We start from the raw sequence: 57,671 nt of genomic DNA, 5'->3' as shown, positions 1-57,671 counted from the left end.
GTCGGCCTCGGGGTCCGGCACCCGCGGGGCGCGCACGAGAGACAGGCGGACGGTCGTCGTCGTACCGCCGTCCTCGCGGACCGTGCGGGAGACGTCGTGGCCGTAGGTCGAGTCGTTGATGACCGCGACGCCGTAGCCGGGCTCGGCGATGTGCACCCAGCGATGGCCGTAGACCTCGAAGCGGGCCGACTCCCAGCTGGTGTTGGTGTGGGTGGGACGCTGAACGTGGCCGAACTGGATCTCCGCGGAGGAGTGCGGGGCCCGGATGTCCACCGGGAAGGCGGCCTTGAGGATCTTCTCCGCCTCGTGCCAGTCGATCTCGGTCTCGACATCGATCCGGCGGCTGCCCGCCCGCACGGTGATCGTCTGCGTGATCCGCGAGCCCTTGCCGAAGGCGCGCTCCACCTTCAGCGCGCCGAGCAGCGGACCGTCCTCGACGACCGTGACGGACTCGGCGTCGAGCAGATCCGTGTAGCGGTTCTTGTAGTGCTTGTCGATGTCCCAGGCGTCCCAGTAGTTCGGGAGGTCACTGTGCAGACGGAGCAGGTTGCCCTTGTCGGCGAGGACCTCACGGTCGGCCGTCAGGTCCCGCACGGAGGCCAGCGTGCCGTCCTCGGCCAGCTCGACACGGACCAGGCCGTTGTCGAGGACCCGGCCCGCGACGGTCACCGGCTGCGCGGGCTCGCCCACGCCCAGCAACGCGCTGCCGTTCGCGGGGACTTCGGCGTACATCGGGATGCCGGCGGACGTACGGACCACCTCGGCGCGGTCGACCGGGCTGGTGTTGAACACCCGGGTCTCGCCCGTGCCCAGCGCGGCCACGGCCTCCGCCGTGATCGCCTCGACCTCCCGCGCCACCCGGGCGTACTCCGCCTCGGCCTCGCGGTGCACCCAGGCGATGGACGAGCCGGGCAGGATGTCGTGGAACTGGTGGAGCAGGACCGTCTTCCAGAGCCGGTCGAGCTTCTCGTACGGGTAGGAGTAGCCCGGCGCGTTCAGTGCGGCGGTGGTCGCCCACAACTCGGCCTCGCGCATACGGTGTTCGCTGCGCCGGTTGCCCTGCTTGGTGCGGGCCTGCGAGGTGTAGGTGGCGCGGTGCAGCTCCAAGTAGAGCTCGCCGGACCAGACTTGATCCTTGGGGATCTCCTCGCGGGCGGTGGCGAAGAAGGCGTCCGGGTGCTCGACGCGGACCTTCGCCGAGCCCTCCAGGCTCGCCAGCCGCCGGGCCCGCTCCATCATCTCGCGGGTGGGACCGCCACCGCCGTCGCCGTGGCCGAAGGGCGCCAGGGACGTCGTACCGCGGCCCTTGTCCTGGTAGTTGCGGACGGCGTGCGCGAGCTCCTTGCCTGAGAACTCGGCGTTGTAGGTGTCGACGGGCGGGAAGTGCGTGAAGATGCGGGTGCCGTCGAGGCCCTCCCACCAGAAGCTGTGGTGGGGCAGCTTGTTGGTCTGGTTCCAGGAGAGCTTCTGGGTCAGGAACCACTCGTTGCCGGCCAGCTTGGCGAGCTGCGGGTAGGCCGCGTTGTAGCCGAAGGAGTCCGGCAGCCAGACGCCCTTGGTCTCGATGCCGAAGTGCTCGATGAAGAACCGCTTGCCGTGGATGAGCTGGCGGGCCAGCGCCTCGCCGCCGGGCAGATTGCCGTCGGCCTCCACCCACATACCGCCGACCGGCGCCCAGTTCCCGTCGGCGACGGCCTTCTTGATGCGCTCCCACACGTGCGGGTAGTTGTCGCGCACCCACTCGTACTGCTGGGCCTGCGAGCAGGCGAAGACCAGCTCCTCGTACTCCTCGGCGAGCGCGGTGACGTTCGAGAACGTGCGGGAGGTCTTGCGCTTGGTCTCGCGGATCGGCCACAGCCACGCGGAGTCGATGTGCGCGTGGCCGGCGGCGGAGAGGGTGTGGGCGCTGGCGTGCGCGGGCTTGGCCAGGGTGGGTGCCAGCACCGCGCGGGCGTCGGCGGCCGTCCCGGAGATGTCGTCCAGGTCGAGGGCGTCCATCGCCTGGTCCAGCGCGACCATGATCTCGTGCCGGCGCGGGTCGAGCTCGCCGAGCTCCAGCATCAGTTCGCGCAGTACCTGGACGTCGAGGTCGAGGTGCCAGACGTTCTCGTCGAGGACGGCGATGTCGGCGCGCTTGAAGGTGTAGAGCGGTTTGTCACCGGCGGTGAGGCGGTCACCGAGGGGAGTCGGGGCCGCGAAGTCGCCTGCGAGGATGTCGGGGTTGGAGGCCGCCTCCACCAGGTAGTGGATCTCCTCACCGCCCGTGGCCGGGTGGGCGATCGGCACGTACTGGTTCTGCGGGTTGACCGCTTTCAGCGGGACCCCGTCCGGGAGGTGGACGAGCGCCTCGGCCTGGTTGCCGGGCCAGTCGCCGACGAAACCGAGGTCGAAGACGGCCTCGACGCGCTTGCCCGCCCAGTCCGCGGGGACCGACCCGCGCATCCGGAACCAGGTCGTGCCCCACGGCGGCCCCCAGGGGGTGTCCATCGCGAAGGGCTTGTACGGCGCCGTGGCGGCCTCCTCGAAGGGGACGGGCTCGCCGGGCGCCTGCCAGGCCTCGACCTCGAAGGGCTCGGAGGCGGCGTAGATCGCGGGCTTGATGCGCTGGTCGTGGACGCGTGCGACGCGCTCCTCGATCCGGCGGCGTTCATCGTGCATGAGGAGTCTCCAGGAAGCCAGAAGCCGGGAAGCCAAGAAGCCGACAAGGGGGAAAGCGCTTACTCAAGGTACGCCAGGCCGGGATGGACCGAGGTGTATCCGTCGACCAGCTTGCGGGCCACGTTCACGGAGTCGACGAGCGGATGCAGGGCGAAGGCCTTGACGGCGGTCGTGCGGGAGCCGGACTCGGCCGCGGACAGGACCTCGCGCTCCACCGCCTTGACCGCGCACACCAGTCCGGTGGCGTGGTCGGGCAGCGGGTCGACGGCGACCGGGTGGGCGCCGTTGGCGTCGACGAGGCAGGGCACCTCGATGACGGCGTCCGTGTCGAGCACGCTCAGCGTGCCGCGGTTGCGGACGTTGAGGATCAGAGTGGTGCGCTCGTCGCGGGCGATGGCCCGCATCAGGGCGAGCGCCACCTTCTCGTAGCCGCCGGAGAGGTCGTCGGCGGCGCGCTCGCCCGCGCCCGCCGCGTCCCGGTTCTCCGCCATATAGGTGGCCTCGCGCTCGGCGCGGGTGCGGTCCCAGGCGGTCAGCGCAGCGGCGTCCGGGCGCTTCATCTCGTCGTAGAACCGCTTCTGCTGGTCGCGCAGGAACGCGCCGCGGGTCTTCTCCGCCCGCTGGTAGGCGCGGACGGCTTCCCGGTTGAAGTAGTAGTAGTGCAGGTACTCGTTCGGTACGGCGCCCAGGGACTGCAGCCAGTCGACGCCGAAGAGCTTGCCCTCCTCGAAGGAGCCGAGCAGCTCGGGGTCGGCGAGCAGGCGCGGAAGTTCGTCGCGGCCCTCGACGCGCAGCCCGCGCACCCAGCCGAGGTGGTTGAGGCCGACGTAGTCGATCCAGGCCTCGCGAGGGTTCGCGCCCAGGACGGTGGCGATCCGGCGGCCGAGGCCGACCGGCGAGTCACAGATGCCGATCACGCGGTCGCCGAGGTGGCGGGACATGGCCTCGGTGACCAGACCGGCCGGGTTGGTGAAGTTGATGACCCAGGCGTCGGGGGCGAGCCGGGCCACCCGCTGGGCGATGTCGACGGCCACGGGGACCGTGCGCAGCCCGTACGCGATACCGCCGGCGCCGACCGTCTCCTGCCCGAGGACGCCTTCGGCGAGCGCCACCCGCTCGTCGTCGGCACGTCCCTCCAGGCCGCCGACGCGGATCGCGGAGAAGATGAAGTCGGCGCCGCGCAGGGCGTCGTCGAGGTCGGTGGTGAAGGACACCTCGGGGGCGTCCGGCAGGTCCTTCGCCTGCTCGGCCAGTACACGTGCGACGGCCGTGAGCCGCCCGGCGTCCACGTCGTGCAGCACGACATGGGTGACGCGACCCTCGGCGCGGTCCCCGAGGAGTGCCCCGTACACGAGCGGCACCCGGAACCCGCCGCCACCCAGAATCGTCAGCTTCACGCCGTATCCGCCTTTCCTGTCACGACCACTTGCACGCCCGCTTCTTCCAACGAGGACCGCGTCGCCGGGTCCAGCGGGCCGTCCGTCACCACCACGTCCAGCTCCTCGGGGCCGCAGACCCGTGCCATCCCCGTACCCGGGAACTTCGCGCGGTCGGCGAGCAGGACGACCTTGTCGCCCGCCTCGATCATGGCCCGCTTGACCGGCACCTCGACGACGGTGGTGTCCATCACCTGCCCGCCGGGCCGCACCCCGCTGGTACCGAGGAACAGCCAGTCGGCGTGCAGTTGTCGCAGGTTGTCCTCGGTGAGGAAGCCGACCAGGGAGCGGTACTCGCGGCGGACCATGCCGCCGAGCAGCACCAGCTCTATGTCCTCGTCGTCCACCAGCTCCTCGTAGACCACCAGGTTGCTGGTGATCACGGTGATCCGGCGGCCGTGCAGCTGCCGGGCCAGCCGGTAGGCGGTGGTGCCGATGTCCAGCAGGACGGACTGGCCGTCCTGGACCATCGAGGCGGCGCGCGCCGCGATGGCGTCCTTCTCGGCCACACGGACCTCGGCGACCTCGGCGAAGGGCTGGTCGCCCTCCTCCACGACCGCCCCGCCGTGCACCCGGGTGAGCAGGCCTTCCTCCTCCAGTTTCAGCAGGTCACGGCGGACCGTGGCGGGGCTCACGCCCAGCTGTTCGGAGAGGTCGGTCACGGCTGCGGGCCCGCCGGAGCGCAGGGCCCGCAGGATGAGTTGATGTCGTCGCTCAGCCAGCACGCCGTGAACACTACTCGTCATTCTCAATCATTTCTATGCTCGCTTCTGCTCGACTCTTGCCAAACTGGTCGGAGGCGCGCACGATCCTGTGCACCGCTTGCAGAGTTTTGACGAGAGGGTGTCCTGTGGGTGACGAACGGCCCGATGTGTTGCTGACGGGTCTGCTCTTCTACGACCTCGTCCTCACCGGACTGGGAAAGCCGCCGACAGCCGGCGAGGAGATCTGGACCGAGGGCATGGGCGTGAGCCCCGGCGGCATCGCCAACCTGGCCGTCGCGGCCTCCCGTTTCGGCCTGCGCACCTCCCTCGCAACGGTCTTCGGCGACGACTACTACGGCACGTACTGCCGCGAGGTCCTCGCCGACCAGGAGGGCGTCGACCTCGCCCTCTCCCGCACCGCGGACGGCTGGCACACCCCCGTCACCGTCTCCCTCGCGCACGGCAACGACCGGGCCCTGGTCACCCACGGCCAGGAACCCCCGTACTCGCAGGACGAGCTGATGGGCGACCCGCCCGAGGCGCGCACCGCCCTCGTGCACATCGAGGCCGAACCGCGCGCCTGGCTCGCCAAGGCCGCCGCGGGCGGCACCCAGATCTACGCGGACGTCGGCTGGGACCCCACCCAGCAGTGGTCCCGTGACCTCCTCGACCAGCTCTCCCTGTGCCACGCCTTCCTCCCGAACGAAGGGGAGGCGATGGCGTACACGCGCACGGACAGTGCGGTCGCGGCCCTCGGCACGCTGACCGAACTGGTACCGGTCGCCGTGGTCACGCGCGGCGGCGACGGCGCGGTGGCCGTGGACCAGACGACCGGCGAGTACGCGGAAGTGCCCGCCCTTGACATCGATGTCCTGGATGCGACGGGTGCCGGAGATGTCTTCGGCGCGAGTTTCGTCGCGGCCTCACTGGGCGGCTGGCCGCTGGAGGAACGGCTGCGCTTCGCGGTGCTGGCCGCCGGCCTGTCCGTACAGCGGCACGGCGGTGCGCTGGCCGCGCCCGGCTGGTACGGCGTCCACCACTGGTGGCAGTCGCTCGAAGACCGTGAACTACGGCGCGCGTACGGCTTCCTGGCCGACCGCATCCCGGCGGACCCGGGCCCGCCCGTCCGCCACGCGCCCGTGACCCCGCCCGACGCCGCGCGTCGGCCGGGCGCACCCCGATGACCCCACGCGCAACACCCCGTAAGCCCCCCCGCAGGACACGCACGACTCGCAGGACTCGCAGGACCCCACGCATCGCATCTCGCAACACCCCACGCAACACCCCTTGTATGCCCCCCGTAAGAACCCACATATGACCCCTCGTACGCGAAGACCGAAAAGATCCGAAAGGCGGTGGGAGCTGTGCGGCTCTCACGAAGGGGCCTGCTGCGCGCCGGCCTGGCCGGTACGGCTGCCACGGCGCTGGGCGGCCTGGCGACCGGCTGCGGCGTTCCGACCGGCTCGACCGGGCGGAACATGGTCCTGTGGTACTGGAGCGGCGGGCTGAGCCCGAAGGTCGTCCAGGACGCCAAGACCCGCTACGACAGCGCGGTGAACCTGCAGGCCATCCAGATCGGCGGCTACTACCGCTCGAAGCTGATGACGACGATGACCGGACGCGCCCACATCCCGGACATCGCCGGGCTCAAGGGCGAGGACATGGCCTCGTATCTGCCGAACTCCGACCAGTTCGTGGACCTGCGCACGCTCGGCGCCGACAAGCTCAAGGACCAGTACCTGGCCTGGAAGTGGGACCAGGGCATCGCCGAGGACGGTTCGATGGTGGGCTTCCCGATCGACTGTGGTCCGGTCGCCCACTACTACCAGCCGGCCGTCTTCCAGAAGGCCGGACTGCCGTACGAGGCGGCCGACGTCTCCAAGGAGCTGGCCACCTGGGACCAGTTCATGGCGGCCGGTGAACAGCTCAAGAAGCGCGTCCCCGGCGCGTTCATCCTCACCGACGCCCTCAGCATCTACGGGATCTCGGTCAACCAGTCGACCAAGCGGTTCGTCGACAAGGACCGGCACTTCATCGGCGACCAGGATCATGTGCGCACCGCCTGGGACCGTGCCGTCGAGGCCACCCGCCGCGGCCTGGTCTCGAAGATCATCAACGGCACGCCGGACAACATATCGGCCACCGAGAGAGGCCTGCTGCCCAGCCAGCTGAACGCCTCCTGGGCGGCCGGCGACATCAAGCTCAACACGCCGAAGACCAAGGGCAAGTGGCGGGTCGCGGCCTGTCCGGGCGGACCGTCGGACATCGGCGGTTCGTTCCTGGCGATCACCAAGGCGTGCCGGGAGCCGGAGAAGGCCTTCGAGATGATCACCTGGATGCTCGACGCGGGCAACCAGGCCCAGGGCTTCGTCGACTCCGTCCTCTTCCCGTCGACCCCGGCGTCGTACGCCATGAAGAAGCTGCGCGAACCCGACGCCTTCTTCGGCGACCAGATCACCATGGACGTCTTCGGCCCGGCGGCGCAGAACATCCCGGTCGCCTTCAACAGCCCGTACGACGTCGCGCTCAAGACCCCGATCGACGACGAGCTGAAGAACTTCTCGGTGCTCGGCAAGGACCCGGAGAAGGCCTGGAGGGACGCCATGAGCAAGTGCCGGCGCATCGCGGACCACCTGGGGGTGAGCTACTGACATGGCTACCGCACCCGTGGTCGACACGCCCCCCGCGGCCCTCGCCGAGATCCCCGCCGTCCACCCCAAGAAGGGCATCCTCAGCTACTGGCGGCTGTACGCCGCGATCTCCCCCTTCTATCTGCTGTTCCTGGCCTTCGGCCTGATCCCGGTCGGCTTCTCGCTCTACCTCTCGTTCCACCGCTGGGACGGGCTCGGCTCGATGGAGTTCGCGGGGCTCTCGCAGTACCGCTATCTGCTGTCGGACACCCAGTTCTGGACCTCGATCGGGAACACCATCGTCATCTGGGCGCTGGCCACCTTCCCGATGATCTTCCTGGCGATGGTCACGGCCGTGATGCTCAACTCGGCCGTCCGCTTCAAGAACGTCTACCGCTTCGCCTACTTCCTGCCGAACGTCACCTCGATCGTCGCGGTCGCGATCATCTTCGGGTCGGTCTTCTCCACCAACTTCGGCCTGGCGAACGCCTTCTTGCAGGCGATCGGCCTGGACCAGGTGGCCTGGCTGAACACACCGTGGGGCATCAAGGTCGCCATCGCCACGCTGATGACCTGGCAGTGGACCGGCTACAACGCGATCATCTTCCTCGCCGGGCTCCAGACCGTCCCGGGCGAGCTGTACGAGGCGGCGCGGATGGACGGCGCCGGGCCCATCCAGACCTTCTTCCGGATCACGCTGCCGCTGATGCGTCCGGTGCTGCTGTTCGTGCTCATCATCTCGACGGTCACGGGCCTGCAGACCTTCTCCGAGCCGCAGGTGCTGCTGCAGACCACGGACAACAACTCGTCGTTCGCGGGCGGTCCCGGCCACTCGGGTCAGACCATGGTCCTCTACTTCTTCCAGCAGACCTTCGACAACAACGACTTCGGCTACGGCGCCGCCGTGGCCTGGGGCATCTTCCTCGTCGTCATCATCTTCTCGATCATCAACTGGCGCCTGGTGCAGCGCCGGGGCGAAGACTAGGAGGCCCCACCATGGCAATCCTCAAGGGTTCATCGGCCTCCATGAAGGGGGCGGGGCGCCCGTCGACCATCAACGGGTCGCGGCGCCGTGGCATCGCCCTCCATACGGTCCTGATCATCGGTCTGCTGCTCTCGGTCTTCCCGTTCTACTGGGCCGTGATCATGTCGACGCACTCGTCGACCGAGATCTTCTCCTACCCGCCGAAGCTGCTGCCCGGCTCGCACTTCGTCGAGAACGTCCGCCATCTCTTCGACAACGTCGACTTCTTCGGGTCGATGTTCAACTCGCTGCTGGTCGCGACCTCGGTGACCTTCCTGGTCCTGCTCTTCGACTCGCTGGCCGCGTTCGTGTTCGCCAAGTTCGAGTTCCCTGGCCGCCGGATGCTGTTCGCGCTGATGATGGCGATCTTCATGGTCCCGGCGCAGCTCCAGGCGATCCCGCAGTTCGTGATCATGGCGAAGCTGGGCTGGATCGGCTCGATGACCGCGCTGATCGTCCCGGCGGCGGCCAACGCGTTCGGCATCTTCTGGATGCGCCAGTACATGAAGAGCGCGATCCACGACGAGCTGATCGACGCCTCGAAGCTGGACGGGGCGGGCTTCCTGCGCCAGTACTGGCACGTGGCGCTCCCGGTGGTCCGGCCGGGCCTCGCCTTCCTCGGCATCTTCACCTTCATGGGCCAGTGGAACGACTACGCCTGGCCGCTGATCGCCCTGACCAACCCCGACAATGTGACACTTCAGGTCGCACTGTCACAACTCAACGGCGTACACGGCACCACCGACTACGGAATGGTCATGACCGGCGCGCTCCTCGCCCTCATCCCGCTGCTGATCGTCTTCGCGATCGGCGCCAAGCAGATCATCGCGGACCTCGGCAAGGGGGCCATCCGCTGATGACGGACCCGCTGCTCGCGCTCCGCCCCTGGGAGTCACCTGAGGTGACCTCCTGGGGGCGGTTGCCCATGAACGCCGTGGACCGCCGGACGGGCGCCCTGTCGCTGGACGGCTCGTGGCGCTTCCAGCTGCTGCCCACGCCGACGGCCACCCCGGGCCTCGCCTGGTCCTCGCTCCAGGTACCCGGCTCCTGGACCACTCAGGACACCGACGACTTGCCGCGGTACACGAACTTCCAGATGCCCTGGGGTGAGTTCCCGCCCACCTCCCCCGCCGCGAATCCGACGGGCGTGTACGAGCGTGAGGTGGACGTCCCCGCCGAGTGGGCCGGCCGCCGGATCGTGCTCCAGGTCGGCGCCGCCGAGAGCGTACTGCTGGTCCACGTGGACGGACGGCCGGTCGGCGTCTCCAAGGACTCCCACCTCGCGGCCGAGTTCGACCTCTCCGACGTCGTACGCCCCGGAGAGCGCGCCTCCCTGCGGCTCACCGTCGTCAAGTGGTCGGACGCCTCGCACATCGAGGACCAGGACCAGTGGTGGCACGCGGGGATCACCCGCTCGGTGCTGCTGTACGCGACCGATCCCCTGCGGCTGACCGACGTGACCGTGCGGACGCGGTGCGACGGCGGGCTACGGGTCGACTGCCAGGTACGGGACGCGGGGGGCACGCTGCCGGAGGGCTGGTACGTCACCGGAGAGCTGGACGGGCACCTGCTCACCCAGGACGCGGAGTTCGAACGGTTCAAGGAGGAGGACGGCCGGGTCTCCGACTTCCTCGGCGAGGCGCGCCTGACCACGGTCGTCGAGAACGTCCGCCCCTGGACCGCCGAGACACCCGCGCTGTACGCCCTGACCGTACGGCTGCATCGCGCCGACGGCTCGCTCGCCGACACCTCGCACCACCGCGTCGGCTTCCGCGAGGTCGAGATCCGCGGCCGGGACCTGCTCCTCAACGGCGAGCGGGTCTACATCCGGGGCGTCAACCGGCACGACTTCCATCCGCTGACCGGCCGGACGGTGTCGTACGACGACATGCGCGCCGACCTGGTGACGCTGAAGCGCTTCGGCTTCAACGCGATCCGCACCGCCCACTATCCCAATGACCCCTCCCTGCTGGACCTCGCCGACGAGCTCGGCTTCTACGTCGTCGACGAGGCGAACATCGAGGCGCACGACCACGCACACGAGATCGCCGACGACCCTCGCTACCTCGGCGCCTTCGTGGACCGCGTCTCCCGTATGGTCCTGCGCGACAAGAACCACCCCTCCGTCATCATCTGGTCGCTGGGCAACGAGTCCGACTACGGCGCGGGCCACGACGCCGCCGCGGGCTGGGTCCGCCGCCACGACCCGGCCCGGCCGCTCCAGTACGAGGGCGCGGCCAAGCTCGGCTGGGCCGACCCGAAGGTCGCCTCCGACATCGCCTGCCCCATGTACGCGCCCCTTGAGGACTGTGTCGCGCACGCCCTCTCCGGGAAGCAGACCAAGCCGCTCATCCAGTGCGAGTACTCCCACGCCATGGGCAACAGCAACGGCACGCTGGCCGACCACTGGGCCGCCATCGAGTCAACCCCGGGGCTTCAGGGCGGTTTCATCTGGGAGTTCTGGGACCACGGCATTCTTCAGCGCGTGAACGACGGAAGACCGGCCGGGCGCGGTGGCGCCGGGCTGTATGACAACGGTGTCACCGCACCGGGCCACCGCTGGGCCTACGGCGGCGACTTCGGCGAGACGATCCACGACGGCGCCTTCATCGCCGACGGGGTCGTCTTCCCCGACCGCACGCCCAAGCCGGTGATGTACGAGCACCGGGAGATCGCGGCGCCGGTGCGGCTCGCGTACATCGGGGGCGAGCTGCGGATCACCAACCACCAGCACTTCCGGGGCCTTGAGTGGTTGGCCGCCGAGTGGGAGCTGTCGCTCGCGGACGGCGGCACTCCCCCAGCCTCCGGCCGGGGGCACCCCCATCTCGCTTCGCTCGCGGCTTCGGCCGAGCTGCCCGACGTACGGGCGGGCGAATCGGTGGCCGTGCCGATGCCGTTCACGCTGCCGGAGGACGGCGGCGAGGCCTGGCTGACGCTGCGGGTCACGACGGCGGACGAAGAGGCGTGGGCGCCGCGGGGCACGGAGGTGTGTGTGCCGCAGGTCCGGCTCAGGGCGGCCGCCCCCATGGTCTCCGTCACGCCGGCCGACTCCCCCGTCGAGGTCGACGAGGACGGTCTGCTCGTCCATCCGCTGCTCACCGCCGCCCCCGTGCTGTCGCTGTGGCGGACGCCGACCGACAACGACGAGCTGGGCGGCATGGCGGCGCGCTGGCGGGCCTGGGGGCTCGACACGCTGGAGCGCAAGGTTGTCGGCGTGCGTCGCGAGGACGGAAACGTCACCGTGGTCGCCGAGTACGCGACCCTGGCGGGCGCCGTACGCCACGAGCAGGTGTTCACGCCTGTCGAGGGCGGCGTGCGGATCGACGAAACGGCGCAGCTGCCGGCCGCGCTCGTCGACGTACCGCGTGTGGGTTCGGTCTTCGAGACGGTCGCCGGGCTCGATGTCCTGGAGTGGTACGGGCAGGGCCCCTGGGAGTCCTATCCGGACCGGAGCGGGGGCGCCCCGGTGGGCCATCACTCCCTCCCCGTGGACGAGCTGTTCACTCCCTATCTGCGTCCGCAGGAGAGCGGCGGGCGGCACGGTGTACGCCGGTTCACGCTCTCGGCACCGGACGCCACGGGCTTCGCGGTCGCTCTCGACGAACCGCGCCAGGTGACCGTGACCCGTTACCGGGCCGGGGACCTGGCGGCCGCCACCCACCACGACGAGCTGGTGCCGCGGCCCGGCTGCGTCGTCCACCTCGACGCCGCGCACCGGGGCCTGGGCACGGCCTCCTGCGGGCCCGACACCTCACCCGGCTATCTCATCCCGGCCGGCACCCATCGCTGGTCCTGGACGCTGCGCGTGCTCTGACCCGCGCGTGGCTCCGCTTGTCCCACGTGTCCGACCCGACTCGACCTCCTCACTGACCTGACCATTTCGCACCTTCATGGAGCAGACGTGTGTACTTCGCATGACCAGGCGACGGAGACCGAGCAGGCCGGCGCCGGCAGACGCAACTTCCTGCGGGCCACGGCCCTGATCGGCGCGGCGGCCACCACGACGGTGGCGCTGCCCGCCACGGCCCGGGCGGCGACGCGTGAGGCAAGCTGGCGGCCCGACTCCGACAGCCGTCGCTTCACGCTCGCCGTCATGCCCGACACCCAGTACCTCTTCGACGGCCCGAGCATCAACCCCACGCCGATCGAGGCCTCGCTGCGCTACCTCCTGGAGCACGCGAAGGACGAGAACATCGTCTTCCTCTCGCACCTGGGCGACATCACGGAGAACGGCGCGCAGGCCGAATTCGCGGCCGCGGGCAAGGCGTTCGAGCTGCTCGACCGGCGTGGCGTCGGCTACAGCGTGCTCGCGGGCAACCACGACATCAGGTCCTCCACGAACGACCAGCGGGGCGCGACCCCGTACCTGGACGTCTTCGGCCCGCAGCGCTTCCAGAGCAAGCGCACCTTCGGCGGCGCCTCGCCGGACGGCTACAACACCTTCCACCTGTTCCGGGCGGCAGGCATGGAGTGGCTCGTCCTCGCGCTGGACTGGCGCCTGTCGGCGAAGGGGTACGCATGGGCGAAGGACGTCATGGCCCAGCACCCCAGGACGCCCGTCATCCTCACCACGCACGAGCTGGTCGTCGACGACGACACCCTCTCCTCGTACGGGCAGCAGCTCTGGGACCAGCTGGTCCACGACCACGACCAGATCTTCCTGACCCTGAACGGGCACTACTGGCCCGCCGCCCGCGCCACCCGCACCAACGCGGCCGGCAACGACGTCCACCTCCATCTGACGAACTACCAGAACCGTTACTACGGCGGTGCGGCGATGATCCGCCTCTACCGCTTCGACCTCGACCGCAACACCATCGACGTCGAGACCATCTCGCCGTGGATCCTGGGCCGGGCGGCCAAGGGGCTCAACGAGCTGGAGCGGCAGGAGATCGAACTCAGCGGGGACGCCGACCGGTTCTCGGTCGCCGTCGACTTCGAGGAGCGCTTCTCGGGCTTCGCGCCGGTGCCGCCGCGCCCGTCCCGGCCCGCTTCGGAGATGCTCGTGCGCGGCACGGTCGCGTACTGGCGCTTCGACGGACACGACGACGGTACGGCGGCCGAGGGCACGTTCCGTGATCTGTCCGGGCACGGCAACGACCTGACAGCGGTCAAGGTCGGCGACGGCGCCCTCACCTGGTCGTCCGCCCACCACCCGGACCAGCCGGGCCACGGCAGCCTCGTCTTCCAGGGCGGCAAGCCTCCACTGAAGGGCGCGTATCTGCGCACGATCGACGGCGCGCCCCTCAACTCGGCGACCTTCCAGCGCGGTTACACCATCGAGTCCTTCTACCAGCTCCCCGCCGACTGGGACGCCTCGCACAACGCCTGGGGCTCACTCATCAGCCGTACCGGCACGGGCGGCGGCGCGGGCAAGACCGCGGACGACCCCGACGAGCCGCTCGCCACGCTCTCGCTCTCCGACGGGCCCGGCCCGCAGTGGGCCGTCCGGCCGCTCAACCAGCAGGGCATCGTCACCAACTGGGGTGACGAGACGGCACGGGAGCAGTGGTGGCATGTCGCCGTCGTCAACGACGGCTCGCACACCACGATGTACGTCCAGGGCTGCCCGGTCGCCCGCAATCCGCACACCGTCGCGGTCGGCCTGACCTCGCTCGGGCTGCCCTGGCTGCTCGGCGGCTACGAGTACGCGGGCAGGATCGACCAGATTCTGCACGGACGCCTCGGCGATGTACGCATCGTCGAACGGGCCCTGTCCGTCTCGCAGTTCATGAACCACTGACCCGAGGGACACACACGACCATGACCGAGCAGCAACTGCCCGCCTGGGCCGACCCGTCCGTCTCCCCCGACTCTCTCGATCCGCAGGGCATGTCACGGCGCGGGCTGCTGCGCAGCGCCGGCCTGTTCGGGGCGGCCTTCGCGACGGGCTCGCTCGCCACTCCCGCGGCGGCCTCGTCAGGACGCTTCGGCGGCGACGACCCGCGCCTCGCCTATCTCGTCGGCGACCACCACATCCACTCCGTGTACAGCCACGACGCGAAGTACACGTTCTCCCAACTCGCCCAGGCGAGCGCGAAGTACGGCCTGGACTGGATGGTCTTCAACGAGCACTCCAATTTCGGGCACGCCCACTACGGCGCCCAGCTGGAGCACGAGGAGATCCTGAAGGCGCGTGCCGAGAACCCGCGTCAGCTGATCTTCCAGGGTCTGGAGTGGTACATCCCCGGCGCCGAGCACGCCACGGTCTTCGCGGCGCCGGGCCCGCACGAGGTGGACCTGCTCACGCAGTTCGAACTCGCCTACGACGGAAAGCTGTTGGGCTATACGGCGGGCTCTCCCACCAACCCCGACACGGCCCGCAACGAGGCCCACGCGGTCAAGGCCATCCAGTGGCTCGCCGAGCAGCGCCGCACCGGATACGTCGACGACGTGCTCGTCCTCGCCAACCACCCCACGCGCCTGGGCATCGACTCCCCGCACGAGATACGGGGCTGGCGGGACGCGGCGCCCGAGGTCATGATCGGCATGGAGGGCGCGCCCGGCGCCCAGGGCGGTGGCATCCCCGGCTGGGTCGGCTCGGGGCAGCAGCGCGGCGAGTACACCAACAAGCCGTCCGAGAACTCCTTCGCCGGCTACCCGGAGAACGCGTACGTCCTGTACGGCGGCTTCGACTGGATGACGGCGACCGTCGGCGGCATGTGGGACGCGATGCTCGCCGAGGGCAAGCTGTTCACGATCACCACCAACTCCGATGTGCACCGCGTCGTCTTCGACACCTGGAAGAACGGCGACTGGGCGCCCGGGCAGAACTTCGACAACACCGGGCACATTCCCGACCCGGTGAACACCGACGCCCAGCAGCCGGGCGGCGACTTCTGGCCCGGCCAGTTCAGCCGCACCCACGTGGGCGTCACCCGCTACGGCTACCGCGCCGTGATGGCGGGCCTGCGCGCGGGCCGCGTCTGGCTCGACCACGGGCATCTGCTCGACGGTCTCGACGTCCGGGTGAAGCGGGACTGCGACCACGGTCCGGGCGTGACCATGGGCGGCCGGATCCGCGTCCGCAAGGGCGAGAAGCTCACCCTGTCGGTCACGGTGACGTCCGCCTCGCGCGCCAACCCCCAGGGGATCCTGCCGGAGTTGGCGCACGTCGACGTGATCTGCGGCGCGGTGCGCGGCCCGGCCGCCGACCGTGACGACTGGCGCGCGCCCGACACCAAGGTCGTCCGCACGGTGGACGTCAGCGGCCGCAAGGGCACGTACACCCTGCGCATCCCGCTGGTCGCCGGGGACGAGTCCTTCTACGTCCGGCTGCGCGGCAGCGACGGCAACCGCAACGGTACGGGCTACCTCGGTGCCTCGATCGACCCGCACGGCCCGATCCCGCACGTGCCCGGAAACGGTGACCCATGGGTCGACACGTGGTTCTACGCGAACCCGGTCTTCGTCGATGTGGTGGGCGGCCGGTAAAGGACCGGTAGAAGAACCGTCACATCACCGACGACGCCCCTCTGCGCCGCGCACTCGCCGAAGTCCGCCGCACCGGCGTTGCGGTGAGCAGCCGTCAGGTCACCGACGACGCCCTCTCGGTGGCCGCCGCGGTGCGCGGCGCGGGCGGGACGGTGGCCGCGGCGGTGTCCGTGGTGGTCCCCCGGCACGACGCCCAGGTGCCGGCGTTGATCCCGGCGGTACGACTGGCGGCGCGGGGGATCTCCCGGGCGCTGGGGTGGCGGCCGCAGACCCGGACCGAGCCGGGTGCCTGAGGCTCCGCGGAGAGGCCGGACTTGTTGATCGTGTTCACGACGGTGCGCACCTCGCCCACCTCCGCGCCGCCGTAACCGGACGCGCCGAGCGCGAGGAGCGCGTTGAAGTTGAAGGTCGGCTCGGCCTCACACATGGCCGTACGCCGTTCCTTCAGGCCGATTCTCAGGCCGTCTTCACGTAAATCTCAGACGGCGGCCCCGGGTTTCAAAGAATCACCCCAGGAACGCGGCGCAGGATGCACCAGCAGTCGTGGTGGTCATCCAGGAAAGGCGTGCCGTGGGCTTCGCGAACAATTCGAACCGGTCCGAGCGGCGGACGGCGAACCGGTCCGAGCGGCAGGCGACGAGCCCGTCCGAACGGCAGGCCTGGTCGCGGCGCGGGGTGCTGGTCGCCCTCGGCGCCGTACCGGCCGTGGGCATCCTCGCGGGATGCAGCGGCTCGGCGGACGCCTCGGAGGGAACGGGCGCGAAGGCGGGTGCGACGGCGGGCGCGAGCACGAAAGCCGAGGTCAAGACCCCGACCGTGACCGTCACCCCGGCCGACGGCACGAAGAAGGCAGGCTTCACGAGCCCGGTTGAGGTCACCGTCAGCGACGGCACGCTCGCGAGCGTCGAGGTCAGCGGAAACGACGGCTCCACCCTGGCCGGATCCTTCAATGACGCCCGTACGAAATGGACGTCCACGAAAAACCCTTACTCGGGCACCAAATACACGGTCACGGCCACGCCGAAGGGAGCCGCCGCGCAGAGCGCGAGCTTCGTCACCAAGCAGCCCTCGGACACCTTCGTGGGCTATTTCACGCCCGAGGCGAATTCGACCTCCGGTGTCGGCATGCCCGTGTCGATCAACTTCACCGAAGCCGTCAAGGACCGGGCCGCCGTCGAAAAGGCGATCACGGTGACGACGGAGCCCGCGGTCGAGGTGGTCGGCCACTGGTTCAGCGACACCCGGCTCGACTTCCGGCCCGAGGAGTACTGGGCCGCGGGCACGAAAATCACGCTGAGCCTGCGCCTGAAGGACGTCGAGGGCACGGACGGGGTCTACGGCACGCAGTCCAAGGACGTCACCTTCCACATAGGCCGCCGCCAGGTCAGTACCGTCGACCTGGCGAAGAAGACCATGACCGTCGAGCGCGACGGTTCCACCCTCGCCACCTACCCGGTGAGCGGCGGCGACGCCGACCACACCACCTGGTCCGGGATCATGGTGATCAGCGAGCGGTTCAAGCAGACCCGGATGGAGTCCTCGACCGTCGGGCTCGGCGACGAGTACGACATCTCGGACGTGCCGCACGCCCAGCGCCTGACCACCTCCGGCACCTTCATCCACGGCAACTACTGGGCCTCGACCTCGGTCTTCGGCTCCACCAACACCAGCCACGGCTGCGTCGGCCTGCACGACGCCAAGGGCGCGAACGACGGCTCCGTCCCCGGCTACAAGTTCTACGCGAGCTCGATGCTCGGCGACGTCGTCATCGTCAAGAACTCGGGCGAGAAGACGGTCGAGCCGTCCAACGGCCTCAACGGCTGGAACCTGTCCTGGGCGGACTGGAAGGCGGGGAGCGCCCTCTAGGCGCCGCGCATCCCACTCTTCATTGCCTGAACTCCCCCACAGGGAAGGGAGTTTCTCGGCTTTACCTCTTGACGGTCGGAGTGACAGCGAGCACATTGGCCGCGCACCTTGCGTGAGAGCGCTCTCAGCAGTACCCGCGCACCCCCACTCCGTACCGAAGAGGCATTCATGAGTGAAACCTCCGGCACACCTGTCAGACGCGGCCCCCTGCGGCGCATCATCCTCGCCGCGGTCGGCACGCTGACCCTGGCGGTGGCCGCAGTCCTCCCCGCGAACGCGTCCGCGCCCACGCCCCCCTCCGGCTGGTCCCAGGTCTTCGTCGACGACTTCAACGGCTCCGCCGGCTCCGGCGTCAACACCGCCAACTGGCAGTACGACACCGGCACCAGCTACCCGGGCGGCGCCGCCAACTGGGGCACCGGCGAGGTCGAGACGATGACCTCCAGCACCAACAACGTGGCGCTCGACGGCAACGGCAACCTGCTGATCACCCCGCGCCGGGACGCCTCCGGCAACTGGACCTCGGGCCGCATCGAGACCACCCGCACCGACTTCCAGCCGCCCGCCGGCGGCAAACTGCGCGTCGAAGCACGGATCCAGATGCCGAACGTGACCGGCGCCGCCGCCAAGGGCTACTGGCCCGCCTTCTGGATGCTGGGCGCGCCCTACCGCGGCAACTACCAGAACTGGCCGAGCGTCGGCGAGCTGGACGTCATGGAGAACGTCCAGGGCGTCAACACCGACTGGGCCACGATGCACTGCGGCACCAACCCGGGCGGCCCGTGCAACGAGACCACCGGCATCGGCGGGAACACCCCGTGCGCCGGCACCACCTGTCAGGCCGGCTTCCACACGTACGCGATGGAGTGGGACCGCTCCACGAGCCCCGAGGAGGTCCGCTTCTACCTCGACGGCGTCAACTTCCACACGGTCAAGGCGAATCAGGTCGACGCGACCACCTGGGCGAACGCCACCAACCACGGCTACTTCGTCATCCTGAACGTGGCGATGGGCGGCGGTTTCCCCGACGCGTTCGGCGGGGGTCCGGACAGCGGTACCGAGCCCGGCCACCCGCTGGTCGTGGACTACGTCCAGGTGCTGCAGGCCAGTGGGAGCGGTACCACACCGCCACCGACCGGCAACCGTGACGCCTACAGCGCCCTCCAGGCCGAGTCGTACGACAGCCAGTCGGGCACCAGCACCGAGACCACCACGGACACCGGCGGCGGCCAGGACATCGGCTCCCTCGCGAACGGCGACTGGGCGCTCTACAAGGGCGTCAATTTCGGCTCCACGGCGGCCACGCAGTTCTACGGCCGGATCGCGAGCGGTGCGGCGAGCGGGGTCAGCGGTCTGGTCGAGGTGCGTCTCGACAGCCTTACGAGCACACCCATCGGCAGTTTCGCGGTGGGCAACACCGGCGGCTGGCAGAGCTGGCGGACGGTCCCGGCCAACATCAGCGGTGTCACGGGCACCCACGACGTCTATCTGACCTTCACCAGCGGCCAGCCGGCCGACTTCGTGAACGTCAACTGGTTCGACTTCGGCCACTGACTTCGGCCGCCGGCAGAAGAACCGATCGACAAGCGACGAAGGGGCGGGCCCGCGGGCCCGCCCCTTTTCCTCAGCACCGGCACCGCTTCAGCTTCCTCAGCGCCGCTTCACCGCAATTCCGCCCGGAACAACACCGGACTCGTCCCCGTGTGCTGGTGGAAGAACTTGGAGAAGTTCGCCGAGTCCGGGAAGCCCACGGCGACGCCGATGCGGCCGATGGGCATCTCCGTGTGGGCCAGCAGCCGCTTGGCCTCCAGGATCACCCGTTTGTCGATGAAGCCCTTCGGGGTCTCGCCGGTGGCCGCGCGCACCGCGCGGACCAGGGTGCGGCGGGAGTAGCCGAGCGCGTCGGCGTACGCGCTGACGCTGTGGTTGGTGGCGAAGCCCTTCTCTACCGCGTCCCGGAAGCGGGTGAAGGTGGTGTCGGTCTGCTCGTGGGCCGCCTCGGCGGAGCTGGCCGCGAGGTGGGCGAGGCGGAGCAGGAACGCGGTGAGGGAGTGCCGCAGCACCGCGGTGTGCAGGCTGAGCGGCAGCGTGGTCGTGTCGACGTACTCGCGTTCCAGCTGGGTGAGCGCGTGCTCCAGGGCGGCCAGCTGGGCGGCGTCGGGGCGCAGCAGTGGCGGCTGGTCGTAGCGGTAGAGGCCGGTCGCCTCGACGGTCGCGCGGGGCAGGAAGCCGGGCTGCATGATCAGGACGGTGCCGCGATAGCGGTCGGTGCGGGAGAAGCGGTGGACCTGGCCGGGGCGGATCCAGAGGATGTCGCCCGCGGAGACCTCGTACTCGGCGAAGTCGACCATGTGCCTGACGGGGCCCTCGCGAAAGAGCATCACGATGTGGAAGTCGATGCTGTGCACGCGTTCCAGCGGGCCGTCCACGTGCCAGGTACGTCCGGTCCCCATCGCGCCGACCTGCATACCGACGCCGGACAGGCTCAGATCGACCGGGAAGGGGAAGGTCCTGATCCCGTCCCGGGTCCCGCCTTCGCCCCCGGTACCGCCTTGGGTGGTTCTGTCTGCCATGTCCCTCTCGCGTCGGCTCGCTCCAGCACTGCGTGTCCCACTTTCACCGAAGGCTGACACACGGGCACCTTCCCCGGCAAAAGTCAGACTTTTAGGTTTGAACGCGTTCCACCAGCGATTCCACGTCCAGTGAGGACTTCTTGAAGATGAGTACGCAGAGCCTCGACGGCTTCGAATGGACCGAGCTCGACCGGCGAGCCGTCGATACCGCCCGCATCCTGGCCGCTGACGCTGTACAGAAGGTCGGAAACGGCCACCCGGGTACCGCGATGAGTCTGGCCCCGGCCGCGTACACGATCTTTCAGAAGGTGATGCGGCACGACCCCGCCGACCCGGAGTGGACCGGCCGTGACCGGTTCGTCCTCTCTCCCGGTCACACCTCGCTGACCCTTTACACCCAGCTGTTCCTCTCCGGTTACGAGCTGGAGCTGGAGGATCTGAAGGCGTTCCGTACGCACGGTTCGAAGACGCCGGGTCACCCCGAGTACGGGCACACCGCGGGCGTCGAGACGACCACCGGTCCGCTGGGCCAGGGTGTCGCGAACGCGGTGGGCATGGCGATGGCCGCCCGTTACGAGCGCGGTCTGTTCGACCCCCGGGCGCCGGAGGGTGAGTCGCCCTTCGACCACACCATCTGGGGCATCGTCTCGGACGGCGACCTGGAGGAGGGCATCTCCGCCGAGGCCTCCTCCCTCGCGGGCCATCAGAAGCTCGGCAACCTGGTCTTCGTCTACGACGACAACCACATCTCCATCGAGGGTGACACCGCGACCGCCTTCTCCGAGGACGTGCTGAAGCGGTACGAGGCGTACGGCTGGCATGTGCAGCGGATCGAGCCCTCGGCCGACGGCGACATCGACGTCCGCGCGCTGTACACGGCGCTGAAGGCGGCGCAGGCCGAGAGCGGGCGCCCCTCGATCATCGCGATGCGCACGATCATCGCCTGGCCCGCGCCGAACGCGCAGAACACCGAGGCCTCCCACGGCTCCGCGCTCGGCGCCGACGAGATCGCCGCCACCAAGCGGGTCCTCGGCTTCGACCCCGAGCAGAGCTTCCAGGTCGACGCCGCCGTACTGGCCCACGCCCGTGAGGCACTCGACCGGGGCGCCGAGGCGCACGCCGCCTGGGACAAGCGGATCGCCGAGTGGCGCACCGCGCAGCCCGAGCGCGCGGGGCTCTTCGACCGGATCGTGGCCGGCCAGCTCCCCGAGGGCTGGGAGGAGAAGCTGCCGGCCTTCGAGGCAGGCACGTCCGTCGCGACCCGTGCCGCCTCCGGCAAGGTGCTGCAGGCGCTCGGCGCGGTCATCCCCGAGCTGTGGGGCGGCTCCGCCGACCTGGCCGGCTCGAACAACACGACCATCGACAAGACGTCCTCGTTCCTGCCGAAGGGCAACCCGCTGCCGGAGGCCGACCCCTACGGCCGTACCGTCCACTTCGGTATCCGCGAGCACTCCATGGCCGCGGAGATGAACGGCATCGCGCTGCACGGCAACACCCGTATCTACGGCGGCACCTTCCTGGTCTTCTCGGACTACATGCGCAACGCCGTACGCCTGTCCGCGCTGATGCAGCTCCCGGTCACGTACGTGTGGACGCACGACTCCATCGGCCTCGGCGAGGACGGTCCGACGCACCAGCCGGTCGAGCACCTGGCCTCGCTGCGCGCCATCCCCGGCCTGAACATCGTCCGCCCGGCCGACGCCAACGAGACGGCGATCGCCTGGGCCGAGATCCTCAAGCGGCACGCCACGAACCCGGCCCCGCACGGTCTGGCACTGACCCGGCAGGGCGTGCCCACCTACGAGGCCAACTCCGATGCGGCCAAGGGTGGTTACGTACTGCGTGACTCCTCCACCGAGACGCCGGACCTCATCCTGATCGCCACCGGCTCCGAGGTGCACCTCGCCGTCGAGGCGCGTGAGCTGCTGGAGGCCGAGGGGATCGGCACCCGGGTGGTGTCGATGCCGTCCGTGGAGTGGTTCGAGGAGCAGTCCCCGGAGTACCGCGCGAGCGTCCTTGCGCCGTCCGTGAAGGCCCGCGTGGCGGTCGAGGCAGGCATCGGTCTGACTTGGTACCGGTACATAGGTGACGCAGGGCGCATCGTTTCGCTCGAGCACTTCGGCGCCTCCGCCGATGCCAAGACCCTGTTCGCCGAGTTCGGCTTCACCGCCGAGAACGTCGCCGCCACCGCGCGGGAATCCCTCACCGCCGCCCGCGGTTGATCCGATCGCACGAAGGAAGATGATCACTGTGACCGAAGCAACCGCGACCGCGGTAACCCTGAAGCGCCTCTCCGACGAAGGCGTCTCCATCTGGCTGGACGACCTCTCACGCAAGCGGATCGCGTCCGGCAACCTCGCCGAACTCATCGCCACCAAGCACGTGGTGGGCGTCACCACCAACCCCTCCATCTTCCAGGCCGCCATCGGCTCGGGCGAGGGGTACGAGGAGCAGCTCGCCGATCTGGCCGCGCGCGGCGTGACGGTCGACGAGGCCGTCCGGATGATGACCACGGCCGACGTCCGCGCCGCCGCCGACATCCTGCGCCCGGTGTACGACGCGACCGGCGGCCGGGACGGGCGGGTCTCCATCGAGGTCGACCCGCGGCTGGCCCACGAGACCGCGGCGACCATCGCCGAGGCCAAACAGCTCGCCTGGCTGGTGGACCGCCCGAACGTGATGATCAAGATTCCGGCGACGAAGGCCGGTCTGCCGGCCATCACCGAGGTCATCGGCCTCGGCATCAGCGTCAACGTCACGCTGATCTTCTCGCTGGAGCGCTACCGCGAGGTGATGGACGCCTACCTGGCCGGCCTGGAGAAGGCCAAGGCCGCCGGGATCGACCTCGCCACCATCCACTCCGTCGCCTCCTTCTTCGTCTCCCGCGTCGACAGCGAGATCGACAAGCGGCTGGCGAAGGTCGGCACGGACGAGGCCCTCGCCCTCAAGGGCAAGGCGGCGCTCGCCAACGCCCGCCTCGCCTACGAGGCGTACGAAGAGGTGTTCGCCTCCGCCCGCTGGGCCGCGCTCGCCCCGGCCGGCGCCAACAAGCAGCGCCCCCTGTGGGCCTCGACGGGCGTCAAGGACCCCGCGTACAAGGACACGCTGTACGTCGACGAGCTGGTCGCGCCGGGCACGGTCAACACCATGCCGGAGGCGACGCTCAACGCCACCGCCAACCACGGTGACATCCACGGCGACGCGGTGACCGGCGGTTATGACCAGGCTCGCGCCGACCTGGCGGCCGTCGAGGGGCTCGGGATCTCGTACGACGAGGTCGTGGGCCGGCTGGAGGACGAAGGCGTCTCGAAGTTCGAGGCGGCCTGGGGCGATCTGCTCGACGCCGTCGCGACCTCGCTGAGCAGCAAGGGAGTTGAGGGGGAATGACCAAGAGTGAGGCGCTTGCCGACGGTGCCCCGCAGGATGCGGCCGCCACGACGGAGGGATCTGGTGACACGGCCGTGGAACCGGGCGGTGTGAAGGCCGGGAGCACGACGGCCGAAGACACGAAGGCCGACAGCAAGAAGGCCGACGACGCGCGGGGCGCCGCTGCCGCGGAGTGGACCAACCCGCTCCGTGACCCCCGTGACCGCCGTCTCCCCCGTATCGCGGGCCCCTCCGGCCTCGTCATCTTCGGCGTCACCGGTGACCTGTCCCGCAAGAAGCTGATGCCGGCCATCTACGACCTCGCCAACCGCGGCCTGCTCCCGCCGGGCTTCTCGCTCCTCGGGTTCGCCCGGCGCGACTGGGAGGACGAGGACTTCGCGCAGATCGTGCACGACTCGGTGCGCGAGCACGCGCGGACGGAGTTCCGTGAGGAGGTCTGGCAGCAGCTCGCCGAGGGCATGCGGTTCATCCCCGGCGACTTCGACGACGACACGGCGTTCAAGCAGCTGCGCGAGGCCGTCGACGAGCTGGACGCCTCCCGGGGCACCAGCGGCAACTACGCCTTCTACCTCTCCGTACCGCCGAAGTTCTTCCCGAAGGTCGTCCAGCAGCTCAAGAAGCACGGGCTCGCGACCCCGCCGGAGGGTTCCTGGCGGCGCGCGGTGATCGAGAAGCCGTTCGGGCACGACCTGGACAGCGCGCGGGAGCTGAACGCACTCGTGCACGACGTGTTCGACCCCGAGCAGGTCTTCCGCATCGACCACTACCTCGGCAAGGAGACCGTCCAGAACATCCTGGCGCTGCGCTTCGCCAACCAGATGTACGAGCCGATCTGGAACCGGTCGTACGTCGACCACGTCCAGATCACCATGGCCGAGGACATCGGCATCGGCGGCCGCGCGGGCTACTACGACGGCATCGGTTCGGCCCGTGACGTGATCCAGAACCACCTGCTCCAGCTGATGGCGCTGACCGCCATGGAGGAGCCGATCGCCTTCGACGCCGAGTCGCTGCTGACCGAGAAGCTCAAGGTCCTCAAGTCGGTGAAGCTGCCGGAGAGCCTGGGCGAGCACACCGTGCGCGGCCAGTACGCGACGGGCTGGCAGGGCGGCGAGAAGGTACCCGGCTATCTGCAGGAGGACGGCATCGACCCGAAGTCGACGACCGACACCTACGCGGCCGTCAAGCTGGAGGTCGACAACCGCCGCTGGGCGGGCGTCCCCTTCTACCTCCGCACCGGCAAGCGCCTGGGCCGGCGGGTGACGGAGATCGCGGTGGTCTTCCAGCGCGCCCCGCACTCCCCGTTCGACTCGACCGCCACCGAGGAGCTCGGTCAGAACGCGATCGTCATCCGCGTCCAGCCCGACGAGGGCATGACGGTGCGCTTCGGATCGAAGGTCCCGGGTACGTCGATGGAGATCCGGGACGTCACGATGGACTTCGCCTACGGCGAGTCGTTCACGGAGTCCAGCCCTGAGGCGTACGAACGGCTGATCCTGGATGTCCTGCTCGGCGACGCCAATCTCTTCCCCCGTCACCAGGAGGTGGAAGAGTCCTGGAAGATCCTCGACCCGATCGAGGACTACTGGGAGACCCATGGCAAGCCCGCGCAGTACCCCTCGGGCAGCTGGGGTCCGAAGGAAGCCGACGAGATGCTCGCACGAGACGGACGGAGCTGGCGCAGGCCATGAAGATCGACCTGACCGACACCACGGCAAGCAAGATCAACAAGGCGCTCGTGCAGGGGCGCCGCGCCATCGGCACCCCCGCCGTGGGCATGGTCCTGACGATGGTCATCGTCACCGACGAAGAGAACGCCTACGACTCGATCAAGGCCGCCGAGGAGGCCTCGCGCGAGCACCCCTCGCGCACCCTGGTCGTCATCAAGCGGCATGCCCGCACCCCGCGCGACCGCACCAACTCGCGCCTCGACGCCGAGGTGCGGGTGGGCGCCGACTCCGGCGCCGGTGAGACCGTCGTGCTGCGGACCTACGGAGAGGTGTCCGACCACGCCGACTCCGTGGTCCTGCCGCTGCTGCTGCCGGACGCGCCCGTCGTGGTCTGGTGGCCGGTGGACGCCCCCGAGGTGCCCGCCAAGGACCCGCTGGGCGCCCTCGCCCAGCGCAGGATCACCGACATGTATGCCGTCGAGACGCCGCTCACGGCCCTGGAGGCCCGCGTCAACTCCTACGCGCCGGGCGACACCGACCTGGCGTGGACGCGGCTGACGCCGTGGCGCTCGATGCTGGCCGCCGCGCTGGACCAGGCCCGTACGAAGGTGATCTCGGCCGCCGTCGAGAGCGAGGCCGACAACCCGAGCGCCGAACTGCTCGCCCGCTGGCTGGGCGCCCGGCTCGAAGTGCCGGTCGAGCGCGTCGTCACCGCCGGTCCGGTGGTCACGGCCGTGCGGCTCGGCACCGAGAACGGCGAGATCGTGATCGACCGCCCCGAGGGCCCGCTCGCCACCCTGTCCCTGCCCGGGCAGCCCTCCCGCACCCTCGCCCTGAAGGTGCGCAGCACTTCCGAGCTGATCTCCGAGGAGCTGCGCCGCCTCGACGCGGACGAGATGTACGCCATCGCCCTGCGGGGCGAGGGCACCAAGGAGACCCCCAGTCATGTCTGACTCCCCCAAGCTCACGCGGCGCCCGGAGTGGGTGGCCCTGGCGAACCACCGCGCGGGCGGTCTGCTCCATCCGCGGCTGCGTGAGCTGTTCGCCGCCGACCCCGCCCGCGCGGAGCGCTACGTCGTACGGGTCGGCGATCTGCGCATCGACTACTCCAAGCACCTGATCACGGACGAGACCCTCGCCCTGCTCCAGGAACTGGCCACCGCCACCGACGTGTTCGGCCTGCGGGACGCCATGTTCCGTGGCGAGAAGATCAACGTCACCGAGGACCGGGCCGTGCTGCACACCGCGCTGCGCGCCCCGCGCGACGCGGTGATCGAGGTCGACGGCGAGAACGTCGTCCCCGGCGTGCACGCCGTCCTCGACAGGATGGCGGACTTCTCCGAGCGCGTCCGTTCGGGCGAGTGGACCGGCCACACCGGCAAGCGCATCAAGAACGTCGTGAACATCGGCATCGGCGGCTCCGACCTCGGCCCGGCGATGGCGTACGAGGCACTGCGCGCCTTCACCGACCGCTCGCTGACCGTCCGGTTCGTGTCGAACGTGGACGGCGCCGATCTGCACGAGGCCGTCCGCGACCTCGACCCGGCCGAGACGCTGTTCATCATCGCCTCGAAGACGTTCACCACCATCGAGACGATCACCAACGCCACCTCGGCGCGGACCTGGCTCCTTGCCGGGCTCGATAGTGACGAAAAGGCCGTGGCCAAGCACTTCGTCGCGCTGTCGACGAACGCCGGGAAGGTGTCGGACTTCGGTATCGACACGGCCAACATGTTCGGGTTCTGGGACTGGGTCGGCGGACGCTACTCCTTCGACTCGGCGATCGGCCTGTCCCTGATGATCGCGATCGGCCCGGACCGGTTCCGGGAGCTGCTCGACGGGTTCAGGATCGTCGACGAGCACTTCCGCACCGCTCCCGCCGAGGCCAACGCGCCTTTGCTGCTCGGCCTGCTGGGCGTCTGGTACGGCAACTTCTTCGACGCCCAGTCGCACGCCGTACTGCCGTACTCGCACTACCTGTCCAAGTTCACCGCGTACCTGCAGCAGCTGGACATGGAGTCCAACGGCAAGTCCGTGGACCGCGACGGCGACCCGGTGGAGTGGCAGACCGGTCCGGTGGTGTGGGGCACGCCCGGCACCAACGGGCAGCACGCCTACTACCAGCTCATCCACCAGGGCACGAAGGTGATCCCGGCGGACTTCATCGGCTTCGCCAACCCTGTCGACGAGCTGGAGCCCGGACTCGCCGCCCAGCACGACCTGCTGATGGCGAACTTCTTCGCGCAGACCCAGGCCCTGGCCTTCGGCAAGACGCCGGACGAGGTGCGCGCCGAGGGAGTGCCCGAGGAGCTGGTGCCGCACAAGACGTTCAAGGGCAACCACCCGACGACGACGATCCTCGCGCGCGAGCTGACTCCGTCGGTGCTCGGCCAGCTCATCGCCCTGTACGAGCACAAGGTGTTCGTCCAGGGCGCGATCTGGAACATCGACTCCTTCGACCAGTGGGGAGTCGAGCTCGGCAAGGTGCTCGCCAAGCGTGTCGAGCCCGCGCTCACCGAAGGCGCGGACGTGCCCGGCCTCGATCCCTCCACCGCCGCTCTCGTGGCCGCCTACCGAACCCTCCGGAAGAAGTGAACTGGCATGACAACGATGCAACTTGGACTCATCGGCCTCGGCAAGATGGGCGGCAACATGCGCGAGCGGATCCGCCGCGCGGGCCACACCGTCATCGGCTACGACCGCAACCCCGAGGTCTCGGACGTCAGCAGCCTGACCGAACTCGTCGGCAAGCTCGAAGGCCCGCGCGTGGTCTGGGTGATGGTCCCCGCCGGCGCCCCGACCCAGTCCGTCATCGACGAACTCGGCCGTCTGCTCCAGCCCGGTGACACCGTCGTCGACGGCGGCAACTCCCGCTGGACCGACGACGAGAAGCACGCCGAGGAGCTCGCCGCCAAGGGCATCGGCTTCGTCGACGCGGGCGTCTCCGGCGGAGTCTGGGGCCTCCAGAACGGCTACGCGCTGATGGTCGGCGGCGACGCCGAGCACATCGCCAAGGTGCAGCCCATCTTCGACGCCCTCAAGCCCGAGGGCGACGCCGGCTTCGTGCACGCCGGCAAGGTCGGCGCGGGCCACTTCTCCAAGATGGTCCACAACGGCATCGAGTACGCCATGATGCAGGCCTACGCCGAGGGCTGGGAGCTCCTGGAGAAGGTCCACTCCGTCACCGACGTGCGCGAGGTCTTCCGCTCCTGGCAGGAAGGCACCGTCATCCGCTCCTGGCTCCTCGACCTCGCCGTCAACGCCCTGGACGACGACGAGCACCTGGAGAAGCTGCGCGGCTACGCGGACGACTCCGGCGAGGGCCGCTGGACCGTCGAGGCGGCCATCGACAACGCCGTCCCGCTGCCCGCCATCACCGCCTCCCTCTTCGCCCGGTTCGCCTCCCGCCAGGACGACTCCCCGCAGATGAAGATGATCGCGGCGCTGCGCAACCAGTTCGGCGGCCACGCCGTCGAGTCCGCGGAGTAGGGCCGGGCCATGGGTGACCTCATACTGGTCCGCCACGGCGAGACCGAGTGGACCCTGACGGGCCAGCACACCAGCTGGACCGATCTCCCGCTGACCCAGCACGGCGAGGAACAGGCCAAGTCGCTTGCGCAGTTCTTCGCCGGGCGGTCCTTCGCACAGGTGCTCACCAGCCCGCTCGACCGTGCGGTACGGACCGCGGAACTCGCGGGCCTGACCGCGGCGACGACCGAGCCCGATCTGCACGAGTGGGACTACGGAGGCTACGAGGGGGTCACCACTCGGGCGATCCACCGTGCCCGGCCGGACTGGGTGCTGTGGGACGACGGGGTGCCGCCCGGACCGGACGGCCACCCCGGTGAGTCGCCGCGGGAGGTCGGGGTGCGCGCCGATCGCGTCCTCTCCAAGGTGGATGCCTCGCTGTGCAACCACCCCGGCGACGTGGTGCTGGTGGCGCACGCCCACTTCCTGCGCGTCCTCACGGCCCGTCGGCTCGGGCTTCCGCCGGACGCGGGGCGACTGTTCCAGCTCTCGACGGGAACCGTCAGCCGGCTGTCCACCGAGCACGGGAATCCGGTGATCGCCGAGTGGAACGCCGCCGAAACTTCCGCGGCGGTCCGTTAGTCGCAAGGTCGGCATCCTCCAGAAAATCGCCAGAGCGAATCCGTGACGCGGCCCCGGCTGCACCACTTGATGTGGTGGCCGGGGCCGTGGCCATGCCACCCCACTGCCACTCGTCCGGGCGAATCCCGCGGACGAGTACGCCGCGGGGGTCGTCGGGATGTGCGGGACGGCCCCTCCGGGGTCGGGCCGAACCTCGGGCACGCGCGTGTTCGCTTCTTTGACGTGCGCAGCGGAGCTCTTCGACTGATTGTTCGTAGGGGTGACAAGAGGGCGCACCCACGCATCCGCACGAAGGAAACGATCGATGACCGAGACCGGACAGCGCGAACAGCGTGAACAGCAGTACGAGCGGTACGAAGGCGGCAGTCCCGAGGCGGAACGGCTGGTGTTCGAACAGCTGGCCCGCGAGCTGATGAAGGTGCAGCTCAAGAATCGGCGGGCGGGCGGCGGCGGGATGTCCCGGGCCTTCCACGCCAAGGCACCGGTGGCCGTGGAGAACGCGCGGCTGCGCTTCCACGACGATCTGCCCGAGGCCCTGCGCAGCGGCTTCGCCCAGCCCGGCGCCACGTACCCGGCGACCGTCCGGCTGTCCAACTCCAGCGGCATCCGGCAGGGCGACGGTTCGCCCGACCTGCGGGGCGCGGCCGTACGCGTGCGGGTGTCGGAGCAGGAGAGCCACGATCTGCTCGCGACCAGCTATCCGGTCTCGCACGCACGCGACGCCCGCGAGTTCGTGGCCTTCGCCAAGGCGATGGCGGGCGCCCGCGGTCCCCTCCAGAAGGCCTTCGGGATTTTTGTGAAGCTGCCGCTGGCCGTGGGCTTCGGCACGGCGAACCGGATGCGCCGCACTGTCCGGGAGGCGACGCGGCACACGGTCGGCTCCCTCGCCAGTGAGACGTACTGGAGCCGGGGCGCCGCCCTGTGGGGCGAGGCGGGTCCGGTGCGCTATCTGCTGCGTCCGGCTCACGGGAGTCCTCCGGCAGCCGCCCCGGACCGCAGCGACCCGGAGTTCCTGCACCGCGAGATCGCCCAGCGGCTGGCGAAGGCGGATGTCGTCTTCGACCTGTGCGTGCAGCGGTACGTCGACGAGCGGCGCACGCCGATCGAGGACGCCTCCGTGGAGTGGAAGGAGGCGATCGCGCCCGCGGTGCCGGTGGCCCGACTCACCATCCCTCGCCAGGACCTGACGACCGCGGAGGCCCGTTCGGCCGCCCGGCGCATCGAGGATCTCGCCTTCAATCCCTGGTACACGACCGACGGCTTCCGTCCGCTCGGCAACATCAACCGGGCGCGCAAGGCCGCGTACGAGGCGAGCAGCGCGCACCGGCTCGGGCTGCGTTTCCTCACCGAGGAACCCCTGCGGAACAGGCTGCTCGCCCCTCCGACGGGTGCCGCCTTCGCGCTGCTGAACCGGTATGTGCCCTGGCACCGGCTGCCGCTGCGGCTGAGCCTGCTGAACCTGGTGTTCCTGCGCAAGGTGCTGCGCCGCTTCAACCTGATCGACACCGAGGTGCGGGAGGCTCCGCCGCAGGCCCAGCCGGTGCCGGAGCCGATCCCCGAGCGGCTGCGCGCGGAGCGCTCGTACGACGGGACGTACAACGATCTGTCCGCTCCGAGGATGGGCGCCGTCGGCGCGGCCTTCGGACGCAACCTGAAACCGGACTACCGGCCCGATTTGTTCGACACACCCAATGCGGTCACGGTCAGCCGGCAGCTCCTGCGGCGCGACAGCTTCGTGCCCGCGACCTCGCTGAACATCCTCGCGGCCGCGTGGATCCAGTTCCAGGTGCACGACTGGGTCAACCACCGCCGCTACGGGCCCGGTGAGCGCAGTGTCGAGGTGCCGCTGCCGCCCGGCAGCGGGGGCTGGCACAACACGCCCGGCGGACCGCCGGAGAACGTGATGCGGTTCGCCGGGAACGTGGGCCTCGAACAGCCCGGAAACCGTCCGCCCCTCTGCTTCGGCAATGTCGCCTCGCACTGGTGGGACGGCTCCGAGGTGTACGGCGAGAGCGAACAGACCGCGCGGCTCCTGCGCGAGCAGGGCGGCGGCGCCGGACTCCGCCTGGAGGACGGCCACTTGCCGTCGGGCCCGAACGGCATTCCGCTCACCGGCTTCAACGAGAGCTGGTGGATGGGGCTCAGCGCGATGCACACGCTGTTCGCGCGCGAGCACAACGCGGTGTGCGACGCGCTGCGCGCCGCGTATCCGTCGATGAGCGAGGAGCGGATCTACCAGACGGCACGGCTGGTCGTCTCCGCGCTGATCGCGAAGATCCACACGGTGGAGTGGACCCCGGCGATCCTCGCCACCAAGGCGATCGACCTCGGTCTGCACACCAACTGGCAGGGCCCGCCCAAGAACTGGCTGAACCAGCTGGGTCTGTGGCTCTTCGAGGCGCACTCGCTGGTGGGCATCCCGAAGACGCTGCCGGACCATCACGGGGTGCCGTACTCGCTCACCGAGGACTTCGTCACCGTCTACCGCATGCACCCGCTGATCCCGGACGACTTCGAGCTGCGCGACCACCACTTCGGGCACCGCCAGGAGACCCTGGGGTTCCTGGACATCCAGGGCGGCGCGGCCGAGGCGCAGATCCGCAAGACGGGACTCGCGAACACGCTGTACTCGTTCGGGATCGCCCACCCGGGTGCGATCACGCTGCACAACTTCCCGCGCTCGCTGCAGCGGTTCGAGCGGGACGGCGAGATCATCGACCTGTCGGTCGTGGACCTCGTACGGACGCGGCGGCGCGGTGTCCCGCGCTACAACGACTTCCGTGCGGGACTGCACAAGCAGCGCATCCGCTCCTTCGAGGAACTGACCGAGAACGCCGAGACGCTGGCGCGGCTGAAAGAGGTCTACGGCTCGGTCGACGAGATCGACACGATGGTCGGGCTGTTCGCGGAGAATCCGCCGGAGGGCTTCGGCTTCAGCGACACCGCCTTCAGGATCTTCATCCTGATGGCGACCCGGCGCCTGCAGAGCGACCGCTTCCTCAACGTCGACTACCGGCCGGAGATCTACACGCCGCTGGGCATCGACTGGGTCGAGCAGGGCGGCATGAACTCCGTCATCCTGCGGCACTGCCCGGAGCTGGCGGCGCTGATGCCGCGCGGGGCGAGCGCGTTCGCACCGTGGCGGGCCGTGCGGCCGACCGGCAACGGAGGCCCGGGCTGACCCCGGCGCACCGCGGGCGCGCCGGGCTCCGGGACATCTGACCGTCAGCGCCCCGGGCGGCCCACCGCGTGCTGCGCGGCGGGGCGCACCGGGGTGTTCTGGGCGCCGTAACCGCGGTAGCCGCCGTCACGCGATCCCCGCCTGGGCCACGCTCTCCGACCGCATCGGCCGCCGCCCGGTCCATCTGATCGGCGCCGCGGGCAGCGCCGTGCTGATGTTCGCCTGCCTGTGGGCCATCTCCACCGGCTCGTACCCGCTCGTGCTGCTCTTCGGCATCCTCACCTTCGGTGTCGTCCACAGCGCGGCGAACGGCGTCTGGCCGTCCTTCTACGGCGAGATGTTCTCCACCCGCGTACGGCTCTCCGGCATGGCGATCGGCACACAGATCGGCTTCGCCGTCGCCGGGTTCGCGGTCACCTTCGCCGCGCGGATCGCGGGTCCTGGCGGCGACGACTGGTCGTCCGTGGCGCTGTTCACCGCGACCCTGTGCATCCCGCCGGTGCTCGCCGCGCTCACTGCCCGCGAGACGCACACGGTGCCGACCGAGCGGCTGGGCGAGCGGATACCGAAGGACGCCGCACAGCGGGAGGCCGTGACCGCCTGACCCTTCCCCGATCTTCCAAGTCCCCGAACGGCGCCGTGCCGTTCGGGGACTTGGCGGTTCTGCGAAGGGTGGCCTCACCGGGGCACGGTTGACAGCTGACGTTTTCAGCAAGAACATCGGCCCGAACGAGCAGAAAGAAACAGCGCGGTTACTCAGAGCCACTCCGCGCACCCCGGCCGGGTTCAGGGGCGGCCGGTGTGCGCGGAGCCCCCGTTGACTATCCTTGCCCGATCATCCCGGCCATGAGCCGGGACAACGGGCGCGAGGGTGGTGTGCGGGCGTGGGGCGGGACGGGTGGATACGGGTGCCGGCCGGGGACGACGCGGCCCGGTGGGCCACCCGGGGACACTGCCGGCGCGTCCTGCTCGTCGTACACAACGTGACCTCCGCGACGCGACTCCTCGACATCCTCCCGCTGTTCGACGACGACTTCCGGGTGCAGCTGCTGGTGACGTGCACCGGTTCGTCGGCGTTCGGCTCCGGAGTCGCCGAGCTGCTCGCCGACGTCGGAGTGCCGGTACTGCCCTGGGAACAGGCGATGGCGACTCCGGTGTCCCTGGTGATCTCGGCCAGCTTCGGCGGTCAACTCCAGGCGTTCTCCGGCAAATTGACCGTATTGTCCCATGGCGTTGGCTACACTAAGAGGCTGGCGACGCCGGGAGCCGGGAGCCGGGAGCCGGGAGCCGGGAGCCGGGAGCCGGGAGCCGGGAGCCGGGAGCCGGTGCCCGTGTTCGGGCTGGCTCCCGAGTGGCTGCTCTCCGAGGACGGGGAGCCGATCGCCGACGCGCTCGTGCTGTCCCATCCGGAGCAGTACGAGCGTCTGCGCGCCGCCTGTCCACAGGCGGCGCCGACGGCCGTACTCGCCGGGGACCCCTGCTTCGACCGCATCCTGGCGGCCCGCCCGTACCGCGACCGCTACCGCCGCGCCCTCGGCGTCCGCACCGGCCAACGCCTCATCCTCCTCAACTCCACCTGGAACCCCGAGTCCCTCTTCGGGGACGGCGGCGGCGATGACGTACTCCCCTCCCTGCTGCCGCGCCTGACCGCGGAGTTCCCGGCGGACGAGTACCGCCTCGCGGCCGTGCTGCACCCCAACATCTGGCACGGCCACGGCCCGGGCCAGCTCCGCGCCTGGCTGGACCGGGCGCGCCGCGCGGGGCTGACGCTGATCGATCCGCTGGAAGGCTGGCGCCAGGCCGTGCTCGCGGCGGACGCGGTGATCGGCGACCACGGCTCGGTCACCTACTACGCCGCCGCGCTCGGCACCCCCGTACTCCTCGGAGCCGCGCCCCTGTCGGACCTCGACCCCGACGCACCCGTCTCGGACTTCCTGCGGGAGGCGCCACGACTCGCCCCCCGGTCCCCCCTGCTCCCCCAGGTGGAGTCACTGCTCGCCACCCATCACCCGCTGCCGGGACCCGCCGCGTTCACCACGTCCGTACCCGGCGAGGCGGCGACCCGGCTGCGCGCCCTCTTCTACGGCATCATCGGCATCCCGGAGCCGGACGCCCCCGCGCTCCTCGAACCGCTCCCGCTGCCGCCGTACGAACCCCCGTCCCGCACCGCACCGTTGCGCGTCCTGACGCGGCTGCTCGGCTCGGGCGAGGTCTCGGTCGCGCGGCACGCGGACCCCCGCCCCGAACCGGCGGGCGCGGGCGAGGCGCACACGGCGGCGCACGAGGACACCCGCGACCCGGCCCAACTCGCCCTCGCGGACCTCGTGTTCAGGTACGGCGACGCCACCGACCCACGCTTCGGCTCCCCCGCACTGTGGGCGTCGGAGGTGCTGGACCGTCTCCCGGAGTGCGCGCTCGCCGCCTACGTCACCGGCCCCGGCGCCTGCACGGTCCGCACCCGCGCCGGAGAGCTTCTGGGGATGACGGCGGACGGGACGGCGGACGCCGATCCGGCCGCGTACGCCTCCGCCCTGCACGCCTGGCTGGCGGCGGGCAAGTCGCTCGACGAGCTCCTCACCCAGGGCCTGACCGTGCGGACCGGTGCGACGCTCCACCGTGTCCGGATCACCCTTGAGGAGCGCCGGAGTTGAGGCAGCGCTCGCGCAACGTCCGTAGATGCGCGAGCTGATAAGCGGCTTTCTCCCGCGCGAGGGCCGCGATCGCCTCGTCGACGAGCGGCAGCGCGGCTGCGAACTCCCCGCCGTCCAGGTGCGTTTCGGCGAGGTCGGTGAGGGTGCGGGCCGTGTTGTACGCCTCACCGCTCTCCCGGAAGAAGCGCAGCGCGCGTTCCAGTCGCTCCCGTGCCTCGTCGCGGCGGCCGAGGCCGCGCAGGGCACGCCCGCGATGACGCTCCAGCAGGGCGCGGGCACGCGGCAGATCGCGGGCTCCCTCATCGGCGGGGCCGATGCCGTCGAGGATGCCGTACGCCTCCTCGAAGCAGTCGTACGCCTCCTGCCAGCGCCACTGCCGCAGGCGCAGCAGACCGAGGAACTCGACGGCGGAGGCGTGTCCGCGGACGTGTCCGGCGACGCGTTCGTCCCGTGCCGCCGCGCGCGCCTCCGGCTCCGCCTCGTCCCAGCGGCGCAACTCGGTGAGGGTGTGGGCCAGTTGGGCGTGCAGCGCTCCGGCCGCGCGGGTCCCAGGGATGTGGGTGTCGGCGGTGCGGGCGCCGACACGGAGGGCGGGCAGCAGGACGTCGTGCTGTCCTGCCTTGAGCAGGAGCGGCCACAGGGCCTGGCAGAGCCGTACCACGGTGTCCCGGTGACCGAACTCCTCGGCGGCGTACACCGCTTGGACGAGGTTGCGTGCTTCGGTGGCGAGCGCGGAGACGGCCTCGCCCCGGTCCGCGTACGAGACCGGTGAGGTGCCGGAGGGGGCCCGCCAGCTCTCCGGGAGGGCCGCCTGCGCGGCGCCGACGGCGAGGTGCAGATACCACTCGACGGTCCGGGAGACGGCGGCCGAGCAGGCGGCGATGCCGTCGGTGGCGGCCGCGGCGGCTTCGGCGTGCGCGCGGACCGCGGGCCGGTAGCGGTAGCGCCCGTCGCCGGTGCGCTCCAGCAGCAGCGCCTCGGCGAGCTCCTCCAGGAGCCGGGCCGCCTCGGTCCGCTCGATGTCCGCGGCACGGGCCGCGGCGGCGGCGTCGAAGGCGGGCCAGTCGTACAGGCCGGTCAGGCGGTACACCCGGGCCGCGTCGGGTGCCAGCAGGCGGTAGGAGTCCTCGGCCGCGGCGCGCACCGGATCGCTGTGGGGCCCCGGACCGCCGTGGTGCCTCGGACCGCTGTGAGGCCCCGGATCGCTGTCGGGCACGGGTGGCACCTCCGCCGAGGGGGTGGCGAGCCGGGGCGCGGCGGCCCGCAGCGCGTACGGGGAGCCGCCGCAGCGGTCCAGTACGGCGGGCAGCGCGGCCTTGGCCGCACTCATCGCCGGTTTGCCGACCAGGTGGGTGAGCAGGTGGACCGCGTCCCGCTTGGCGAGCGGGCCGACCTGGACCGGGAGGGCGTCGACGCCGGTGAAGGGGCGCCGGGTGACGACGACCGTGAACACCCCGGGCGCGGAGGTCAGCAGGGGCCTGATCTGTGCGGCGGACTGGGCGTGGTCGAGGACGAGCAGCAGACGCCGGCCGGCCGCGTACCGTCGGAAGCGGTCGGCGCGGTCCTCGGTGGCGGGCGGGATCTCCTCATCGGGGAGGCCGAGTTGACGCAGTAGCGAGCTGAGGACGGCTCCGATGTCGCTCGCGCCGGGGCCGCGCAGGTCGGCGTAGAGCTGTCCGTCCGGGAAGCGGTCCACCTGGCGCCAGCCCCAGTGCACGGCCAGCGTGCTGGTGCCCATGCCCTCCGGTCCGTGCAGGAGGGCCACCCGGGGGCTGCCGTCGAAGGGGCGTGCGGCCTCCTTGTCGAGCCGCTTCAGGGCTTCCTGACGGTCCGTGAAGAACCGGACGGACGCGGGAAGGCAGGGGCGCTCCGCTCGCGGTCCGGCCCCTGGCATCGGCACCCCTTGTGCGAACAGGGTCCAGGCGTGGGCGAGTTGCGGGTCGCTGTGTACCCGTTCGTGCACCAGTCGCGCCACGGCGGTCATCTGCTCGGCGTTCGTGGGCGCGGCGACCTCCCGTCCCGCGATCCGGCGGACCAGTCCCCCGGTCGACTCCCAGGCCCATCTGCCCGCTTCGTTGGCCATTCCCGATCCGACGGCCCCGAGCACCCCCGTGATGGCTGCCAACGAGATGGGATCCAGCATGCCCCCGCACTCCCCGCTTCCGACGCCGTGGCGGTGCCTCCGAGCAACACCGTCCGGGATCAAAGGTAGTTGCCGTGCGGGGAACCGTGGTCGATCTTCCTGACAAGGGAGACGGGGAGGGGTCAGCGGCCGCGGTGAATGCCGTACGCGCGCTCCACGTGGAGCCGTAGCACCAGGCGGCGGTCGCGGACCATCGCCGCCCGGTAGTCGTCCCAGTCGGGGTGCTCGCCCATGACGTCCCGGTAGAGCCGGATGAGCTCCTCAACGGTCTCGTCGTGCGGGTCCCCGGCGACGGGGGTGAGCTCGGCGGTGCCCTCGGCGACCGTGTACGCCCATCGGTCCTCGCTGGTCACGTGGTACGAGGCCCGCGGGTCCCGGCGCAGGTTGCGGGTCTTGGCACGGTCGTCCGTGAGCGAGACCCGGACGATCCGCTCGTCGGGGTAGTAGGCGTGACTGACGTTCGACAGCTGGGGCCGGCCGTCCTTCTTGAGGGTGACGAGCACCCCGCCCTTGTACTCGGAGAGCAGCTTGAGCAGCGCGTCCTGCGTAGCGTCCTGAGTCATATCTCGGTCAACCCTCCGGGGTGAATCACCATTCCCGGGCGGACTGGCGGGTGAACTGACGGGCGGACTGGCGGTAGACACTGTCTACACATGCTGGTAGACAGTGTCTATGAGCGAACAGGAAACCGGGCTCAAGGCCCGACTGATCGAGGTCGGCGTCGATCTGGTGACCACGGAGGGCGCGCAGGCCCTGACCTTGCGGGAGATCGCCCGAAGGGCGGGCGTCTCGCACGGCGCCCCGCGCCGCTACTTCCCCACCCACCTGGAGCTGCTGTCCGCCATCGCGCGCCGGGGCTTCGCCGACCTGGGGGCCCGGGCGGCGCAGGCGCTGGGCGACGGCGGGACGAGTCCCCGCGACCAGCTCACGTCGCTGGGGAGGGTCTACCTGGACTTCGCACTGTCCCACCGGGGCATGTACGAGCTGATGTTCCGTCACGATCTGCTGGAGAGCGAAGGGTTGGGCCTGCGGGAGACCAGCCTTCCGCTGTTCGGGGTGCTGGTGGACCTGGTCGGCCGGGTCCGGCCCGAGGCCGAGGCGCCGGTCGTGGCGGGTGCCCTGTGGGCGAACCTGCACGGGATCGCCCAGCTGTGGGGCTGGGGCAGTCTCCCCCTCACCACGGGCGCCACCGACTTCGTACCCCTGTTGCGTGCGGCGCTGGACGCGCACCTCGGGCCGGAGGAGCGGTGAGGCCGGGGGTTCATCGCCGGCTCACCCTCACGAGCAGTATCGGCGGTGCCATGATCGTCGCCCTGGACGGCACCGTCCTCACGGTCGCGCAGCCCACGCTGCGACGCGATCTGGACGCGTCGTTCGCGCAAGTGCAGTGGACGAGCACCGGCTATCTCATCGCGGTGGCCGGCCTGTTGGTGTTCGCGGGGCGGCTCGGGGACCGGTACGGCCACCAAAAGGTCTTCGCCGCGGGGATGTCGGGCTTCGGCGCGGCGTCGGCGGGGATCGGGCTTGCGCCCGGCATCGGCTGGGTGTTCGGGCTGCGGGTCGCCCAGGGGGTCTTCGGCGCGCTGGCGCAGCCCGCCACGCTCGGGATGCTGCGCGCCGCCTACCCGCCCGACCGGCTCGGCATGCCCATCGCGTTGCGGACCAGCGCCATCGGTCTCGCGGCCGCCGCCGGTCCGGTCCTCGGCGGGGTGCTGGTCACCCATCTGGGCTGGCGTGCCGTCTTCTTCCTGAACGTCGTGCCCGCGCTCGTCATGGGGGTGTCGGCCCTCGTCGTCCGGGACCCGGCCCGAGGCGGGGGCCCGGCCGGCGGGCTCGACGTGCCCGGTGCGTGTCTGCTCGCGGTCACCCTGGTGGCTCTGGTGCGCACGCTCGTCGCGCTGCCGGAGACCGGCTGGACCACGGCGACGGTGCTCGGGCCGGTCGTGGTGGCGGCCTCGGCAGCCGCGTTCGTACGGCGCGAGCGGCGCGCGGCGAGCCCGCTGGTGCCGCCCGGCCTGCTCGGCTCCCCCGCGGTCGGCGGAGCGCTTGGCGTCCTCGTGTGCGCCTCCGCGGCGCTGTTCGGCACGCTCTTCGTCGCCACCTACTACCTCCAGGACGTGCGCGGCCTCGACCCTCTCCAGAGCAGTCTGCGCGCGCTGCCACTGCCCGTGATGATGGTGCTGGGAGCACCGGTCGGCGCCGTACTGCTGCGCCGGTACGGCCCGCGCCGGACGACCGGCACCGCGATGATCCTGCTCCTCCTCGGCGTCCTGCTGCTGTCCAGGCTCGACCAGGCCTCGACGGACCTGGCGATCGCGGCCGGTTTTCTGCTCCTGGGCGCCGGTTTCGCCGCGGTGATGGTGAGCGCGACGGCCGTCGTCGTCCGGTACGCGTCCGCCGGGTCGGCCGGAGTGGCGGGCGGCCTCCAGCAGACCGCGATGAACATCGGGCCGACCGTGGGTGTGGCCGTCGCGACCACGCTGATGAGCCTGACTGGTGTCGACATGGCTCCCGCGCTGACCGTCCTCGCGGCCCTCACCGCGATCGGCGCGCTGATGGCCCTGCGGCTCCCCGGCCGTGACGCCGCCCCGATCAGCGGCCACTGACCCGCCGGCCACCCACCCGCCGCCGACGCCGCGGAAGTCCGTACGAGACGATAGAACGAGCGGGTCCGAGAGCCGCAGTGCGGAGGAGAGCCATGGGACATCTGCGACAAGAGGTCGAGCCGAGCGAGGTCGCTCTTGATCCGAAGGCGCTGGCCCGCCTGGACCAGCACTTCGCCCACCTGGTCGACGACCGCCGGCTGCCCGGATATCTCGTGGCCGTGTCCCGGCACGGCCGGGTCGCGCACCTCACCACGTACGGCTACCGCGACCGTGAGTCCCGACTCCCCGTGGAGACCGACACCTTGTGGCGGATCTACTCGATGACCAAACCGGTGACCTCGGTCGCCGCGCTGATACTCCTGGACGAGGGGCGCTTGCGGCTCGACGACCCCGTCGCCCGCTTCCTCCCCGCGTTCGCCCAACCGCGGGTGTACGTCAGCGGGTCCGGCCCCGACATGAAGACCCGCCCCGCCGAGCGCCCCCTCCTGATCCGGCACCTGTTGACCCACACCTCGGGCCTGACCTTCGGCTTCTACTACTCCCACCCCGTCGATGCGCTCTACCGCGACGCCGGTCTGGAGGCGTCGGTGGCGCCGGGCGCGGACCTGGCCGGGACCTGCGATGCGTACGCCGGGCTGCCGCTGCAGTTCGAGCCGGGCACCGAGTGGAACTACTCGGTCTCCACCAATGTCCTCGGGCGCCTCATCGAGGTGGTGTCGGGGCAGGACCTCGACGAGTTCCTCGCCGAGCGCGTCTTCGGCCCGCTGGGGATGACGGACGCCGGGTTCTGTGTCACGGACGAGCAGGCCGGGCGGCTCGCCCAGCTCTACGGGGAGGACGCCGAGGGCCGCATCACCCCGATCCCCGGGCTCCCGCTGCGGGGCCGCCCGCGTTTCCTGTCCGGGAGCGGCGGCATGGTGGCCACCGCCCACGACTACCACCGCTTCATGGAGATGCTCCGCCGCCGCGGTGAACTCGACGGGGCCCGGCTGCTCAAGCCCGAGATCGTGGACTCGATGGCCTCCAACCATCTCCCGGACGGCGCCGACCGCCGCACCTTCGGCAGCGCCCTGCACCGGGAACCCGGCAACGCGGGCCTGGGCTTCGGCCTCGGAGTCTCCGTCGTGGTGGATCCCGAGATCACCCGATCACCGTCCGGCGAAGGCGCGTTCGGCTGGAGCGGGGTGGCCAGTACGACCTTCTGGGTCGACCCGCGCCACGACATGACCGTGCAGTTCTACACCCAGGTCCGCCCGACGTCGTCCCACTCGGTCTATCCCGAGCTCAAGCGGCTCATCCACGAGGCGGTGCAGGGGTCAACTACCCGTCGCTAAAGCCGCTTTAGCGACGGGCTTGCACAACGGGCATCACTGGCGGTGATGCTGCGTTTGCGTCCAGCCCTGCTCCCGGGTTTCCGGGGTGGGGCGGGGGCCGTTGGCTGGGCCCCGCGTCGCCACAACTCTCGTGCTCTGGCACGGATGTTGCGGGAGCCGTTGCGGTCTGCGTGATCAACGAATCCGCAGTTCCGGCACGCGAACCAGGCCTGTGAGACCCGGTTAGCCTTGTCGATGTGCCCGCACTCGGCGCAGGTGCGCGAGGTGTACGCCGGATCGACGTGCACCACCGGTACCCCCGCCTTGCGGGCCTTGTATGCGATGAATGCCCCCAGCTGGGCGAACGACCAGGAGGAGTGGGTGGCCCGTTGGGGCTTGCGAAGCCGTACCCGTTCGCGGATCCCTGTCAGGTCTTCCAGGGCGATTCCGCGACCGGTGCGTTCTGCCTCGGCCACCACATGCTTTGCGATCTTGTGGTTGATGTCCCTGGCCCGCCGCGCCTCCTTGCGCCGCCGTTTCTTCAGGCGCCGTTTGGCGGACGGGGTGTTCTTCTGCTGCAGCTTGGCCCGCAGCCCGCGCTCGCGCAGGCGGGTGCGGTTCAGCTCGCGTCCGGCCATGATCTCGCCGTCCGAGGTGGTGGCGATGTTCACGATCCCCAGGTCGATCCCGAGGAAGTCCACCGGGTCCGGGTTCAAGGGCGTTTCGGGCACCTCGCAGGTGGCGTTGAGGAACCACATGCCGTCCCGCTGCAGTAGGTCGGACTCGCCCTTGCGGTACAGGGCCAGCGTGGCCAGCTGCTCCGGTGAGGCGGTGAACGCCACGCTCTTGACCCGGCCCGCCACGGTCCAGACCGACACCGTCCGGTCCGGGATCTGCCAGGACAGCATGCGGTCGTCGTAGGGCTGCACGCCCTGCGGGCGGAAGACGATCGGCTTCTCGGTGGCCCGGCAGTATCGGCGCGAGCCAGACCGGCCCAGATTTCCTGCCTTCAGGTTCGCCTTCAGCGTGGCGTACGCGTCGCACGTCTTCTTGATGACGTGCTGGGCGGCCTGCGCGCCCAGGTCCCAGCGGGACTTGACCTCGCCGTAGACCTGCTTGCGCAGGGCGAAGTTGTTGAACTCCCCGCGCTCGAAGGCGGTCTCGCTCACCCAGGTGGCGGCCTCGTTGCAGGCGCGCAGGGTCGCCTCGAGCGCCGCCGCCTGCACAGGCGTCGGCAGCAGTTTCACCTGCACGGCCAGCTTCACGATCACCGATCGTAGGCACCGGTGCGAGACACCACCACACGTTCGGGTCCGTTCATCACATTGAGTGAACAGACTGGCCATGTGTTCGCACCACCCGGCCCGCCGGAGAAGGCATCCGGCCGCTCCGCGGCCGAACAGACACAGTGATACTGCGGCGCTCCGCGCCGCAGTCACGGGGATACGATTCCTCCCGGGCGCAAACGCTCGGGGTTCCTCGCAAGAATTCGCTGAACCCGACTACCCGGCCCGCAAGCTGAACTCCATTCCGTCCCGTGCGAGTTCGGCCAACCACTCCTCGGACCGCTCCGCCGTCTCGGCGGCCCGGCTGAGGCCGGGCGGGAGCGAGGCGTCGAGGATGTGGCGGACGCCGAGGGCGAGCGTGCGGGAGACACAGCGGGCCATGGCGCTCTCCTCCGCGGTGCCCACGAGGTCGAGGAGGTAGCGCCCGGACCAGGTCTCGCCGGAGCCGCCGCGCACGTCCAGCGAGACGGCGAGGACCACACGGTCACGGTCGGCGTCGGTCATCGGATAGGCCGTCGCCAGCTCCTGGGCGAGGGCGGCGATCCGCCGGTCGTCGCCCGCCTTCAGCTCCTCGAAGACGGCGTCCCAGGCCTGGAGCCAGCCGACGAGGCGGAGGGTGCCGCGCACGAAGGTCTCCGGCTTCCAGGCATCGGGAAGCCCGTACTGGTCGACGAAGGGGACGCTGTCGCGGTTGGGATAGACCTCGAAGGCCTCACCGTCGATCAGGTGCGGGCGGGTGGCCTCCCAGGGACGCTCGGCCGTGGTCTCGGTGCCGTCCTCGACGTAACGGGCGGGCGAGCGCAGGGCGCCCAGCACTCCGGCGGGTGCCCAGCTGAAGCGGTACTTGAAGTCGCCCGGCACGGCGGGGATGCCGCCGCAGTACGAGGTGAGGCGGTACGAGGCGGCCGACTCGGCGCCGACCGCGGCCTTGGCCCGGGCGATCAGACTGTGGGCGAAGAGGTGGTCGATGCCCGGGTCGAGCCCGCACTCGGTCAGCACCACGACACCCGCCGCCTCGGCCGCGGGCACCTGGTCAAGCACCGCGTCCGACACATAGCTGGAGCAGGCGAAGTGGGCACCGCGCTCGATGCAGACGGCGAGCAGCGGGGCGTGTTCGGGTGCGGGGAGCATGGAGACGACGATGTCTCCGGGGGCGAGTTCGGCGCCGAGTGACTCCAGCGTGTAGGCGCGGGGCTCGGCCCTGCCCTCCAGACCCAGCGCCCGCAGGCCGCGCGCGGCGCGCTCCTCGGTGCGGTGCCACAGGCGTACGCGGTCGGCGGCGTCGCAGGTCGCGGCGAAACCGCTGCCGGTGGACAGGCCCGCGCCGATCCAGTGGACGGTGCCGCTCGCGGCCGTCACCTCAGACATTCTTCACGTTCCCTTCCTCGGCCTTGAGTTCACGGCATGCCTCGTCAAACCGGTCCAGGCAGCGCCCCCACGGTCCGCCGACCCCGAATTCCAGCAGCTGGGGCAGCAGCGCCGCCGAGAAGTCGACGCTCGCCTCCCGCGGCAGCAGGGACGGCAGATTGTCGATGGCGATCAGATCGAGGGCGGGCTCTTCGCGGATGCGGCGGACGGGGTGCGTCCAGTCCGTGGTGGTGTCGTAGATCGGCACTACGTTCAGGGGGGAACCGACGTCGCAGGTGACGTCGCACAGCGTGCGCAGACGGCGGCCGGGTTCGTCGAGGTCCTTGTCCGTGAGGAAGGGCGGGATGGGCCGGGTGGTGAGCACGGTGTTGACCATCAGCTCGTGCGCCAGCAGCGCCGGCCGATCCAGCTCACGGGTCTCGGCGAGGTCCCAGCAGGTCGGCTCGACCCCGGCCACGCCCAGCGCGACGCGCGCACCCCGGCCGCTGCGCCCGAGGGCGCCGATGACGAGGGCCCGCAACTCCCCCGTGCTCGCCGCGAGTTCGGCGTCCAGCTCCTCCTTCGACGTCGGCCGCAACGGGGCCTTGAGGCTGCCCCGGTGCTGCAGCACCGCCAGGGCCGCGCCCAGGTATCCGGCCCAGTAGCCGAAGGCGGCGAGCCTGCGCCCGTCGTCGTCCACCAGGTACTCGAGGTCGAGCAAGGCCCCGCCCCCGGCGAGGAACCGGCGGAGCAGGGCCGCGGCCCCCGGCTGCCGCTTGTAGGCGTGCCCGAAGAAGATATGACGGTGGGTCAATTCGTCCGGAGTGTCCGGGAGTTCTTTCAGTCCGACGACGACCGCGTCCGACGGGGCGGACACCCAGGAGCCGGCCTGCGCGACCCGGCAGCCGGCCTCCTCGTACGCCTCGGTCGGGAAGACCCGCTGCGGTGACTCCTCGACCGTCAGCGTCACGCCGCTGTCGACGAGCCGTCGGGCGTCCGAGGGCACGATCGGTGTGCGCCGTTCGGTCGTACGGGTCTCGTGGCGCAGCCACAGGTGGAGCTCGGTCATACGAGGTTGACCTCCGGGCGCGGGGCGTCGGCGGTGAAGCGCTCGACGCTCAGGGGGCTGATGTCGACGAAGGGTACGCGGCCCAGGTACAGATCACGGACCACCTCGCCGACCGCCGGTCCCTGCAGGAAGCCGTGGCCCGAGAAACCGGTCGCGTACAGGAAGCGGGAGCGCGAACTCGCCTCGCCGATCAGCGCGTTGTGGTCCGGGGTGATCTCGTACAGGCCCGCCCAGCCGCCCGTGCGGCGCAGGTCGAGCAGGGCCGGGGCGCGGCGCTCCATCGCCTCGGACAGACGCGGGATCCAGCGGTCGTGCGTCCCGGTGGCGAAGCCGGGGGTCTCGTCGGGGTCGGACATGCCGACGAGGAGGCCGGGGCCCTCGGTGTGGAAGTAGAGGCTGGTGGTGAAGTCGATGGTCATGGGGAGGTCGGGCGGCAGCCCCGGGACGGCTTCGGTGACGGCGATCTGGCGGCGCAGCGGCTCCACCGGCAGGTCCACGCCCGCCATCGCGCCGACCGCCCGCGACCAGGCACCGGCCGCGCAGACGACCGTGTCGGTGGCGATCCGCCCCTGGCTGGTGACGACCGCGGTGATCTCGTCGCCGCGGGTCTCGATGCCGGTGACCTCTCGGTGCCGCAGCAGGGTCGCGCCGTGCCGGCGGGCCCCGGCCGCGTAGCCCTGGACCACGGACTCGGGTGTGCAGTGCCCGTCGTCCGGGGAGAAGGCCGCCGCCAGCAGCCCGTCGGTGGTGATCAGCGGGGACAGCCGGTGTGCCTCGGCCGGGTCGATCAGGCGGCTGGGCACCCCGAGCGCGTTCTGCAGCCGTACCCCGTCCTCGAAGGCCGTGACCTCCTCGGGTGTGGAGAGCAGGAACAGATAGCCGACCCGGCGCAGTCCGATGTCCTGGCCGAGCTCCTCGCCGAAGCGGGCGAACGCCTCCAGGCTCCGGGCGCCCAGCTGGATGTTCAGCTCGTCCGAGAACTGCGCCCGGACGCCGCCCGCGGCCCGTGAGGTGGACCCGGAGGCGAGTTCGTCGCGCTCGACGAGCACCACGTCCGGTACGCCCGCGCGGGCCAGGTGGTAGGCGATGCTCGTGCCCATCACTCCGCCGCCTATGACGACGACCCGCGCACTCCTGGTCATCGGCGCGCCTGCCTGGCGCGGGCCGCGTCGATGACGGCCCAGGCCGCGGCGGCGTCCTGCACGCCGAGCCCGACGCTGTTGTAGAAGACGATGTCGTCGGGATGCGTGCGGGCGGTGTGGCTGCCGGTGAGGACGCCGCCGAGCGGGATCAGGTCGTCGGGCGTGAGCAGTCCTCGGTGCAGCGCGTCCACGATCGGGCCGGCGTGCTCCGCCGCCGTCGCCGGGTCGTCGACCACCACCGCCGCGGCCCGCCGTACGACCTCCGCGTCGACCTCGCTCCGGGTGGGCTCGAAGGAACCGACGCTGACGACCGTGCACCCGGGCGTCAGCCACGCGCCCCGTACGACGGGGGTGCTGCTGAGCGTGCAGGCGGCGACCATGGGCACCCCGGCGACGGCCTCCTCGGCCGTGTCGACGGCCTTGGCCGCGACGCCGAGTTCCGTCGCGAGGCGCTGGGCCGCCCGGGCCCGTCGCGCCGGGTTCGGGCTCCACACCCGTACGGACCCCAGGTCCCGCACCCGGGCGACGGCCCGGGCGTGGGCGAGGGCCTGGGTGCCGGAACCGAGGAGGCCGAGCTCCGTGCTGTCGGCGGTGGCCAGCGCGTCGAGGGCGACGGCGCTCGCCGCGGCGGTGCGCAGGGTCGTGACCGCCGTGCCGTCCATGACGGCGGCGAGCTGCCCGGTCACCGGATCGAGCGCGTTGATCACGGCGTGCACGGTGGGCAGCCCGGCCGCCGTGTTGGCCGGGTTGACGCTGCCGAACTTGGCGACGGCACCGGTGTCCGCGGACAGCCGGGCGAGGTAGGCGAAGACGACGCTGCCGTCGAAACGGCTGGGGTGCATGATCTTGCCGGGGAGCTCGGCGGTGCCGTCACCGAGCGCGGTGAACGCCGCGCGCTGCGAGGCGATCGCCGCGTCGGTGTCCAGCAGCTCCGTCACTTGCTCACGGGACAGATACAGCGGTCCGACGTCGTCTTCTGTCATTCCTCAGTCATAGCCGTCTTCGCCGTTCCGCAAAAGATCGCCTTCGCCCAATCGCCGCCGTCGTCTCCGTCCAGGTGGGGGAGGTGGTGGTCGAGGCGCTCCCGCTTGGTGAGCAGATAGCTGAGGTTCTCCTGGCACGGCGGGATCAGCAGCGGGACCTGCTCGGCGACCTTGATGCCGTTGCGCTGCAGCGACTCCCGCTTGCGCGGGTTGTTCGAGAGGAGGCGTACGGACCGTACGCCGAGGTCGTGCAGCATGTCCGCGGCGACCCGGTAGTCGCGGGCGTCGACCGGGAGGCCGAGGGCGAGGTTCGCCTCGACGGTGTCGAGGCCCTCCGACTGGAGCTTCATCGCCTGCAGCTTGGCGAGCAGGCCGATGCCGCGGCCCTCGTGGCCACGGAGGTAGACGAGTATGCCGCGCCCCTCCGCGACGATGGCGCGCAGCGCCGCGGCGAGCTGCTCGCCGCACTCGCAGTGCATGGAACCGAAGGCGTCCCCGGTGAGGCACTCCGAATGGAGCCGGGTGAGGACGCCTTCCTTCGTGGCGTCCTCCCCGGTGCTGCTGAGGTCGCCGACCTCGCCGTACACCAGGGCCACTTGCTCCTCTCCGCGATCGTGATCCAGGAATCCGACCGCCTGGAAATCGCCGTACACGGTGGGCAAAGGGGCATTCACGACTCGTTCGACACCTGTGAGGCGTGCGGTCCCGGCGAGTGCTCCAAAGTTATCTGTCATGATCTGGTTCCTAAGCAGAGTCGAAAGGCCGTGAAACATGAGTGGTTCGGAAACGCGCTCGGCGGTATCCGGTCTGTTGCCGGCGGACACCACGGAGGATGTACGGGAGCGGGGGGCCGGTGTCGCCCGTGAGGTCGCCGTGCTTCCCGTCGGGAGTTTCGAACAGCACGGTGCCTACCTTCCGTTGGCGACGGACACTCTGGTCGCGTGCGCCATCGCACGAGAGATCGCCGCAGCTCACCCGGTCCATCTCCTTCCTCCGGTGACGATCTCCTGCTCGCACGAGCACGCGGCGTGGCCGGGGACCGTCAGCATTTCCGCCGTCACGCTGCACGCGGTGGTACGGGACATAGCCGCATCGCTCCGCCACTCCGGCGTCGACACCCTGGTACTGGTCAACGGGCACGGCGGAAATTACGTGCTGGGCAATGTGGTTCAGGAATCCGTGGGCACCGGCACACGTATGGCGCTTTTCCCGGCCATGGAGGACTGGGAGGCGGCACGGGAACGGGCCGGTGTGGAGACCTCGTTGCTCACTGATATGCACGCGGGTGAAATCGAGACCTCCATTCTTCTGCATACGCATCCGGAATTGGTCCGGCCCGGTTACGAGACCTCCGATTTCGTCGCGGACGACCGGCGTCATCTGCTCACCCTCGGAATGTCCGGCTATACCGAGTCCGGCGTCATCGGCCGTCCTTCGAGGGCCTCGGCCGAGAAGGGGAAGGAACTCCTGGCGGGGCTGACCGAGGCCTTCGGGGCGTACTTCTCCTTGGTGACGGCGAAGACGCTGCCCGTGGCCTCGGACACGTTGCCCGCGGCCTCGGACAAGGGGACTTCCGGCGCGTGAACTTCGGCGGTCGCTGACGCTCGGCATTGATCGTGCCCTCCTGCGTTCTCCTCCCGGGGGCGGCGCAGCGCCGCGAACCACCGGACGACCAGGACCGCGACGCCGGGCAGGGCGGCGGCGAAGCTGAGCACTCCGTAGATCACGGCGACGCTCAGGCCCATGCCGGCGCCCAGCCCGGCGGCGCCGAAGGCCCAGACCATGACGCCTTCCCTGGGGCCCCAGCCGCCGATGTTCAGCGGCAGCCCCATGGCGAGCAGGGCCAGCAGTGCCAGGGGCAGCAACACGGCGGCGGACGCGTGGGACCCGGCGACCCGGGCCGCGAGCAGGAACATCGCCAGGTGTCCCGCCAGCACCACGACCGACGAGATCAGCACGCCCGGCCAGTTGCCGCGGGCGAGCAGCACGCCGCGCGCCTCGGTGAGCGCGGCGCGAAGGGCTCCGTACCGCCGGGACGGGCCGGACGACGCCTTGCCCCTGCGGACCGCGCCCGCCGTCACGATCGCGCACACCGAGACGATCGCCAGGATCAGGGCGAGGTGACGGGCGTCCGCGAGGACCGGTGACGGCATGGTGAGCAGGACCCCCGCGCCGACGGCCACCAGCACCACCTGGCCCGCGGTCCGTTCGATGACCACCGCGCGGACGCCGCGGCCGATGTCCCCGGCGCTCTGGCCGTGTCGTACGGCGCGGTGCACATCGCCGAGGACACCGCCGGGCAGCGCCGCGTTCAGGAACAGCGCGCGGTAGTAGTCCGCGACGGCCCCGCCCAGCGGCAGCCGGATGCGCAGCCCGCGCGCCACCAGACACCAGCGCCAGGCGCTGAACACGGTGGTGAGCAGCCCGAGTCCCAGCCCTGCCAGCAGGGTCGGGCCGTCGACCCGCCGCAATCCGTCCAGGAAGACACCGGTACCGAGCCGCCAGAGCAGTACGCCGAGGATGGCGACTCCGGCGACGGAACCGATGTGCGTACGCAGGTGCCGGGAGTTGAGCCGGGCGCGGAGGCGGCCTGCCTCGCTCCGGTCGCCGACCGGGGCGGCCGCGCCGCGGGCGCCCTCGCCGCGCGCCGGTATGAGGGCCGGCCTGTCGCGGTCGGGTTCCGCCACCGGGTGGGCGGGGGTGAGCTCCGCCGCGCCGCGGGCCGGCATCGTGTCCGCCGCCCCCTCGGCGCGCGGCGCACTCGCCGTCTCGCCAGGGGCGGGGACCAGCGCGGCCGCGTCGAGTGGGCGCGGCAGGTCCGCCGTGCCGGGCGAGGGTGTCGCCTGGGCCTCGCCACCGGCGAGGGCCGCATCCGCCGCGCCCACCCCGCCGCGCACCGGGATCAGCTCCGCGTCACCATGGACCCGGATCACCGTCGCCGTACTGCGCGGGCGGGCGGTGTCCTTCGTCCGCGTGCGGACCGAGCCCACCTCCACGCCGACCGCTCCCGCCGCTTCCACCCCGGCACTCACATCGCACCGCCCGTCGGCCTGGGCAGCGCCAGTACGTCGCTGTGGTGCACCACCACGCGCAACTCGCCCGCGGCGCACGCCGCCAGACGGGACTGCAGATACGACTCCGCACGGGCGGCGAGGGCGGGGCGCTGCTCGACGGCCGCGCCGACCCAGCCGCGCAGCCACTCCGCCGTGAGCGCGGCCTCGTCGGCGCCGAGCCGCCAGGGGCTCGGATGCACCCGTACCGTCGCGCCGTGCCGGTCGAAGGCCTCGCAGGCCGCCGTGATCGCGTCGGGGCCGAGCAGCCCCCCGCGCCGCTGGTGGGCGTTGAACGCCTCGGCGAACTCGGCGTCCAGCGGGTCGGCCGGGGCGAACTCGACACGCCCCGCGACGGAGAGCGTCAGCAGCGCCGGGACTCCGGCGCCCGCGCAGGCCGTCGCGAGCCGGTCGATCTCCTCGCGGGTCAGCACGTCCAGCAGGGCGGACGCCGTCACCAGCGAGGCCCCGGTCAGCGCGTCCGCGGTCAGCCGGCCGATGTCACCGCGCTGGGTGGTGACCGTGACCCGGCTGCCGTCGGCGGCCGCGCGCGGTGCGCCCACGGTCGCGAAGTGCAGCAGATACGGATCCCGGTCGTGCAGGATCCAGTGCTGGGCGCCGTCGAGCCGGGGGGCCAGCCAGCGGCCCATGGAACCCGTGCCGCAGCCGAGGTCGTGGATCACCAGGTCGCCGCCCCGCACCGGACGGTTCGCCAGCCGGATGCGCAGCGGGTCGAGCAGTTCGGGCGCCCGCGCGGCGGCGTCGGCGCCCTCCCGCAGCTGGAGCCACTGGGGCGCGTAACGGGGCACGTCGTCGTCGGGCACGCCCGCGCGCTGCCCCGGAAGCCCGGACACACCACCCTGCACGCCCACCTCCGACACGCCCTGTTCCGGAACTCCCGACGGAGTCGCAGTCATGCTCATGCCGCCCTCCGGGGCTGCTGCGGAAGACGTCCCAGCACGCCGGCCAGGCTGCGGGCCGTGGTGGCCCAGCCGTCCAGCGCGGCCCGGCGGCCCCGCGCGGCGGCCTTCAGCCGGCGCCGCACATCGGCCTCGCCGAACCAGCCGCGGAGCTCCGCGGCGAGGGCGGCCGGGTTCTCCGGGGGTACGAGGATGCCGGGGACCCCGCCGTCGGGCGCGCGCCCGACCGCCTCGGGGAGACCGCCGACGTCCGTCGCCAGCACCGGAATGCCGCGCGCGAGCGCCTCGGTGACGGCCATCCCGTACGTCTCGGCGTACGAGGTGAGGACCATGAGGTCGGCCGCCGCGTAGCTCGCGTCGAGTTGCGCGCCCGCCTGCGGTCCGGCGAGGTGCAGCCGGTCGCCGAGCCCGTACTTCTCGATCAGGCCCCGCAGCTGGGCGACGTACGCCGGGTCCTGGGTGAGTCCGCCGACGCAGACACAGCTCCAGGGCAGGTCGGTGACGGTGGCGAGGGCCTCGATCAGCCGGTGCTGGCCCTTGCGCGGAGTGACCGCGGCGACGCACAGCAGCCGCGAGACGCCGTCGGTGCCGGAGGCGATGGGGGCGATGTCGGCGCCGGGCGCGGCGACATGGACCCGGTCGGGGGCGAGCCCGTGGTGGGCCACCAGCCGCCGTACCGCCCAGTCGCTGGTGGCGACGACGGCGGACACGGCCCGCAGCGTCGTCCGTTCCTTGGCGTCCAGCTCGGCGGCCACGGCGGGCGCGAGCCCGGTCTCGTCGCCGAGCGGCAGGTGCACCAGCACGGCGATGCGCAGCCGTTCGGCCTCGGGGACGATGATCTCCGGGACACCGCAGGCGACGAGCCCGTCGAGGAGGACGACCGTGTCGTCCGGGAACTCACGGAGCGTGCGGGCCAGTTCCGTACGGGCCGTCGCCGACGGCCGGGGCCAGCTGCCCGCGACGGTGTGCTTGTGCACCTGCCAGCCGAAGCCGGGCAGGTCCAGGCAGAGCCGTCGGTCGTAGGCGTTGCCGCCGCTGGGCGTGGACGGGTCGTCGACACCGCCCGGCATCACGAAGTGCACGGAGCGCAGGGACATGGGGACGATCTCGGCGTTCTTGGGAGCCGTGTGCTGTACGGGCACGTAGTTCAGCGAGGTCTCGTCACGCTTCAGGGCAGCCTGGTCGCTGTTCAGGGACGCTTGATCGGTCTTCGGGGACGCCTGGTTCAGGGTCGTGTCGGTCACAGCGCACGCTCGTAACTCGCCCAGGCGATGTGCGACTCGTGCAGGGTGACCGTGATGCCCGCGAGGCCGTGGGCGCCCTCGCCGAGAGCCCCGGCGTGCACGCGGTCGGCGAGGCGGTCGGCGATGACCTTGGCCAGGAACTCCGTCGAGGTGTTCGTGTCCTTGAAGTCCGGCTCGTTGTCGAGGTTGCGGTAGTTCAGCGCGCTCACGACGGCGCCGAGTTCCTGGGTGGCAAGACCGATGTCGACGACGATGTTGTCGTCGTCCAGCTCGGCGCGGCGAAACGTGGCGTCCACCAGGAACGTCGCCCCGTGCAGGCGCTGCGCGGGTCCGAAGACCTCGCCACGGAAGCTGTGGGCGATCATCAGGTGATCGCGGACGGTGATGCTGAACAACGGACGACCCTCCAGGTGCGGTACGTCTGATCCCCTACCGGGACCATGCCGTGTAGTACGGCTGCCCCGTTCTCCTTGTTCAGCTGCCTGTTCCCCTTTCTTTGCAGTCTTCGGAGGTCAGACAGGCTGTTCAGTGCTCAAACGTCGTCGTAGACGACGCGATGGCACAACCCGGGTATCGATCCGGAAGCCAACTTCGGCAGCACGTCGGGCAGTTCGTCGAAGCCGCACTCACCGGTGACGAGCGCGTCGAAGGCGGGCTCGGCGAGCAGTTCGAGGGCGAGCGCCAGCCGGTCGGCGTACGTCCTGCTGGCGCGCCGCGCCGGGGAAACGGAACCCACCTGGCTGCTGCGCACCACCAGGCGCCTTGAGTGGAAGGCCTCCCCCAGCGGCAGGCTGACCCGGCGGTCGCCGTACCAGCTCATCTCCAGGACGGTGCCCTCCTGGGCCAGGAGTTCCAGCGAGCGGGTGAGTCCGGCCTCGGTGGCGCTGGCGTGCACGACGAGGTCGCACTCGTCGGCGGCGTCCGCGGGGAGCGCGAAGTCCACGCCGAGGGCGCGGGCGATCTCGGCGCGCGCGGGGTCGGCGTCGACGAGTTGGATGCGTACGCCGGGGAAGCGGGCGAGGAGCGCGGCGACGGAGCAGCCGACCATGCCGCCGCCGACCACGGCGATCCGGTCGCCGACCAGCGGCGCGGCGTCCCACAGGGCGTTCACCGCGGTCTCCACGGTCCCGGCGAGCACCGCCCGCGCGGCGGGGACGGAATCCGGCACGACGGTCACGGCGCTCACCGGGACGACGTACCGAGTCTGGTGCGGGTACAGACAGAAGACGGTCCGGCCAAGCAGCCGCGCCGGGCCCTCCTCCACTTGACCGACGCTCAAATAGCCGTATTTCACCGGTGCGGGGAAATCTCCGTCCTGGAACGGTGCACGCATCGAAGCATGCTGACTTTCCGGAACGCCGCCGCGGAAGACGAGGGTCTCGGTGCCCCGGCTCACCCCCGAGAAGAGCGTACGCACGAGCACCTCTCCCTCGGCGGGGGCCGGCAGGGCGACCTCGCGTATCTCGGCATGACCCGGCGAGCGCAGCCAGAAGGCACGAGCTGTGAGTTCCATGAGCGTCCCCCTGAACGATTGAGCAGATCTTCACGTACGAAGCGGTGACAAGCCGCGCACTGTACGCGGCGTTGATCGACTCTGTCATACGGCCGGAGGATGTGCGGTGGCCCTGAACAACACATACGACGCGAGGCTCCTGGCGCAGGAGACCACAGTGGGAGCTGGTCTGCAGCTCCTGGTGCTGGCTCTGCTGGGCACGGCGATCGGGATGGGGCCCGCGGGCTGGCTGACCGGTCTGGCCTTCGCGATCGCCACCTGGGCGGTCCTGACCCGCGCCCTGCGCCGCTCACGGCCCCGCTCCTTCGGACCGGCCAATCGGGTGACGCTCGGCCGCGCCATCCTGGTCGGCGGCGTCACCGCTCTGGTCGCGGACTCCTTCCAGAGCTCGCCCCCGGTCAGCCTGCTCGTCGGGCTGACGGCGGTCGCCCTGATCCTCGACGGGGTGGACGGCAAGGTCGCCCGCCGCACCGGCACGTCGACCGCGCTGGGCGCCCGCTTCGACATGGAGGTCGACGCCTTCCTGATCCTCGTGCTGAGCGTGTACGTCTCGATGTCGCTCGGCCCGTGGGTGCTGCTGATCGGCACGATGCGGTACGCGTTCGTGGCGGCGGCCCGGGTGCTGCCCTGGCTGAACGCGGCGCTGCCGCACAGCATGGCGCGCAAGACCGTGGCGGCCCTGCAGGGGATCGTGCTGCTCGTCGCGGGCGCCGGGATCATGCCCGTGGAGGGCAACGCCGCCGCCGTATTCCTCGCGCTGGCGTCGCTGGTCTGGTCGTTCGGCCGCGACATCACGTGGCTGTTCCGCCACCGTCATCCCGTGCGGGAGCAGCAGGTCGTCCGCGAGCTCGTCGAAGCACGGTGACGCGCGGTGCCGCATGGTGCCGCATGGTGCCGCGGTGGCTCACGGCGGTGTCGATGACCTGGGTGCCGCCGATGACGGCGATGCCGGGCAGCCGCGCGTAACCGAGACCTCCCCCGCCCTGCCGAGTCGATTGCCGGACAGCGGCGCTGTGTTGCGAGGCCTCGTACCCAGTGCGTCAGTTGAAGACCCTTCCGCCAGTTGCGGGCGGACGGGTTCAGCCGTGTCCGGGTCGATGGCGAGGTCTTCGCGCTCACCGAGCCGCCGCTGCCGGACAAGCGGAAGAAGCACTCCGTCGACGTGGTGGTGGACCGGCCGGCGGTGAGGGCGAGTGCGCGACAGATCGAGCCCGACGAGGACACCGTGAAGGTCGCCGACCGGGTCGTGGACATCGGGCCGGGCGCGGGCGCGGGCGCCTACGGCGGGCACGTGGTCCACTCCGGTCCGGCGCGCGAGCTCCTTGACCATCCCACCTCCCTCACCGGCGCCCGTCTCTGCGGCAGACGGCGCATACCGCTGCCCGAGGCGCGCAGGCCACGGACGGAAGGACCCGCGATCACCGCGCACGACGCCACCGAGCACAACCTGCGCGTCTACGTGCCGTGCGAGGTGTGTCACGGAGCGCAGTACAACCGCGAGACCCTGGACGTACACTTCAAGGGCAAGTCCATCGCCGACGTACTGGGCATGACCATCGAGGACAGCCTGGACTTCTTCGCGGAACACGCGATCATCTCCCGGCACCTCAGGACACTCCATGACGTCGGACTGGGTCATGTGAAACTCGGCCGGCCCGCCACGACGCTCTCCGGCGGCGAGGCACAGCGCGTCAAGCTCGCCACCGAACTGCAGAAACGCACCAAAGGCAGAATCCCTCTGCGTCATCGACGAGCCGACCACCGGCCTGCACGTCGATGACGTCCGCCAACTGCCGACCGTGCTCCACCGACTCGTCAATCACGGCGACACGGTCGTCGTGATCGAGCACAACCTCGACGTGATCAAGATCGCCGACTGGATCGTCGACATGGGTCCCGAAGGCGGCCTCCGCGGCGGCACCGTGATCGCCGAGGGCACCCCCGAACAGGAGGCGGCCCATCCGCGGTCCCGCACCGGGCAGTTCCTCCGACCGCTGCTGGAGAGGAGTTGAGCGCCATGGAGACGGACGCCCAGGCGTGGGAACAGGAGCCGCCCCTCCCCGCGTACCCGGACGAGGACGACGACGCGCCCAGCCCTCAGCTCACCTCCGGCGGCGCCTCGGTCGATCAGGTACGCGACTACCTCAAGCAGATCGCCCGGGTCTCCCTCCTCGACGCCGAGAAGGAGGTGGAGCTGGCGAAGCGGATCGAGGCGGGTCTGTTCGCCGAGCGGAGACTCGAGGAGGAACCGGACCTCGGCCCGGAGTTCCGACGGGAGCTGGAGATCCTCGCCGCGGACGGCTGCCGGGCGAAATCCCATCTCGTCGAGGCGAATCTGCGGCTGGTCGTCTCCATCGCCAAGCGGTACAGCAGGCACGGAATGCTGTTCCTGGATCTGATCCAGGAGGGCAATACGGGTCTGATCCGCGCGGTGGAGAAATTCGACTACACCAAAGGGTTCAAGTTCTCCACCTACGCGACCTGGTGGATACGGCAGGCGATTTCACGCGCCCTGGCCGACCAGAGCCGGACCATCCGCATTCCGGTCCACATGGTCGAGGTCATCAACAGAATGGCCAAGGTCCGCCGGGAGATACTCCAGGACACGGGGGCCGATCCCACGCCTGAGCAACTCGCGGACAAACTGGACGTCCCCGTGGAGAAGATCACCGAGATCGAGGGCTACGCCAAGGAACCGGTCTCGCTCCACACCCCGCTCGGCGAGGACAACGGCACGGAACTCGGTGACCTCCTGGAGGACAGCGAGACCATCTCCCCCGCGGACATGGTCACCTTCCTCCTCCTCAAGGACGCCATCCAGGCCGTCCTCGCGAACATGACCGCCCGCGAGGCCGGGATCATCTCCCTGCGCTACGGCCTCATGGACGGTCAGGCCAGGACCTTGGAGGAGATCGGCCAGGTGTACGGGGTGACACGCGAACGCATCCGTCAGATCGAGTCCAAGACGATGTCCAAGCTGCGCCACCCCTCCCGTTCGCAGGCACTACGGGACTACCTCGATGTCAGCTGATCCCTCACCTCCGGTCTGTCACCTGCGTCGCCGCTCCTCGGCCGGCAGCTCGTACGAGCGCACCCGGTCCGCATGGCCGTGGGTGATGATCGTGATCAGCAACTCGTCGGCGCCGGTGGCTTCCCGGAACGGCGGCGCTCGCCGCGGACATCGACGCCTTCCGCGAACTCCGCGACCGGATAGCACCCCGACCGCGCCGCCGGAGGCGCGTTCGGCGGCACTCGACTCGCTGGACCGGTAACTCGCCTCGCACACCTACACGTTGGGCGGGGAGCTGACGACGGGCCGGCTCAGCCCTTGGCGCGGGTGAAGGCGAGCGTGCTGGTGACGGTGGTCAGGCCGCGGAGCATGCCCATCTGGTTCCAGCCCATGTCGAACTGGTCGCGGTCCACGGTGAACTCCGCCGTGACCGTGACGGCGTCGGCGCTCGCCTCCGTCACCTGGGCGGTGACGGGCTGCGGCCGGCTGATGCCGCGCACGGTCAGCTGGCCACTGATCTCGGCGGTGTCGTCCTGACCGAGGACGGCGTTGCGGACGGCGAAGGTGATCGTGGGGTGCCGGTCCGCGTCGAAGAGGTCGGCGGAGCGGAGGTGCTTGTCCCGCTTGGCGTTCTTGGTGTCCAGGGACGCGACGTCCAGGGTGACGGTGCCGCGGGCGGTCCCGTCGGCCTGGACCTCGCCGTCTCCGGTGACACCGGTGA

General features: G+C 70.6%; 40 protein-coding genes and 5 pseudogenes (2 of these 45 only partly in view). 27 read left to right on the top strand and 18 right to left on the bottom strand.

The features are described 5' to 3' along the window. The 3 genes in view from OG747_RS39455 to OG747_RS39445 are tightly spaced (at most 59 nt apart) and all read right to left on the bottom strand, a layout consistent with a single transcriptional unit that may run on beyond the window. Positions 1–2,658 carry the 5' portion of an alpha-mannosidase gene (locus OG747_RS39455; RefSeq protein ID WP_405884137.1) on the bottom strand. Its footprint begins 387 nt before the window's first position, so only the first 2,658 of its 3,045 coding nucleotides appear in the window; it begins with the start codon at positions 2,656–2,658; its stop codon lies beyond the left edge, outside the window. Positions 2,659–2,717: 59 nt separating this feature from the next. Next, entirely contained in the window at positions 2,718–4,055 is a 1,338-nt protein-coding gene (locus OG747_RS39450) for a 6-phospho-beta-glucosidase (protein WP_405884136.1), read from the bottom strand. Further along, positions 4,052–4,819: a DeoR/GlpR family DNA-binding transcription regulator gene (locus tag OG747_RS39445; RefSeq protein ID WP_405885945.1), complete on the bottom strand. Its 768-nt coding sequence runs from the start codon at positions 4,817–4,819 to the stop codon at positions 4,052–4,054. The genes OG747_RS39450 and OG747_RS39445 overlap by 4 nt, the downstream gene beginning before the upstream one ends. Before the next feature lie 125 nt (positions 4,820–4,944). On the opposite strand from OG747_RS39445, the gene OG747_RS39440 reads away from it, so the two are divergent. The 10 genes and pseudogenes from OG747_RS39440 (at position 4,945) to OG747_RS39395 (ending at position 19,306) form a co-directional block, all read left to right on the top strand. Further along, positions 4,945–5,982: a carbohydrate kinase family protein gene (locus OG747_RS39440; protein WP_405884135.1), complete on the top strand. Its 1,038-nt coding sequence runs from the start codon at positions 4,945–4,947 to the stop codon at positions 5,980–5,982. 180 nt (positions 5,983–6,162) lie between these two features. Then, positions 6,163–7,449 (top strand): ABC transporter substrate-binding protein, encoded by a 1,287-nt coding sequence (locus OG747_RS39435; RefSeq protein ID WP_405884134.1) that lies wholly within the window; start codon positions 6,163–6,165, stop codon positions 7,447–7,449. Between the two features lies 1 nt (position 7,450). After that, complete coding sequence (locus OG747_RS39430; RefSeq protein ID WP_405884133.1) at positions 7,451–8,413, top strand: carbohydrate ABC transporter permease; 963 nt, start codon at positions 7,451–7,453, stop codon at positions 8,411–8,413. Between the two features lie 11 nt (positions 8,414–8,424). Beyond that, the gene (locus OG747_RS39425) at positions 8,425–9,309 is read left to right on the top strand and encodes a carbohydrate ABC transporter permease (RefSeq protein WP_405884132.1); all 885 of its coding nucleotides are present in this window, start codon (positions 8,425–8,427) and stop codon (positions 9,307–9,309) included. Further along, entirely contained in the window at positions 9,309–12,266 is a 2,958-nt protein-coding gene (locus tag OG747_RS39420; RefSeq protein ID WP_405884131.1) for a glycoside hydrolase family 2 TIM barrel-domain containing protein, read from the top strand. The genes OG747_RS39425 and OG747_RS39420 overlap by 1 nt, the downstream gene beginning before the upstream one ends. Before the next feature lie 87 nt (positions 12,267–12,353). Further along, positions 12,354–14,195, top strand: coding sequence for a LamG-like jellyroll fold domain-containing protein (locus OG747_RS39415; RefSeq protein WP_405884130.1), 1,842 nt, complete (start codon positions 12,354–12,356; stop codon positions 14,193–14,195). 20 nt (positions 14,196–14,215) lie between these two features. Then, positions 14,216–15,886 (top strand): histidinol-phosphatase, encoded by a 1,671-nt coding sequence (locus OG747_RS39410; RefSeq protein ID WP_405884129.1) that lies wholly within the window; start codon positions 14,216–14,218, stop codon positions 15,884–15,886. Between the two features lie 23 nt (positions 15,887–15,909). Next, positions 15,910–16,179, top strand: a pseudogene (locus OG747_RS39405) (IclR family transcriptional regulator C-terminal domain-containing protein); the annotation flags it as partial. Positions 16,180–16,456: 277 nt separating this feature from the next. Continuing rightward, positions 16,457–17,752 (top strand): Ig-like domain-containing protein, encoded by a 1,296-nt coding sequence (locus OG747_RS39400; protein WP_405884128.1) that lies wholly within the window; start codon positions 16,457–16,459, stop codon positions 17,750–17,752. A 168-nt stretch (positions 17,753–17,920) separates the two neighbouring features. Next, positions 17,921–19,306: a glycoside hydrolase family 16 protein gene (locus tag OG747_RS39395; RefSeq protein ID WP_405884127.1), complete on the top strand. Its 1,386-nt coding sequence runs from the start codon at positions 17,921–17,923 to the stop codon at positions 19,304–19,306. A 107-nt stretch (positions 19,307–19,413) separates the two neighbouring features. Here OG747_RS39395 and OG747_RS39390 read toward each other — a convergent pair whose 3' ends face one another. After that, the gene (locus OG747_RS39390) at positions 19,414–20,325 is read right to left on the bottom strand and encodes an AraC family transcriptional regulator (RefSeq protein ID WP_405884126.1); all 912 of its coding nucleotides are present in this window, start codon (positions 20,323–20,325) and stop codon (positions 19,414–19,416) included. 146 nt (positions 20,326–20,471) lie between these two features. Here OG747_RS39390 and tkt point away from each other — a divergent pair, with 146 nt between their 5' ends. From tkt to OG747_RS39340, 10 genes and pseudogenes are all read left to right on the top strand, one after another. Beyond that, positions 20,472–22,547 (top strand): transketolase, encoded by a 2,076-nt coding sequence (tkt, locus tag OG747_RS39385; RefSeq protein WP_405884125.1) that lies wholly within the window; start codon positions 20,472–20,474, stop codon positions 22,545–22,547. A gap of 19 nt (positions 22,548–22,566) precedes the next feature. Beyond that, positions 22,567–23,712, top strand: coding sequence for a transaldolase (tal, locus tag OG747_RS39380; RefSeq protein WP_405884124.1), 1,146 nt, complete (start codon positions 22,567–22,569; stop codon positions 23,710–23,712). Beyond that, complete coding sequence (zwf, locus tag OG747_RS39375) at positions 23,709–25,403, top strand: glucose-6-phosphate dehydrogenase (protein WP_405884123.1); 1,695 nt, start codon at positions 23,709–23,711, stop codon at positions 25,401–25,403. The genes tal and zwf overlap by 4 nt, the downstream gene beginning before the upstream one ends. Continuing rightward, positions 25,400–26,335 carry a glucose-6-phosphate dehydrogenase assembly protein OpcA gene (gene opcA / locus OG747_RS39370; protein ID WP_405884122.1) on the top strand — a complete coding sequence of 312 codons (936 nt, stop codon included), beginning with the start codon at positions 25,400–25,402 and terminating at the stop codon, positions 26,333–26,335. The genes zwf and opcA overlap by 4 nt, the downstream gene beginning before the upstream one ends. Continuing rightward, on the top strand, positions 26,328–27,977 hold the full coding sequence (gene pgi / locus OG747_RS39365; RefSeq protein ID WP_405884120.1) for a glucose-6-phosphate isomerase: 1,650 nt from the start codon (positions 26,328–26,330) through the stop codon (positions 27,975–27,977). Before opcA ends, pgi begins: the two co-directional genes overlap by 8 nt. Positions 27,978–27,992: 15 nt before the next feature. Next, the gene (gene gnd, locus OG747_RS39360) at positions 27,993–28,871 is read left to right on the top strand and encodes a phosphogluconate dehydrogenase (NAD(+)-dependent, decarboxylating) (protein ID WP_405885944.1); all 879 of its coding nucleotides are present in this window, start codon (positions 27,993–27,995) and stop codon (positions 28,869–28,871) included. A gap of 9 nt (positions 28,872–28,880) precedes the next feature. Next, positions 28,881–29,492: a histidine phosphatase family protein gene (locus tag OG747_RS39355; RefSeq protein ID WP_405884119.1), complete on the top strand. Its 612-nt coding sequence runs from the start codon at positions 28,881–28,883 to the stop codon at positions 29,490–29,492. A gap of 304 nt (positions 29,493–29,796) precedes the next feature. Next, entirely contained in the window at positions 29,797–32,673 is a 2,877-nt protein-coding gene (locus OG747_RS39350) for a peroxidase family protein (RefSeq protein WP_405884118.1), read from the top strand. A 130-nt stretch (positions 32,674–32,803) separates the two neighbouring features. After that, positions 32,804–33,277, top strand: a pseudogene (locus tag OG747_RS39345) (MFS transporter); the annotation flags it as partial. A gap of 280 nt (positions 33,278–33,557) precedes the next feature. Further along, entirely contained in the window at positions 33,558–35,324 is a 1,767-nt protein-coding gene (locus OG747_RS39340; RefSeq protein WP_405884117.1) for a hypothetical protein, read from the top strand. Here the strand turns inward: OG747_RS39340 and OG747_RS39335 are convergent. Both OG747_RS39335 and OG747_RS39330 read right to left on the bottom strand, forming a co-directional pair. After that, positions 35,299–37,467: a tetratricopeptide repeat protein gene (locus OG747_RS39335; RefSeq protein WP_405884116.1), complete on the bottom strand. Its 2,169-nt coding sequence runs from the start codon at positions 37,465–37,467 to the stop codon at positions 35,299–35,301. The two genes, OG747_RS39340 and OG747_RS39335, sit on opposite strands and share 26 nt — an antisense overlap. Positions 37,468–37,589: 122 nt before the next feature. Next, positions 37,590–38,030, bottom strand: coding sequence for a PPOX class F420-dependent oxidoreductase (locus OG747_RS39330; RefSeq protein WP_405884115.1), 441 nt, complete (start codon positions 38,028–38,030; stop codon positions 37,590–37,592). 109 nt (positions 38,031–38,139) lie between these two features. Between OG747_RS39330 and OG747_RS39325 the strand changes: the two genes are divergently transcribed. From OG747_RS39325 to OG747_RS39315, 3 genes are all read left to right on the top strand, one after another. Further along, positions 38,140–38,718: a TetR/AcrR family transcriptional regulator gene (locus tag OG747_RS39325; RefSeq protein ID WP_405884114.1), complete on the top strand. Its 579-nt coding sequence runs from the start codon at positions 38,140–38,142 to the stop codon at positions 38,716–38,718. A gap of 50 nt (positions 38,719–38,768) precedes the next feature. Continuing rightward, positions 38,769–40,073, top strand: a complete 1,305-nt coding sequence (locus OG747_RS39320) for an MFS transporter (RefSeq protein ID WP_405884113.1) — start codon at positions 38,769–38,771, stop codon at positions 40,071–40,073. 92 nt (positions 40,074–40,165) lie between these two features. After that, on the top strand, positions 40,166–41,407 hold the full coding sequence (locus OG747_RS39315; protein WP_405884112.1) for a serine hydrolase domain-containing protein: 1,242 nt from the start codon (positions 40,166–40,168) through the stop codon (positions 41,405–41,407). Here OG747_RS39315 and OG747_RS39310 read toward each other — a convergent pair. The 6 genes from OG747_RS39310 to ribA form a co-directional block, all read right to left on the bottom strand. Next, positions 41,404–42,651: an RNA-guided endonuclease InsQ/TnpB family protein gene (locus OG747_RS39310; protein WP_405884111.1), complete on the bottom strand. Its 1,248-nt coding sequence runs from the start codon at positions 42,649–42,651 to the stop codon at positions 41,404–41,406. The two genes, OG747_RS39315 and OG747_RS39310, sit on opposite strands and share 4 nt — an antisense overlap. A gap of 237 nt (positions 42,652–42,888) precedes the next feature. Then, positions 42,889–44,040, bottom strand: coding sequence for a saccharopine dehydrogenase family protein (locus tag OG747_RS39305; protein WP_405884110.1), 1,152 nt, complete (start codon positions 44,038–44,040; stop codon positions 42,889–42,891). Then, the gene (locus OG747_RS39300; protein WP_405884109.1) at positions 44,033–45,088 is read right to left on the bottom strand and encodes a saccharopine dehydrogenase; all 1,056 of its coding nucleotides are present in this window, start codon (positions 45,086–45,088) and stop codon (positions 44,033–44,035) included. The genes OG747_RS39305 and OG747_RS39300 overlap by 8 nt, the downstream gene beginning before the upstream one ends. Further along, a complete protein-coding gene (locus OG747_RS39295; RefSeq protein WP_405884108.1) occupies positions 45,085–46,230 on the bottom strand; it encodes an NAD(P)/FAD-dependent oxidoreductase in 1,146 nt (381 codons plus the stop codon). Before OG747_RS39295 ends, OG747_RS39300 begins: the two co-directional genes overlap by 4 nt. After that, positions 46,227–47,213 (bottom strand): ornithine cyclodeaminase family protein, encoded by a 987-nt coding sequence (locus OG747_RS39290; RefSeq protein WP_405884107.1) that lies wholly within the window; start codon positions 47,211–47,213, stop codon positions 46,227–46,229. Before OG747_RS39290 ends, OG747_RS39295 begins: the two co-directional genes overlap by 4 nt. Then, positions 47,210–47,947 (bottom strand): GTP cyclohydrolase II, encoded by a 738-nt coding sequence (ribA, locus tag OG747_RS39285; protein WP_405884106.1) that lies wholly within the window; start codon positions 47,945–47,947, stop codon positions 47,210–47,212. The genes OG747_RS39290 and ribA overlap by 4 nt, the downstream gene beginning before the upstream one ends. A gap of 37 nt (positions 47,948–47,984) precedes the next feature. Between ribA and OG747_RS39280 the strand changes: the two genes are divergently transcribed. Then, entirely contained in the window at positions 47,985–48,797 is an 813-nt protein-coding gene (locus OG747_RS39280; protein WP_405884105.1) for a creatininase family protein, read from the top strand. A 167-nt stretch (positions 48,798–48,964) separates the two neighbouring features. On the opposite strand, the pseudogene OG747_RS39275 reads toward OG747_RS39280, so the two are convergent. The 5 genes and pseudogenes from OG747_RS39275 to OG747_RS39255 form a co-directional block, all read right to left on the bottom strand. Next, positions 48,965–49,942, bottom strand: a pseudogene (locus tag OG747_RS39275) (lysylphosphatidylglycerol synthase transmembrane domain-containing protein); the annotation flags it as partial. Positions 49,943–50,241: 299 nt separating this feature from the next. Beyond that, positions 50,242–51,180, bottom strand: coding sequence for a class I SAM-dependent methyltransferase (locus OG747_RS39270; protein WP_405885942.1), 939 nt, complete (start codon positions 51,178–51,180; stop codon positions 50,242–50,244). A gap of 2 nt (positions 51,181–51,182) precedes the next feature. After that, positions 51,183–52,376 (bottom strand): glycosyltransferase family 4 protein, encoded by a 1,194-nt coding sequence (locus OG747_RS39265; protein ID WP_405885940.1) that lies wholly within the window; start codon positions 52,374–52,376, stop codon positions 51,183–51,185. Positions 52,377–52,423: 47 nt separating this feature from the next. Next, positions 52,424–52,822 carry a 6-pyruvoyl trahydropterin synthase family protein gene (locus OG747_RS39260; RefSeq protein ID WP_405884104.1) on the bottom strand — a complete coding sequence of 133 codons (399 nt, stop codon included), beginning with the start codon at positions 52,820–52,822 and terminating at the stop codon, positions 52,424–52,426. Between the two features lie 137 nt (positions 52,823–52,959). Beyond that, positions 52,960–53,940, bottom strand: coding sequence for a dehydrogenase (locus OG747_RS39255; protein WP_405884103.1), 981 nt, complete (start codon positions 53,938–53,940; stop codon positions 52,960–52,962). Between the two features lie 106 nt (positions 53,941–54,046). Here OG747_RS39255 and OG747_RS39250 point away from each other — a divergent pair, with 106 nt between their 5' ends. The 3 genes and pseudogenes from OG747_RS39250 to OG747_RS39240 all read left to right on the top strand — a co-directional run. Next, a complete protein-coding gene (locus OG747_RS39250) occupies positions 54,047–54,805 on the top strand; it encodes a CDP-alcohol phosphatidyltransferase family protein (RefSeq protein ID WP_405884101.1) in 759 nt (252 codons plus the stop codon). 234 nt (positions 54,806–55,039) lie between these two features. After that, positions 55,040–55,952 (top strand): annotated as a pseudogene (locus tag OG747_RS39245) (hypothetical protein); the annotation flags it as partial. After that, positions 55,919–56,971, top strand: a pseudogene (locus tag OG747_RS39240) (RNA polymerase sigma factor); the annotation flags it as partial. The pseudogenes OG747_RS39245 and OG747_RS39240, both read left to right, overlap by 34 nt. A gap of 290 nt (positions 56,972–57,261) precedes the next feature. On the opposite strand, the gene OG747_RS39235 reads toward OG747_RS39240, so the two are convergent. Further along, on the bottom strand, positions 57,262–57,671 hold the 3' portion of the coding sequence (locus OG747_RS39235; RefSeq protein ID WP_405884100.1) for a YceI family protein. Its footprint extends 106 nt past the window's final position; only the last 410 of its 516 coding nucleotides appear in the window; its start codon lies off the right edge, out of view; it ends in the stop codon at positions 57,262–57,264.

The sequence above is a fragment of the Streptomyces sp. NBC_01384 genome, from assembly GCF_045040035.1.
Classification (GTDB): domain Bacteria; phylum Actinomycetota; class Actinomycetes; order Streptomycetales; family Streptomycetaceae; genus Streptomyces.
Note: the sequence above shows the minus strand (reverse complement) of the source record. Positions and strands in the feature narration are given on the sequence as shown.

Coding starts and splice junctions, on each gene's coding strand:
- zwf (WP_405884123.1), top strand. CDS start 23,709: ATGACCAAGAGTGAGGCGCTTGCCGACGGTGCCCCGCAGGATGCGGCC.
- OG747_RS39430 (WP_405884133.1), top strand. CDS start 7,451: ATGGCTACCGCACCCGTGGTCGACACGCCCCCCGCGGCCCTCGCCGAG.
- OG747_RS39410 (WP_405884129.1), top strand. CDS start 14,216: ATGACCGAGCAGCAACTGCCCGCCTGGGCCGACCCGTCCGTCTCCCCC.
- OG747_RS39320 (WP_405884113.1), top strand. CDS start 38,769: ATGATCGTCGCCCTGGACGGCACCGTCCTCACGGTCGCGCAGCCCACG.
- tal (WP_405884124.1), top strand. CDS start 22,567: ATGATCACTGTGACCGAAGCAACCGCGACCGCGGTAACCCTGAAGCGC.
- OG747_RS39355 (WP_405884119.1), top strand. CDS start 28,881: ATGGGTGACCTCATACTGGTCCGCCACGGCGAGACCGAGTGGACCCTG.
- OG747_RS39270 (WP_405885942.1), bottom strand. CDS start 51,180: ATGACTGCGACTCCGTCGGGAGTTCCGGAACAGGGCGTGTCGGAGGTG.
- OG747_RS39280 (WP_405884105.1), top strand. CDS start 47,985: ATGAGTGGTTCGGAAACGCGCTCGGCGGTATCCGGTCTGTTGCCGGCG.
- OG747_RS39315 (WP_405884112.1), top strand. CDS start 40,166: ATGGGACATCTGCGACAAGAGGTCGAGCCGAGCGAGGTCGCTCTTGAT.
- OG747_RS39255 (WP_405884103.1), bottom strand. CDS start 53,940: ATGGAACTCACAGCTCGTGCCTTCTGGCTGCGCTCGCCGGGTCATGCC.
- OG747_RS39305 (WP_405884110.1), bottom strand. CDS start 44,040: ATGTCTGAGGTGACGGCCGCGAGCGGCACCGTCCACTGGATCGGCGCG.
- OG747_RS39420 (WP_405884131.1), top strand. CDS start 9,309: ATGACGGACCCGCTGCTCGCGCTCCGCCCCTGGGAGTCACCTGAGGTG.
- OG747_RS39330 (WP_405884115.1), bottom strand. CDS start 38,030: ATGACTCAGGACGCTACGCAGGACGCGCTGCTCAAGCTGCTCTCCGAG.
- OG747_RS39350 (WP_405884118.1), top strand. CDS start 29,797: ATGACCGAGACCGGACAGCGCGAACAGCGTGAACAGCAGTACGAGCGG.
- OG747_RS39290 (WP_405884107.1), bottom strand. CDS start 47,213: ATGACAGAAGACGACGTCGGACCGCTGTATCTGTCCCGTGAGCAAGTG.
- gnd (WP_405885944.1), top strand. CDS start 27,993: ATGCAACTTGGACTCATCGGCCTCGGCAAGATGGGCGGCAACATGCGC.
- OG747_RS39425 (WP_405884132.1), top strand. CDS start 8,425: ATGGCAATCCTCAAGGGTTCATCGGCCTCCATGAAGGGGGCGGGGCGC.
- OG747_RS39335 (WP_405884116.1), bottom strand. CDS start 37,467: ATGCTGGATCCCATCTCGTTGGCAGCCATCACGGGGGTGCTCGGGGCC.
- OG747_RS39395 (WP_405884127.1), top strand. CDS start 17,921: ATGAGTGAAACCTCCGGCACACCTGTCAGACGCGGCCCCCTGCGGCGC.
- tkt (WP_405884125.1), top strand. CDS start 20,472: ATGAGTACGCAGAGCCTCGACGGCTTCGAATGGACCGAGCTCGACCGG.
- pgi (WP_405884120.1), top strand. CDS start 26,328: ATGTCTGACTCCCCCAAGCTCACGCGGCGCCCGGAGTGGGTGGCCCTG.
- OG747_RS39295 (WP_405884108.1), bottom strand. CDS start 46,230: ATGACCAGGAGTGCGCGGGTCGTCGTCATAGGCGGCGGAGTGATGGGC.
- OG747_RS39390 (WP_405884126.1), bottom strand. CDS start 20,325: ATGGCAGACAGAACCACCCAAGGCGGTACCGGGGGCGAAGGCGGGACC.
- opcA (WP_405884122.1), top strand. CDS start 25,400: ATGAAGATCGACCTGACCGACACCACGGCAAGCAAGATCAACAAGGCG.
- ribA (WP_405884106.1), bottom strand. CDS start 47,947: ATGACAGATAACTTTGGAGCACTCGCCGGGACCGCACGCCTCACAGGT.
- OG747_RS39300 (WP_405884109.1), bottom strand. CDS start 45,088: ATGACCGAGCTCCACCTGTGGCTGCGCCACGAGACCCGTACGACCGAA.
- OG747_RS39325 (WP_405884114.1), top strand. CDS start 38,140: ATGAGCGAACAGGAAACCGGGCTCAAGGCCCGACTGATCGAGGTCGGC.